The organism is Chryseobacterium sp. 1B4 (assembly GCF_036631475.1).
GTDB lineage: Bacteria > Bacteroidota > Bacteroidia > Flavobacteriales > Weeksellaceae > Chryseobacterium.
In genome coordinates, this window is the sequence record NZ_JAPNUF010000008.1 from 459422 (window position 1) to 517092 (window position 57671).

A 57671-nucleotide genomic window follows, 5' to 3' on the forward strand; every position below is an offset into this window, starting at 1 on the left:
ATCAAGCATAATCTGTTTATGCTATTTTAATACACTTGAAGTTTTACTAACTTCCAGCATCCAGCTTCTGATTTCTCATAATTTATTACCATTTAGCCAGCCTCTTCAGGTAAGCCTGAACTGTATTTTCCAATCCCATATAAAGTGCTTCAGAAATCAAAGCATGTCCGATAGATACTTCCAACAGATTTGGAATGTTGTCTGCAAAGTATTTCAGATTCTCCAGGCTCAGGTCATGACCTGCATTAATTCCTAATCCGAAATTAGTAGCTTCAACAGCTGTCTCATAATAAGGCTTTATAGCCTGTTCCTTATTGGTCAGATAGTTTTTTGCGTATGCTTCGGTATACAGTTCTATTCTGTCTGCTCCGGTCTTTGCGGCATATTCTACCAATTCCGGTAAAGGATCCAGAAAGATCGAGGTACGGATTCCTGCTTTTTTAAATTCTGCAATAATCTCTGTAAGATAATCAAGGTGATTTTTGTATCCCATCCGGCATTGGAAGTAATAGCATCATCAGCATCCGGAACTAAGGTAACCTGTTCAGGTTTCACGTCCAAAACCATATCGATAAAGCTCTGGTGCGGATTTCCTTCAATATTAAACTCAGTTGTAACCAACGGCTTCAGATCATAAACATCTTTTCTTGTGATATGTCTTTCATCAGGCCTTGGATGGATGGTAATTCCCTGTCCTCCGAATTCCTGAATTTTTACAACAGCTTCTGTAACACTTGGGGTTTCACCTCCTCTTGCATTTCTTAACGTCGCAATTTTATTAATGTTTACGCTTAGTTTTGTCATTTTTATGTTAGATGTTAGATATAAAATGATAGAAGCTGGAAGCCTGGGACTGGAAGTAAATCCAGGCACTGTACTTCCTTGGGTCTTCTGCATTCATGATCATTTAAAAATTTAATTTAAAATTTGTTTTAAAAGGCGCCGAACTTCCTGCTTCCCGCTTTTCTACACTTTCACGCTTACCTGCATTACCTGAAGTTCAAATTCCTTTGAAGCCACCAGCAGATGGTCAAAGATATCTGCCTGAATCTGCTCAAAACGTTCCCATTTGGAATCATTGGCAAAACAGTATACTTCAAGGGGCAGCCCTTGCGGAGTGATGTCCAGCTGACGTACCATCCGGGTTCCGTTTTTGTCAATATCAGGATCGTTTTCAATATATTTCTGTGCGTAATATCTGAACACGCCAATATTGGTAAGCTGTCTTCCGTTTACAATTTTATCTTTATGTACCAGGCTTTCTTTTTCTTTTTTAATTTCGGTGGTCCTTTCTTCAAGATAACCTGAAATCAGGTTAATCTCCTTCAGGCGTTCAATATCTTCATCCGTCAGGAATTTAAAAGAATTGATGTTAAAGTAAATTGATTTTTTTATTCTTCTGGTGTTGGACTCAGACATCACCTGCATATTCCTGATCTCAGTAGTCATCAGGTCATAAGTAGGAATGGTAGAAACTGTCTTATCAAAATTGGTGATTTTGGTGGTCAAAAGATTGATCTCTGTAATGTTTCCCTCAATGCTGTATTTGGGAATGCTTACCCAGTCTCCCACTTTTAAATTTTTGGAAGTGGCCACGTGAAGACCTGTCACGAATCCCAGGATTGTATCCCTGAAAACCAATACCAGCACAGCAGTAATAGCCCCAAGACTTCCTACGATTGTTGTTCCTTTAATCCCGAAAATCACACAGATTCCTACTACTGTAAATATGAAGATTCCTAGTATTTTTACAGTTTCCGAGATAGCATTCAGGGCCATGATCTTATAAAAGTCCTGTTTGATGCTGAAATAATTTCTGAAAGCAGTCAGCGATCTGTACAGCATTCCCGCAAGTATTAATACCAGCCCTAAATTGACACATCTTATAATGAAGATGGTTGTTTTTGGCAGTGCGTTTTCCGGAAATATGGAGCCCTGGATAGCCCCCACCACAATCAACGCAGCAAAGTGGGCCACAGAATTGGTGATTTTCGACTGATAAACAGATTTTAAGACCGGAAATTTCTGTTCATTATGAAATAACCTGAACACAGAATTGATGATGAACTTAAAAGCAAAATCAGTAACCAAAAACAGAATAAGAAGTAAACTCAGTTTTACAATGATATGAAAAACCCAGTCCAGCCCGGCTGGTGAAATCCGGGTAATATAGATATAGAGCTGTTCACTCAGCTCCTGTATAAAGTTTTTGGTTTCTTGTAACTGGTCATTCATTACAGCAAATTTATGAAATTAAGAATCATCATTTTACTATTCACAATCAATTTTCATCCCAAAGGGGACCACCGGAAAAATATTTAATAAAAATTATGGAATGATATCTTAAAAAATATTAATCTACCACAAGCTACCATTACAATTGAAAAATAAACTAAAAATTAAAGATATAAGTGAAAAATATTAAAAAAATTTTCACATTTAATGTTTTAATATTAAAAAATTATTAAATTTGATTAAAACTAAACCAATCAAAATCAAACATATATGAGACAAAATTACTTATTGATCATGCTATGCAGCTTCGTGCTCTTAGTGAACTGTAAAGGAGATGATACTGCTACTCCTGATGAAAATCCTGTAAAAGTGGTTTCCACAGGAAAAGTGGAAGGCAAAGTTTTTGCAAAAAACGGAACCAAACCCATTGGAGGTGCTCTTGTATTCACTACTGACGGCCAGAGCAATGTTTACCATACCTATTCCGATGCTGATGGCAGTTTCAGTTTAACCGCACCTGAGGGCAATACAACGCTTCATATTCAGACTGGTGACGGTAAAAATTTCAGAACCGAAGTTCCTGTTACCATTAAGAAAAATGAAACGGTCACTGTGTCTGCAACCGATTCGAAATTAGACCAGATCGCAAAAATGGCGTATGTAAAGGGAAGTTATGATGAAATTGAAGCGATTATAAGTTCTCTTGGATATACCGCAACTGAAATTACTTATCAGGATTTAAAAAATATGAATACCATCTCCCAATATGATATTATTTTCCTGAATTGCGGCTCCCGTACTTACACCCAAACCGGAACCTCCACGCCATCCAATGACACCAGTGTTTATAACAATCTTTCCACCTTTGTAACCAATGGAGGAAGCCTTTACAGCTCAGACTGGGCTTCGGCTTATCTGGTAGGGGGAAATACAAATACGGTAAGCTGTAATGCCCCGGGAGGTTTTATCAATGACAACCTTCTTTGTCTGCAGGATATTGGTGCAGCCACCACTTATATGGGCTGTAACGTTTCAAACACGGCTTTGGCAACTGCATTAGGATTTAATACATTGGATATTCAGTATGATATGGGTTCGTGGGAAAAAATTCAGAACTATGATCCGGCATTCTGGGATGTTCTGGTACAAAAAGGTAACGAACCTCTGATGATAAGAACAGGACATTATACCAATCCTTCTGCGCCACAGACTCCTGTAGGAACCTCCCTGAACAATAACCACATCACGATCTGCCACCATACGGCCAATGGAAATAATATCACCATTACGATCAACCAAAATGCCTGGAATGCACATCAGGCACATGGAGATACAATGGGACCTTGTACAGGAAACTCCAGCAGCGGAAATATCTATTATACCACATTCCATAACCATGCAAGCGGAAATATCGGTAAAGCAGGACCAATCCTGGAATATGTAATCTTAAATTTGTAATAAAATTTTATAACTCAGTTCTCAAAGTGGCTTTTTATAAGGCCACTTTTTTTATATTGCATCTATATTTTTTAAAAGAATGGATACAACGGTTATTAATATTTTCTGCCTTATTCTGTTATTTGTCGGGATATTGGGAACTTTTCTTCCGGTATTACCCGGTCTTTTGTTAAGCATTTGCGGACTCCTGATCTATAAATTCGGGACAGATGCGGATCTTCCGATGATTTATATCTGGGCATTTGGAATTCTTACTGCTGCTTCTGTAGTACTAAGCTATGTGATTCCGGCAAAGACCAACAGAAAATATGGGGGTACACGCTGGGGAAGTATCGGTTCTGTGGTTGGGACCATTGTTGGAATATTTATTCCAATCCCGTTGGGCTTTCTGATAGGAATGTTTGCAGGGGTATTTATTGGTGAATTGCTTCATGACAGTAAGGATATGAATAAAGCCTTACGATCTACCAAAGGAGCACTGGTTGGATTCATCTACGGAACCGGATTCAGCTTTGTAGTGGGAGTGGCAATGTTTTTGGTAGTACTACTTAATATGTTTAACATCATTTAATTAAATATAAGAAACTATGTTCCATAAAATTGTTCTACTCAGCCTTGGAATATTTGCATTAACAGGATGCGATGCCCAAAAGAAATCAAAGATAAACACAAAAGCCACTGAAATGCCAGCAGGTACAAAATCTACAAGCACCAATAATCAGCAAGATGGTGTTATATACCTTAGTGAAGGGGAAAATAAGTTTTTAAGGGAATACCAGATGAATGTAACATTCAAAGGGGTTTCTGAAGACAGCCGCTGTCCCGAAGGCGTCAATTGTATCTGGGCCGGAGTGGCTCTTGCTCAGGTGGAAGTCATGGGAACTTCTACCCGACCGATGATGCTGAACCTTGCCAGCGGAGATTTTCCTGCAAGAAATTATCACCAGTCAACAGAGTTCAACGGATATACGATTACATTACAGGATATTGCCCCATATCCGAAACAACAGGATGGAGCAAAAGCATTGGCCGGAAAATACAAAATCGGTATTACGATCAAAAAAGCAGATCAATCTGCTGGTTCTACCAGGAAATAGGCTTCTTCCCTTTGGAAACAAGATACTCATTAATTTTTGAGAAAGGTTTGCTTCCAAAAAACCTCTGTGAACAGAAAAAGGGGAAGGATGTGCTGATTTAAGTATAAAATGTTTAGCCGGATCTATAAGTTCGGCTTTTTTTTGTGCAAAAGCGCCCCACAATACAAATACCACATTTTCTTTTTTATCTGAAATTTCTTTAATAATAAAATCAGTGAATTTTTCCCAGCCCAGATCTTTATGAGAATTAGGTGAATGAGCGCGAACCGTTAAAGTAGCATTCAACAACAAAACACCTTGTCTTGCCCAATCATCAAGCTCTTTGGAAGTTCTTACCACTCCTAAGTCATCTTTTAACTCAATAAAAATATTCTTAAGTGAAGGCGGGGCAGCCACCTGCTCGGAAACAGAAAAGCATAATCCATTCGCCTGATAGTCATTATGGTAAGGATCCTGCCCGATAATCACAACCTCAACATCATCAAAAGCAGTCAACTCCAATGCTCTGAAGATCTGATTTTTTGGCGGAAAAACTTTGGTTGTTGCATATTCATTCTTCACTTTATCCCAAAGGGTTTTAAAGTATTCCGTACTTTTATCGGGGCTAAAATTTCTGTCCAGGTCATACTGCAAAAATAATAATATTAAAATAAAACAAGAGCATTAATCATACCTTAAATATCTTCACTTTTCTTTCAATCAGCCTATAAGAAAAGTAAGACAGCAATAATGAAAATGATATTAATAACAGATTATTAAGATGATAATTATGTACAATAACGAAATTCTGCTTCTTCACCATATAATGGATAATATACAACGAATAAGAGATATTGCCTAAAAATATATTGTTTTGGTTTCCAGAAATGCCTTCAGATAGTTTTGTTTTCCTTCATGCAGGCATTTAATCATCAATGCGGATAATAAAGGTATAAACAATGGTCCTTTACCGATAAACAACAAAGAGACAAATATTATAGTAATAATATAAATGATGAGATTTTCTTTTTCCGTTTTAAATGGCTTTAAAAGGGCAATCCCAATCCCAAGAAAATAGGAAGAAACCGTTCTCAGAAGGGAAACAAGGCCATATGGAAGATCAAGATATGCTGTTGATTCACCTTCTTTCAGTGGAATTTCAGAACCTATATATAAATGACCGGGAAGATGGGGAAGCATCCACCTCAAAATCAGACTTGATACAATTAAGATTTCACTGCGAATCTTATAACGCAGGATAATCCATAACATAAAAGGGAAGATCAAATAGCAGATCCATTCTGTGCTTAGCGACCAATAAACTATATTCAGCAGATAATTGGGATTAAAAAAGCATTGTATTAATGTGGCATTGATCAGGAGCCCGGCTATAGAGCTTTTTTCTAAAAACAGTACAATAAAAACAACTGATATGATGTAAACAGGATAAATTCTGTTGATTCTTTTTTTGTAAAAAATATCTATTACTTTATAATTCAGATTTCTAAACTTTTCAGAATAAGAAACCGTTAGTAAAAAGGCACTCAGCACAAAAAAGATATCAACAGCTACATAGCCCTTCCCTACTATATCCTGAATGAATTCATTCCTGAAAAAACTAAAATGAAAAAAAGCAACCCATAATGCGACAACTCCTCTAAGTCCCGTTAAAGATTTTATTTCATTTTTCATAGGTAATTTCAATCAGCGATAAAGATAGAGAAAACCTTTTGGATTTTTAATGATGGCCAGCAGAGAGCCTTTTCAGACTAAAAATAATATTATCAGGGAAATCTTTATCTTCCTTTCCTTCCCATACAATAAAACCATGTTTTAAAAGAATCCCTTTTGAATTTTCATTACATTTATTGGTAATAGCCAGAATTTCTTCTAAATTCAATTCATTAAAACCAAAATCCAAAACCACTTTCAAAGCTTCAGACATAATTCCCTGCCTGTGATATTCCGGCAGCAATTCATAGCCAACTTCTGCTGTTTTGCGGTCTTCAGAAAAATTCCAGAGACAGATGGTTCCGATAAGATTCAGCTGATCTTTTAAAGAAATTCCCAAATAGATGGTTTGGTTATTTTGAGTTCTTTCTTTAATCGTCAGAATAAACTGGAGCGCATCGTAGTTATTTTTAGGAGATTTCCTTATAACGAACCGATTGATCACCTCATTGCTTCGGATTCGCAAAATATCATCAACATGACTTTCGTTGATATCTCTCAGTAATAATCTTTGGGTTTCCAGTTTCATATTTCAAATTTAATAAAAGAATATTATCGGTTTATTTTTTAGCGTAAAAACTTTAAATCCCGGTTAATTTATTCTGTAAATCTCTCAGATATACGTAATAATCAAAATTCTCACTAAATTTGCACTGTGTATATAGATAAAGAAGATTTAGACGAATTAGAGTTTCCGCAATTGCTCGCGGAAATCTCCCCATTTGCGTATTCTCCGAAAACAAGAGAAAAAATTCTTCAACTTCGTCCGATGGAAATAGACGAGGCAGAACTTTCATTAAAGAAAACGTCAGAATACCTGTCGAGTTTCGAAAGTTCAAATGCGATTCCGTTTGATGAATATGAAGATATTGAAAGTGAGCTGAAATTGATGCTGATTGAGAACTACCGTCTGGAAAATTCTGCTTTCATCAAAATAAAAACCATCACGGAACAGATCGGAAAACTGCAGAAGTTCTTCCCTACCATGCCGGAAACGTTTCCTACTTTATTGGAAGAAGCTTCTGTACTGGAATTCAGAAAAGAGATCATTGAGAAAGTAGATAAGGTTTTTAACCGTTTTGGTGAGGTAAAAAATGAAGCTTCCCCAGCTTTGAAAGGGATAAGAACTGAAATACAGCTTGCTAAAAAAGCTATCCAGGAAAACTTCAACCGCGCGCTTACCACATATGGTCAGAGTGACTTTCTGGACGATATACGGGAAACCATTATTGATGACCAGAGGGTCTTGGCTGTAAAATCAGGATTCAAAAAAGGGTTCCGGGAAGAACATTAGGAATTTCCAAAACCGGTTCCATTACTTACATTCAGCCGGACAGTGTTGTAAAGCACTACTTCAAGCTTCGTGAAAGTGAAGAGGAAGAGAAAAAGAGATCGATAAAGTTCTCCGTAAACTTACTGCAGAACTGGCAGAATTTCAACCTCAGTTATGGAGATATCAGGTATATATTTTTGACCTTGACCTTACGAGAGCTAAAGCGAAATTTGGTGAACTGATCAATGGAGTTCTTCCGAAAATCAACCATCATAAAACGCTGAGATTAAGAGATGCCTATCATCCTCTTTTATGGTTAAGAAACAAAATAGAGAATAAAACGATTCATCCACAGACACTGACTTTAACGGAGCACAACAGGATCATCTGTATCTCCGGTCCGAATGCCGGTGGAAAATCGATTACCCTGAAAACGGTAGGATTATTACAATTGATGATTCAGAGTGGCATCCTGGTTCCGGTTCATCCAAAGTCTGAAATGTTTTTCTTTGAGAAAATCATGACTGATATTGGAGATAACCAGTCCATTGAAAATCACTTATCGACCTATTCATCGAGATTGAAAAAATGTCAGGAATCATCCGTGAGGCTGATGCCAATACGCTTTTGCTGATTGATGAATTCGGTACAGGTTCTGATCCTGAGCTGGGAGGTGCGCTGGCAGAAAGTTTCATGGAGTTTTTCTATGACAAAAAGAGTTTTGCTATCATCACTACCCATTACACCAATATCAAACTGGTGATAGAACAGCTCCCTAACGCTCAAAACGCAGCAATGCTCTTCAATGAAGAAACTTTGGAACCAATGTATAAGCTGGAAGTAGGGCAGGCAGGAAGTTCATTTACCTTTGAAGTTGCAGAAAAGAATAAAATTCCAAGGTTTATCATCCATTCTGCCAAGAAAAAGGTAGAACATGATATTGTTAATCTCGATAAAACGATTGTAAAACTGCAGCAGGAAAAATTTGAGGTTGAGAAACTGAAATCCGACCTTGCAGAAAGAAAAGAATCTGTAGAAGATAAACGTGATAACCTTCAGAAACTGAATGACCAGCTTCAGCAGAAACTTTTCAATTTCCAGAAGCTGTATGAAGAGGAACACCGTAAACTTCAGTTCGGAAATAAGATTGAGGCATTCATCGACAGCTATACCAAAGGAAAATCCAGAAAGGATGTTGTAAAAGATTTTGTAAAGCTCCTTGAACAGGAGAAATTCAGGAAATTAGGTACCGATAAGGATGAATCCAAACGTCTTCAGGTTGTTAAGAGAAAAATTACCCAACAGCTGAAAAAAGAGGAAGTGATTGAAAAAATTGCTGAAACCAATGAAAAACTGGAGGAAAAACGTAAAACCGACCGTGCTGTGTGGATGAAAGTCGGGCAGCGTGTTCGTATTACAGGAAGCACCAGTGTGGGTACCATTGAGAAAATCTCACGTAATAAAGTGATTGTCAATTACGGCACTTTCAAAACCACGATTGACGCGGATGAGCTTGAGAGAATTTAATTAGTCTGAGGATTAATGTATGCAAATACAGAGAGCACTTTTCAGTGCTCTCTCTTTTTATTTATTTCTTAATGAATCTTTTAATTTTTCTCTTGTATAAAGGTTTTTAATATATTTGAATTCATAAAGTTGTTTAAACTTTACAAAACCGCAAAAGTCACAAAAGGGTTCATTCTAAATGCTTGAGTTCACTGAAGTAAGTTTAAAATGATACCGCAGAAAAGTTCACATAAGATGAAAATCAAAGATTTTCACAAAACTTAGGTGTACTTATTATGCATAAGGTCTGGTTCTGAAAAAACTGAAGTGTTTAAAACTTTTGTGCCTTTTGTGGTTTAAATAACGATTATAAAAGTTTAAACAACCAACCTCCATATATTTAAATATCGGATACCTATTCTAAAAGTATTGAACATGGTCAGAAACTTTACTATTCTTTGGATTTTTTATAAAAAAACCCTCATTCCTACCTTGCTGTTTTCGTTACTTATTTCTTTTCTGCTCCCCTACAGAACTGAAACATTTGGATTAAGTTTTCTTTTAATTTTACCGGTTCTTCATTACTTTATGTACGAAGTAAGGTTTAAAAGCGAATATTATTTTTACGCTAATTCAGGATTTTCAAGAACTTTTCTTTGGACAGGAACGATATTATCAGGATTTCTTGTAAAAACTATAACACTGTTCTTATGAGTAAGCTTCATATTGATAGTGTAACAAAATCTTTCCATGAAAGGAAAATTCTGCAGGATATTTATATAGGATGCGAAACAGGGCAGGTTATAGGGTTATTAGGCAGAAATGGAAGCGGAAAATCAACATTGATGAACATTATTTTCGGCACTGAATATGGCGATACTCAGTTTATAAAATATGACAACACTATTCTGAAAAACATTTCCGACAGAAAAAACCGGATCTCCTATTTGCCACAGGAGCTGTTTCTACCCCAATATATAAAAATCAAAAACCTGATTCCCCTTTTTTGTAACCAAAAGAATACTGAATTACTTTTTAATTCAGAGTTTGTACAACCTTTTCTTCATGAAAAACCTAAAAACCTTTCCAAGGGTGAGCAGAGAATCATTGAAACCCTGATGATTATTTATTCTGAAGCGGATTTTATTTTACTGGACGAGCCATTTCATAGTCTTTCTCCTAAGGTTACTGAAGAACTAAAGAAAAATATACTTCTGGAGTCAGCCCATAAAGGATTTATTATTTCTGACCATAATTTTAAAGATGTTCTGGATATTTCTGTACTTATGTATCTGCTTTCAGACGGCCATCTGAAACAATTACAAGATTTAAATGAACTGCAGCGGTATAATTATCTTCCGAAAAGCATTTAATTTATATATTTGAAGGAACAAAAAATTTTCATGATGACTTTCATAAACAAAGCATTCTATTTATCTGCTTTCAGTATTTTTCTTTAGCCTTTGTAAAGGGGCAGAATAAAGTTCCTTTCGGAGTGGTAAAAGCTGACGAGGGATATGCCAATGTGCGGGTTCATAAAGACAATTACAGAAAAATTGTAGATAAGATCCGTATGCGCAAAGGTGATGTATTTGTTTATGTAAAGCCTGCTCCGGGAGAAACAGAATGGATCTGGATCAAATATCCCGAGAAACAGGATGATGACAAGCCGTTTGTGCGTTATGAAACTCTTGATAAAGAAGGAATGGTGAATAAAGAGCGTATTGCTTATATTGATCAGCTTCCCGCCTATACCCCTTCCAAATCTAAAAACGGAAGATCACTTATTTTCACCGACAATTCCGATCCTAAAATCCCTACTGCCCAAAGAAGCAAAGTGGTGATTGATATCTATCCTTCCAATGCAGGATACCGTAAAAAGGAAAAAGATGCGGAAGGAAAGCTCCTTACCATTGACAAAGTAAAACCCTGGGGAATCGGAAATGATCTTCCCGAAGGGATGACTGAAATCAAATCAATCAGGGTACAACAACCCGGAAGAGGTTCTGTTTTTGTAAGGGAAGCCATCAAAAACATGTTCCAGCCTACCATGGATTTTGAGAACGTCGGAGTAACTTCCCTTGATAACGATAATATTTTTCTTTATATGATCAACGGTTCAGGAGAAAACAGATATACAACGCTGTGGACCATCAAGAAAGGAAGGGTAATCAGCCAGATTATTTTCCATAATCCGGAATAAATTCATTATTTTTGCATCCGAAAAGTTTTAATACTTATTCATCACAGAAATTGGTTCTGCATCACTGCAGATTAAAAGGGAACCGTGTGAAAATCACGGACTGTCGCGCAACTGTAAGTAACTGAAGTCTTTATCAAAGATCCACTGTGCGAGGCATGGGAAGGAGATAAATGATGTTACAAGTCAGGAGACCTGCCTTTTTCTTAAACATGTAACTTTCGCGATCTGAAGTTGTATTGATCTGATGAATTGTTTCAGGAATTTCCAAAGTTCCTGTCATTGTTCTGTTGTTTTGATATCTCTCATTTCGCTTTAATTAATAATGATATATGACTACAGAAGAAAGAATTGAAGCATCCGAAACCAGAATCTTTAAAGCGGTTTTCCCTAACACAACCAATCATTACGATACCCTTTTCGGTGGTACGGCTATGCAGCTGATGGACGAAGTAGCTTTTATCACAGCAACCCGTTTTGCCAGAAAAAGGGTGGTAACGGTAAGCAGTGACAAAATCGATTTCAAAAAACCTATTCCTGCCGGAACTATTGTGGAACTGATCGGGAAGGTTTCATACGTAGGAAAAACCAGTATGAAAGTAAATGTTGAAATTTACACGGAGCAGATGTATTCCTACGAAAGAGAAAAAGCTATTGTAGGTGATTTTACTTTTGTAGCGATTGATGAATTCAAGAAACCAATTCAGATACTATAAATACTAAAAATTTCGGGCGGCCTCTGGCCGCCCGAAATTTTTCATTGAAATTATTTCAAAACCTTTTCCGTTTCCAGACTTCTGTTCAGTAAAAGTTCAAAGGCCTCACCCATTTCATCTGATGCCCTGCTGATCGCATTTTCAAGCATATTTCTGATTTGTTTTTCTGTGACTCCTGCTTCAGTCCAGCTTTTTCCCGCAGTATGGGAATTTAAGATAAACGGCATGATTCTGTCAATCCCGCAGGCGAAAATAGCATCCGGAGTCTTTTCTTCCTCAAACTCAAGCCATAGATTAAAGAACTCTGTACGTAAAGGTTCATCCAGAATTCCAAAGATCTTCTGGGCAGATGCCTTTTCTCTTTCAAACTTTCCTACCATTGCTTTTTCATCAAAAATAAAAGTATCTCCGGCTTCTATTTCAACCAGGTCATGAATGGAAAGCATCCTTATTACTCTTAGTAAATCAATATCTGCACGGTTTTTGGCATAAGGATAAAGGATCTGAGCCAGGATAATGATCTGCCATGAATGCTCTGCTGTATTCTCTCTCCGGGAATCGTCAGCATTGTAATTTCTTCGCTGCACATTTTTCAGAGCATCCACTGCCAGGATAAAATCGATTTCTTTCTGAATTTTCATCTTACTTTTTATTTTTTGTTATACTGATCTGCCGGATATACCTTGGTTTTGGTAATCCATTTATTATTGATCTTTTCTTTCGTTATTACCCTTACCTGATCCTCATTGGTCATATCTTCCTCTTTTTCAAGCACCCTGTCCAGCCCTTTGTTCGGAATGACAGCATATTCTGTTGTAAAAAGCCTGCAGCAACCGGACTTACCGTAGGAAATAAGACGTTTGCGTTTGGCGTCTGTTTCAAAAAAATCAAAACCACTCGAGCCCAGGTCTGTAAGTTCTTCACTTTTCACAAATGCCATTCTTGTGCTGTTGAATACATACACATCATAAGAAGCCGAGCTGTAATTTCCCATATTCCCGTTTCTTATCGCCACATCTTCGGTTCCGTCAAAATTAAAATCATCTGTAATGACTGAACGCTGGTCATTTGCCAGAGGAATCAGTTTCCCCGGAATCAATTTTTGTCCCTGTTTCGGATTTAAAACAAGGTTATCAGAAACAAAACTCTGTACCTTACTGTTATTATTGTCAAACAATTCTACCGTTCCTTTTCCTCCACATTGGCCATCATTACAATTTTCCACATGGATGATTGCGTTATATTTCTTGGATACATTTTTTATTTCAAACTGATATTGCCCAAAGCATAAAGGGCCCAATAAAAGAAATACCGGCAAGTGTTTATAGCTGTTCAAAATATTCATGGTAATTGTAAATGGATTAAGTGTCTTTTCCTAACAAAAATACGAATCATTATGCCGATCTCAAAATCCCAGGCTCTTTATAATGATAAGTGATAGATGATCAATAGTAAAAATAAAAGATGGAAGTGGCCTATATAGATAATTCTTAAAATTTAAAGTTTTTTTGGTCTTTTTTTGCCAAAATTTATTCTAACAAAAAATCAATACAAAAATTATATAGCTGATTATCAATTAATTAAATTATTTATTTTAAAAATTTCACTACTTTGTATTGCATAATACCATTTTATTTACATATCTTTGTAATGTAAAATTAGAATAGGCTCAGCTAGCTAGGAGCATTTTTCTAAAAATATAACTAATTAACAAAACTTATCAAAGATGAATACTGAAAATACCAAAGCGCAAATGCGAAAAGGAATTCTGGAATTCTGTATTCTAAGTCTCATCAATCACCGTGAAATGTATGTTTCCGATCTGATTGACGAACTGAAAAAAGGGAAACTGGATGTAGTGGAAGGGACCCTCTACCCTCTTCTTACAAGACTTAAAAACGGAGAGTTTCTCTCTTACAGATGGGAAGAATCTACTGGAGGCCCGCCCAGAAAATATTATCAGATCACAGAAAAAGGAAAACTTTTCCTGGATGAACTTCTCAATACATGGAATGAGCTGACAGCCTCAGTAAATCAAATTACCCAACAAAATTAAAAAACAAAGCTATGAACAAGACACTCTCAATAGGACTCGCAGGTTTTTCTTTTACCATAGAAGAACACGCATATATAAAGCTCAGCGATTACCTGAATGCACTGAGAAACTCACTGGAGGCTTCAGAAGCGGATGAGGTAATGCATGACATAGAAATAAGAATGGTGGAAATTTTCAAAGATTCTTTAGGAAAACGTGAAGTGATCAATGACACCGATGTAGAAAAGGTAATTGCACAGATCGGAAGCCCTGAAAAAATCGAAGAGCAGGAAGAGGCTTATTTTTCCGAAAAAACATCTGCCAGAAAAAATAATTCAGGAACTTATTATACAGATAAAAAACAGCTTTTCCGTGATCCGGAAAAACAAAAAGTAGCAGGAGTTTGCGCAGGTTTAGCTCAATATGTGGGAATGGACATCACTACAATGAGAGCAATCTGGCTTGGGATCTTTATCTTAGGAATTTTCACAGCAGCCATTTCCTCTTCATTAATAGGACTTTTATATGTAATCCTTTGGATCGTACTTCCAAAAGCTGAAACAGCAGCAGATTTCCTGAAAATGCAGGGAAAGCCTATGAACTTCGACAATCTTAAGAATGAGTCTAATAAGCTGGTACAATTTGCCAATGAATCTACTCAGAGGGTCGGAGAAATCTACACTGAAAACAAACCTTATATCAACAATGCAGGAAGCGGAATCTGGAATGTATTTAAGTACATCGTAGGAGGATTCTTCGTACTGATGGCTGTAGGAAGCATTATAGGAGTATTTGTATTATTCGGTCTTTTCGGGATGGATACAGACTTCCTGGTGCCAATGAAATCAGATTCTATATGGATGATCAGGGGCTGGATAAAGTACTGGCAGCCATGATGGTCATCGGAAGCTTAATTCCGGCAATCCTTTTCAGCTTATTAAGCATCAAGATCTTCTCTCCAAAAACAAAACTGAGAAATATCGGATGGGTTGTAGGAGGTTTATTTCTTCTTCTGATCGGACTGGGAACTTACTTCGGAATAAGCATGGCTAAGAAGGACATGATCTACAGAGGAAGCAAGGAAGATGTGGAAAATGTTGCCATCAATACTACTTCAGATACAGTGTATGTAGACGTAAAACAGGTTAATATCCCTCAAAACTTCAAAGCTTACAACAATAATATTTATTCAGATAAAAGATCCGTTTATGAAGAAGATTATATCTCTGTAGATGTTACAAGAAAACCGGATATCAAAACGCCTTATCTGATCATCAAAAAAGAAGGAAACGGATATAACTTCCCTATTCAGATGACTGTTCCTGTAGAAGTGGTAAATAATAAAGTATTACTTCCGAACTATATAAAATATCCGTATGAACACAGATTCAGAGACTATAGCCTAGATTATGAACTTGTAGTTCCACAAAAAATGGTGGTTATTTCAATGAAAAAAGACCGCATCAATATGGATGGGGATCTGGATGGAGATGGTATCAATGACAACGATCAGGATAATGACGACGACAATAACAATGTACGAATTGAAAAAAATAAAATCACGGTAAACGGTTCCAGTATCGAATACAACTCTGATGATAAAGACAGTATCATTGTAAACGGTAAAAAAGTTCCGAACAGCCAGGCAAAGAAAGTAATTGATTCTGCAGTGTCTACTATCAAGAAATCAAACAAGGACATGGACATCAAAATCAAAGACGGAAAAAACGAAATTTCCATACAAACTAAATAATTAACTTCAGAGAGTGGTAGAAGGTGTGAGTGGATGGCAACCGTTTGAAATTCACACCCTTCTTCTCTCAGAAAAGTGAAAATAAAACAATATTTAGTTTCCTATATGAAAAAAATGTTTTAATTTCGTAAAGCTAAAAATTTAATAACCAAACAAACAAAAACACAGCTTCATCATGATACAATTTGCAATGGAATTCGTAATGAAAATCGTAGATTTAATTAGCGGTTTGTTTTAAGAGCGATAATATTTCAATATATTTGTAAAGTATAACCAAAGTTTGGTTATACTTTTTTGTTTTTAACCCAAGAAATCTATGAAAAAGCTGATAGGCAAAGCAATGTTAAAGATATTAGGCTGGAAGGTCGTTCTGCAGGGCGATGTCAACAACCTGAACAGATGTATACTGGTAGTGGCTCCACATACCCATAACATGGAATACATTTTAGGAAATTTCGCCTACTGGTCTTTAGAAAAGCCTTTAAAAATTATCATTAAAGATGCCCACACCAAAGCCTGGTATGGAAGTATTGTAAAAGGCCTTGGAGGTATTGGTATCGACAGAAGCCAGAAAAACGATCTTGTCAATTTTGTAGCCAATCAGTTTTCTAAAGAAGACTTCAGTCTCGTAATTACCCCGAAGGAACAAGAAGCTGGGTGCCGAAATGGAGAAAAGGTTTTTACCACATGGCTTTGGCAGCAAAAGTTCCTATTGTACTGGCAGCAGGCGATTTCAAAAGAAAAATTGTTTATCTGGGATATACTATTCCTTACGAAAGAATAGCATCAGTACCTTTTTCAGAGATCATGCAGGAAATCCAGGATTATTATGTAAAAAATGATATTGTCCCGAAAGTTCCGGCCAACTGGAATCCTAATATTATGGGAACCGGGAATGAAACGGACAGCGTAAAACAAAATTAATCAATCATCATTTAGCAATTGAAAAATGAAAGGTCAGACAAAAGAAGAAATATTAGCATTCATCAATAACTGGGGAGATGTAACTCTTGCCAAAACACTTGAAATAAAGTTCATCGATATTGATCTGGAAAATGAAACCCTTACTGCTACAATGCCTGTTCTGCCAAGAACCCACCAGCCGTTTGGGATCATGCATGGAGGAGCGAGCTGTGTTTTAGCAGAGACTTTAGGTTCAAGCCTGTCTAATATCTTTATCGATGGCGAAAAATATTACGGTGTGGGAACCAATATCAATTCCAATCATTTAAGAAGTAAAAAAGATGGTATTGTAACGGCTACAGCGCGTTTTATCAGAAAAGGCAAAACGATGCATGTTTCTGAAATTGAAATCCGTGACGAAAAAGGAATACTTATCAATCATACAACTATGACGAATAATATTATTCACAGATAAGTTGCAACAGCATAAAAAAATAAAGGACTTAAAATAAATTTAAGTCCTTTTTATTTTGACATCTTTAAGACTAGTAATACCTTTGCAGAAAGGAAAACCACATTGGAAATTCTTATACCATTTTCCTCTGATGATTTTCAAAATCCTTCATAACTAATGATTTATTTCAAACTTCCTTTCGACGAAAAGCTCCTGACTGCTGATAAAAAAACACTCAAAATGCAGTCACCTTTTTTCCTACAACGGCTCAGACCAGATCATCTTCCATGGAGATATTATGGATGCATCTACGGAATTTTCTCTCAGTTCCGTTACAAATGAAGATCTTATAAACGATTTAACAAATTTTACCGCTGAAACGGAAGAAGAATACTGCGCAACATTGCAGGAAGTGATTAAAGTGATTAAAGAAAACAATCTGCCTAAGCTTGTTTATTCCAGAAGAAAAATATTTACAGACTTTACAGTAATCGATTATAAAGAAAGTTTTAAAAATGTATGTGATTCTTATCCCAATGCTTTCAGATATCTGTTTAATGACGGGCAAAATGCATGGATGGGAGCTTTTTCGGAAGTATTAGGTAAGTTTAATAAAAGAACCTATGAGTTCGAGACCATGGCTCTTGCAGGTACCTTACCTGTATCAGAAGAGTGGTCTGAAAAAGAAATTGAAGAACAGAAACCGGTTACTACCTACATTCAGGACATTCTTAAAAACTATTCTAAGGATGTAAAGCAATCGGAAACGTATGATCACATTTCAGGAAATATCAAGCATTTACGGACAGATTTTAAAACCAGTATAAAGCCTGAAGATCTAGACAGCATTATCAGTGACCTTCACCCTACTCCCGCTGTCTGTGGAATTCCAAAAGATTTTTGTAACGAGAATATCCGTAAGTATGAAAAATTTCCACGGGAATTCTATGCTGGCTATATTAAGGTTGAAACCGAAGAAAGCATCTTCTACTTTGTGAACCTGCGCTGTGCAAGGCTTTATAAAAACGCTGTGCATATTTTCGTGGGAGGAGGAATTACAGCTCAGAGCACCCCGGAAAAAGAATGGAGAGAAACGGAGCTGAAATCTGAGGCAATATTAAAAAATCTGGTTATTTCATAGAATTTTGTGAGCTTTGCATGATATTCATAAGTTTTGGCTAAAGCCAATTGCATATGTTTTGTTTAAACGGGCTAAAGCCCGTTTCTATTGAATTAATCACATTAATGGCTTGATACAAATCATGTAATTACATTTATATATTGCCCGCAGAATCGCGGATCTTCACAGATGATTGCGCATATTTTTCTTTGTTAAGCAAACACCTTTGCGAACAAATTGTAAAGCTATCAATAAGAACTTTGTGAGCTTTGCATGATATTCATAAGTTTTGGCTAAAGCCAATTGCATATGTTTTGTTTAAACGGGCTAAAGCCCGTTTCTATTGAATTAATCACATTAATGGTTTGATACAAATGAAATCTAATCGCAACCTATTACCTATTACCTATTACCTATTACCTATTACCTATTACCTAATCCCTGCTGCCTAACAAAACAAAAAACCTCCTTCAAAAGAAAGAGGTTTATATCTATATTGAAATATTCAATTTATTTCTTTACACCGATTCTGCTCCATGTATCCATTACAAAAAGCAGGATAAGTCCTAATCCTGCAGCAGCAGCTGAGAATACAAACTTCAGGTTATCTTCATCTCCTAAGATATCTGTTGTCTGCCAGTTGATAGCATAAAGATTGATGGCGATGAATACGATAAACAGTACTAAAAATACTTTATAAAACTTCTTCATGACTCTTAAAAATTAATATAATTCTGCACCAGCTGGGCAAAATTTGCGGTGAATAATTTAATTGAAATTGCCAAAAGGATGATTCCGAAAACTTTCTGCAGGATCATCAAAGTAGCATCCCCGATTTTCTTTCCAACCATTTCGCTGATTTCAGCACCAAATATACGAAAATTGTATTAAGAATAATTCCGCAGATAATATTTATATCATGAAATTCAGCTCTAAGAGACAGTGCGGTAGTCAGGGTTCCTGCCCCTGCAACCAGCGGAAATGCGATGGGTACAATAGATGCGGCCTTTGCTTCAGTTGTTTTATTAATTTCAATTCCCAGAATCATTTCAGGGCTATGACAAAAATCACAAAGGCTCCGGCAATAGCAAAGGAATTTACATCAACCCCGATAAGTTTCAGAATCTTGTTTCCTACGAAAAGGAAAATGATCATAATAGCTCCGGCAGTGATTGCAGCCCTTCCGGCTTCAATCTGTCCGAATTTCTGCTGAAGGCTTACTATAATAGGAACTGAGCCGATAATATCGATAACGGCAAAAAGAACCATAAAGCTGGTAACAATCTCTTTAAAAGAGAAACCATCAAAAATTTCCATCTCTTTGTAATTAAAAATTTCGCAAAAATATGAAAATAAACTGATTATTTGCTAATTTGTGAATATAAATTAACAATTGTTTTCAAAAGTTCTTCAAGAGCTTCAGAAGATTTTACAGGATTGTATTTTTCCATCTGAACTTTTTGCTGCAACTTACCATATTCTTCTGCTATGGAAGACCCTTTATGTGTTTCAAGAAAAGCCCTGAACTCCGAAGCAGAGCCTTTGAAATATTGGCTTCTCACTTCTTCATCCAATTCTTCCAGGGTAACAAAGAACTTCTCATACTCTCCGTTATCTTTAAGATTTTCCAGATATCCGAAATAATCATTGATATCTGTTTTCATCAATTCCCGGATTTCTTTTTCTGTTTCCGCCACTGAGCCTAAGGGTTTTGATGGTACATTTTCCCTAACTAATGTACGTTTTTTTGCCAATTTTTAAATAACAGATAAGCAACAAACAAGCTTATCAGAATAGCAATATTTGTCAGAAGAATATTCCAGTGAAACTTGTTCTTTTCCTTTACCTTGAATGAAGTGGTCTTTAAAACAGGTGTGTTTACCGTCTCGAGAAGGTTATTGGTATATTCATTTACCTTTTCTACGGTAGAACGGGCTTCCAAAATCTGATCGTGAGAAAATGCATTCAGATCCAGTGTTTTTTGTCCCAGATCTACATATTCTTTATTGGCAGGATTGAAGAAGGCAAACTGTTCTGTTTTAATGGATATGGCCCCTGCTTTTTTTGGAATGATAACATAATTAGCTAAGATCTCTCCTTTCATTCCAGCAGTTCCGGGAGCAACGTTAGAAGTAATTTTAGGAGCAAAGACTTCATAATCCGGAGAGGCAGCAATTTTTGGAAGTTCCATATCCGGTAAATTACCTTCACCTGAAACTTTTACTACTACATTCAGAGGTTTTCTTGCTTCCGGCTTTTCTTTGGAAGCGTTATATACGTTTACATTAAAGTTACCCACAGCATTTTTAAAGCATTCAGGAGCTCCTTCAGGAAGCTTTCTTACATTAATCTTAACTTTATTGGAAACAATTTTAGTTTTATTTGAATAGGTGCTTACTGATGCTGTTACTCCCGGAACCTCCACATATCCTGCTTCATTTGGGAATACCATGAACATCGCCAGAACCTGTGAAGGCATATTTCCATATCCTGACGGATCTATCTCAGATTTATCAAAATTGATGGGATGCACATTGATATTATCCTGTTGCGGAAGATGGATATTTTTCACCTTTCTCAGGTTATCTATGTTTTTTGAATATACTCTCAGTACCGCAACAGTTGGCTGATCCTGATATACATCCCTGTCATCAATCTCCATATTGAGGTAAACATCATTGGATGTATTGGCAGCCAATGATCTTTTGTCAACAATATCACGGATATTGACATCAAAAGGTTCTGTTTTATAAATTCTGTTGTTTACCGTAACCAGTACAGAACCGATTTTTATTTTCCCTTTTTCTTAGGTTCAAGGGCAATTCGGGATACTTTTTGGGTAATGAGCGTATTGGTGGCCGGATCGATCACAGTATTGGTAACAGATCCGCTCCCTATGATATTAAATTTTGAAAGATCCGGAAGCTGTAAACCTGTCTGCTGTACAAGATCACTTCCGTTAAGTTCAAGAACAATAGTAAGATTGATGATATCTTTACCCCCATACTCAGATTTATCTGCATCCATAGAAAGATTTACCTGTCCGTAAGTAATTACGGACGCCAGGGTAAGCAATATGTAAATCAATTTGTGCTGCATCACCAATCTTTCTCGTTGCTTTCAGGCATCGAATAAGAATTTTTGTTTAAAATTCTTCTGGCGGTTTCTTTTTCTTTTTCGTTTATTTTATCTAAGATCGCATTTTCAAGATTCTTCGGCATTCTGCCTTCGTTATTCTGATTCTGCTTAGGATTGTCGCCCTGGTCACTTTTGCCTTCATTCTGAGGGCCGTTACCCTGATCCTGTTTTTTGTCTTTGTCGCCTTTCTGATCGTCACCTTTATTCTGATCATTTCCGCCGCCGCCTTTTCCTGAGTTGTTCTGTTCGTTTTTTTGTTGTTGTTTTTCTTTTTCTTTCAGCTTGGCAATCTCATAGTTTTTTCTGGTTACCTCGCTGTAGGGATCCTGCTTCAGGGCCTTCTTATAATAATCAGCAGCTTTTTCCGGCTGGTTCATCTGCATATAAGCATTTCCCAAATTATGAAGGGCAGCAGTCTTATCAGGAAGTGTCTGTGAAAGTTTTTCTGCTTTTTCAAACTCTGCTTTTGCTTCTTCGTATTTTTTACTTTTATATAGAGCATTCCCCATGTTATAATGAGCGGTAAAATCTTTGTCGTTTGATTTTATCGCTTCCATGTATTTGGAAGAAGCTCCGTCATAGTCTTTACCGTCAAATTTCTGGTTCCCTTCATGGATTAAATTTCTGTAGTTTTCCTGCCCAAACAGGAAGCCTGAGAAAGAGAAGGCAACAATAAACGATAAAAATATGATTTTAGTATTCATCACTTGCAAAATTATTCCTTTATATGTTAAGAAACAGAGTTTTATTTGTTAAAATTCGGTTAAAGTACTTGTAGAATTTCTTCTATATAAAGAGGAAATCTACACATTAAAATCCTTTTAGGATTAAAAATATAAATTAAAAGAAAAACAGCATAGATACTGCAAGAAAATATTGATAGTAATGATTCGCATTCTGTGATTTCACCATGGTTTCAGCACCTGCAGATTTCTTATTTACAGCTTCTGCTATTCTGTCCGGGGCTTCATTGATATTATTTCCGTCAATATAAGTCCCGTCTGTAGATTCAGCCATTTTCTTTAAAGCCTCCGTCTGCCTCTTTGAAATTACTGTTCCGCCATTAACATCAGTCTTGTAACCCATCAGCTGTCCAAAAACGTATTCCGGAACCGGCGCACCTTCATCAGTACCAATCCCGACGGAAGTAATGCTCACTCCTTCTTTATTTGCTAATCGTATAGCGGCATTATCATTTCCTTCATTATCCTCACCATCACTTAACAGAACAACTTTTCTGGACCCTTTGCTTACATTTTTAAACTTTTCAACCGCTGCCTGCATTCCCTTCAGAAAATCAGTTCCCTGAATCTGCATGGAGCTTGTCTCAATACCGCTGATATAGGTTTCTGCTGAATTATAATCTGTGGTAAGAGGCATTATCGACATTGCATTTCCGGCAAAAATGACAATACCAATTTTGTCATTATTCATTTTCTTCATGGCAGCCATCATCAGATTTTTAGCTTCTGCAAGACGGCTTGGGTCTATATCCTCTGCGTTCATAGAATTGGATACATCCAGCATAAAAATCACATTGTTCAGTTTCGGTACTTTTCACTTCTTCTGAACCATTCAGAAGATCAATGATAGAGAATATCAGAAATAATGTTGCCAATAAATACAATGCAGGAAAATACTTTGTAAATCCTGATTTCTTTTCAAATAAGTTTTCATGAAACTGACTGGCTGCAAAAATTTCTCTTTTTTTATTTCTCCATTTTAAAAACCGGATCAAAAAGGAAGCTAACAGCGGCAGAAGCAACAGTAAAAATAAATACCAATAATTTCCTAAAGACCAACTCATCAGCTTAAAATTTTATAAAACACCCATCTTAACAATGCATCCAATACCAGCATTCCTAAAGCAATCCAGAGAAATATCTTAAAATATTCTTCATAATTGTAAAGCTTGGAAACTTTCACATCAGATTTTTCCAGCTGGTTAATTTCATCGTATACTTCTTCAAGACTGCTGTTTGAGGTAGCTCTGAAATACTTCCCTCCTGTAGTCTGTGCAATCTCTCAATGTATTTTCATCAATCGTTACCTCTGTTTCAGTAAAGATAAGATCTCCGAAAATGTCCTGCGATGTTGGCATCAGGGCATAACCATTGGTCCCGATTCCGATTGCATATACCTTTATATTATTATTTTTTGCCAGTTCGGCAGCTACCTGCGGAGGAATTGCATTCTGAATATTACTTACTCCATCCGTCATCAGGATGACTACTTTACTTTTAGCCTTACTTTTTACCAGGTGGTTTACGGCAACAGAAAGACCTTCTCCAATCGCTGTACCTGGTTCAAGACCGGCAGAATTAAGATTTTTAATCTCATCAATAACAACCTGATGATCTGAAGTAACAGGAACTTTGGTAAATGCCTCCGCAGCATATGCTACAACTCCTATCCTGTCATTGGGACGTTTCTGAACAAATTTTACAGCAATATCTTTCAATGCAGTGATACGATCGGGACTTAAATCCTTTGCGAGCATACTTAAAGAAACATCAATAGATAACATAATATCTACTCCTTTTGTATCATCCCTGTCCTGCGAAATCGTAAATGTTCTCGGCCTTGCCATTGCAATAATCAAAGCTGAAAGAATAATATACTTCGAGATTTTCAATAAAAAAAGTACACCCTGGATACCACCGCTGTGATCCATGTTTTTTATCGTAGGTACCTTTATGCCTTTTCTTTCTTTTTCCCGATATCTTTAATCAAAAGCGGAATAAACAGCAAAAAAAGCAGTAAAAACCACGGGCTGTAAAACTCAAAATTAAACATCCTTTCTTAAGTTTTCGAATTCAAGATCTTTGGATGATCTTTTCACAAAATCCCTGATATTGGCAAAATCTCTCTCCATGGTCTCCTGATCAGGAAAAGTTTTGGCAAATTTCACAAGATCTCCCCTCTGGAATACATCTTCCACAATTTTTTCGTTGTCCTGGGAGATTGTGTTATTCTTTTTCATGACATCAATAAGATCATCTGTAAGAAGGACATCTGCCGGAAGATGGTATTGTTTTGTAATGAAGTTTCGGGAAATATCAATCAGTTCCACATAAAAGGACCGGAAGTTTCCGCCTTCAATATATTTTTTCTTTTTAAGCGAGTCAAGTTCTTTTAAAGTCTGATTGGTGGCTACAACAGGGGAACTTTTGGATTTCCTGCCCCATTTTACAAACATGATAATGGCAATAATTATTGCAATACCAGCCAATGCTGCCAGAATATAAAACTTATAAAGCTCCCAATAGTCCTGCGGTTCAAGCTTCACCTCCTTATTCTTCATGATATCATTAATCTGATCGGCTTTCTGAGCAGTATTAATGACATCTATTTCATAAGGAATCGTTTTAAGGATTTTATCACCCACTTTGAATTCCAGTTCTGGAATGGTAAATTTTCCTTCGTCAAAAACAGCAAATTCTATTTTTCTTTCATAGCTATTGGCAGATTGCCCGATGCTGTCTTTGATTTCCTCAAAATGAAAAGGGAGCAGCTCATTTTTCGGAGCTGAAGTAACCTGCTGCCCGCTAAGGTTATCAATCTTTATCGTAATATGATTGGTTTCTCCCAGAGCAAGCGTTTTCTTTTCTACGTTAGAGGATAATATCTGTGAAAAAACATTCGCACAGACCAGAAAAGATAATATTAAAAGTATTTTTTTCAATGTTAAAATAATAAAGGCAGCTGCCTCATTTTTTTTAGTTATGGGTCAAACCCGATGTTATTTTTTCTGAAAGTAATTATACAATAATTTTGAATAATCTGAACCGGTAATGATATTCATAAAACCTGCAGAACTGTTGGCAAAGTCTTCCTCCAGAGCTCTCAGTTTTTGTTTCTGAGCTTCCGCGAAGGTATACCGCCATCTTGCACTGGAAGTATTGACCCAGATTTCCTTTCCTGTTTCTGCATCATGTAAAAGAGCATATCCTACGTCAGGAATTTCATTATCCTTTTCATCATAAATCCTCATTCCCAGCAGCTGGTGTTTCTTTGAAGCCACTCTCAGCATTTTGGAATCATAAGCATCTTCAAAGTCTGAAAATAAAAATACCAGAGATTTCCTTTTAAATATCCCCATCATATATTCCATTGCTTTGTCTATTTTAGATTCCGCAGGGACATAATCTGCAGTGAGAATATTACTGATAATGGAAAGAATATGCTTTCTTCCTTTTTGAGGAGGAATTACTTTATATACTTTATCAGCAAATAAGATCAACCCTACTTTATCATTATTACCTGCAGCTGAAAATCCTAAACTGGCGGCAATTTCTGCCACATATTCTCTTTTCAGCTGAACTTTCGTTCCGTAATCCATGGAAGCGGAAATATCAACGAGAATCATCATTGTCAGCTCTCTTTCTTCTTCCATCACTTTTACGAACGGCTCACGGAAACGGGCGGTTTTATTCCAGTCGATTCTTCTGATCTCATCTCCAAACTGATAAGGACGCACTTCAGAAAAAGTCATCCCCTGCCCTTTAAAAGCACTGTGATATTGCCCCATCAAAGCAGCTTCCGTCTTTTTTCTGGTCCGGATTTCAATCTGCTTTACTTTTTTACAATATCTTTTATCTGCATAGACAAGTTTAAGGTTTAACATTCAAAGTTTAATATTCGAGTTTCGGGATCCGGTTTTTGGGTTAATCTTTAAACTCAATGGATACGTTCGACCACTCGTTGTCAAACTTCGTACTGTATTTTTTATAAAAATTGATAGCGGGCTCATTCCAGTTCAGTACCTGGAACACCATTCCGCTGTAATTATTTGATTTTCCATGTTCCAGTGTAGCATCAAACAGTTTCTTTCCGATCTGCTTTCCTCTCAGTCTTTCCGTTACTACAAGGTCTTCAAGATACAGCCTTCTCCTTCCATGTTGAGTATCTGTCATAATACAATGATATCCCGACTATTTCTCCTTTATATTCGGCCACAAAAGCTCCCCAAACCGGAGAAACACCAAAACCATCTTCAATAAATTCGTCCAGCGTCACCGTCACCTCATGCAGCGCTTTTTCATATTCTGCCAGTTCTCTGATTAAATCCAGCATAGGAGCACAGTCAGCTATGACTGCTTTTCTGATAATTACCTCACTCATTACGGCGCCTGGATTTTTGCTAAGATTCTGTTGATAATTTCTTCTGTTGAAATCTCTTCGGCTTCAGCTTCGAATGTTAACCCCATTCTGTGTCTCAATACATCTTTTGCCAACGCCTTTACATCTTCAGGAATTACAAATGCTCTTCCTTTTAAGAATGCATAGGCTCTTGAAGCAATAGCAAGATTAATGGATGCCCTTGGTGAAGCTCCGAAACTGATATAATTTTTAAGTTCGGAAAGACCGTAGTTTTCCGGATAACGTGTAGCAAATACCATATCCAGGATATATTTTTCAATTTTCTCATCCAGATAGATCTGGTTGATCAATTCTTTAGCATCTACAATATCCTGAAGGGAAATAACCGGTTTCACAGTCGGCTGATGTGAAGTTGAAACCATTCTCATCACCTGTCTTTCATCTTCAAAAGCAGGATAATCGATCGTACATTTCAGCATGAAACGGTCGCTCTGTGCTTCAGGGAGCAGATAAGTTCCTTCCTGATCAATCGGGTTTTGGGTTGCCAGTACCAGAAATGGCTTTGGCAGCTTCATGGTTTCATCACCAATGGTTACCTGTTTTTCCTGCATTACTTCCAGAAGTGCCGACTGTACTTTGGCCGGTGCACGGTTAATCTCATCTGCCAGTACGAAGTTCGCGAATACAGGACCTTTTTTATAGAAAAGTCATTGTCTTTGATATTATAAATCATGGTTCCCACTACGTCCGCAGGAAGTAAATCCGGTGTAAACTGAATCCTGAAAACTCTCCGTGAACAGCATCTGCCAATGTTTTTATCGCTAAGGTTTTAGCCAGCCCGGGTACCCCTTCAAGAAGAACGTGCCCGTTTCCTAAAAGCCCAACCAAAAGACGGTCTACCATGTATTCCTGTCCAATAATAACTTTATTGATTTCCTGTCTCAGAAGAGAAAATAAGTAGTTTTTTTCTTTTACTTTTTCCGTCAATTGGCGGATATCTTCAGCTTGATATATCTCTGACATAGCTTGATTTAAAATAAGTGGTAAATTTCTGATAAATACTTGCATTAATCAACATAATAAATGCCATTTTTGAGTTAAAGTTTGTTAAAAATTCCCGTATTGATGCAAGGTAACGAATTGCTGAAGGCTTAAAACTCAATAAGATTATCCTTTTTTCATAAAAATATATAAATTTTGCTTTAATCACCTGTTCAAAAATTGTCATTTCCAGTTTATTAAACTATTTTTGGTGATTAAAAATTCTGCAAAATGAATTATCATTTTCAAGCACACAGGCAGGTAAGAAAAAACCTTTTAGATATCCTCCAGAACACATCCCATGAAGATCTGATTCTGATTCCGGATGGCTTCAACAACAATATTTACTGGAATATTGCACACACGGTTGCCACACAGCAGCTGCTGCACTATTACCTGAGCGGAAATCCGTTCCGTATTGATAAATATTGGATTGAAACCTATAAGAAAGGAACTTTACCCAATTTAAATGTTCAGAAATCAGAAGTGGAAGATCTGGAATTTTTACTTACAGAAACTTCCAAAATTTTAATGAAGGATTATGACAGTGATTTCTTCTCAGATTATACCCCTTACACCACAAGTTTCGGGATGGATCTGAAAAGCATTCAGGATGCCATTATCTTCAACAACATGCATGAAAGCCTTCACTACGGATATGTGATGGCACAGAAAAGAGCAATTTTAGGAGAGAAGTATTAGTTCTTAGTTTAAAGTTTAAGGTTTAAGGTTATGGGAACCATTAATAGATTTGAGGATTTAGAGATACGGAAATTATCCCGACAACTTTATCATGAGATTTATGAAATTATTGAATCTACCAATCTTAAAAACAATTTTAAACTTTGTAATCAAATCGATGGATCTTCAGGACCAGTAATGGATAATATTGCTGAAGGATTTGAAAGAAACGGAAACAAGAATGTATACAATTTCTTTCTATTGCGAAAGCTTTCTGTGGAGAAACCAGATCACAACTGTATCGGGTTTTTGACAGAAGTCTTATTTCGCAGGAAAAATTTGAAACATTAATTGAGCAAACTGAAACGTTAAGTAAAAAGATCAGCTCTTTTATAAAATATTTAAATACAACAGATTTAAAAGGAACAAAGTACAAAAATTGAATTTCAAAACTTTAAACATTAAACTTTGAATTTTGAATTTTAAACATTGATCCTTAAACATAAAATTTTGACAACTCAATGAAAGACGATTTTATTTTCGGGCTGCGTCCCGTGATTGAAGCAATTGAAGCGGGAAAAACGATTGACAAGATCTTTGTGCAGAATGCACTTCAGGGTCCTATTTATGCTGAATTAAAAGCCATTTTAGCGAAAAATAAAATCCGTCCCAATTATGTTCCGGTTGAAAAACTGAACCGTTTTACCAGAAAAAACCACCAGGGTGTGGTTGCTTTTATTTCGGATGTACCGTTTCATAAAGTGGAGGATATTGTTCCGCAGTTATTTGAACAGGGAAAAACACCTTTTCTTTTAATTCTGGACAGACTTACTGATGTAAGAAACTTCGGGGCGATCTGCAGAACTGCGGAGTGTGTGGGTATTGATGCGGTGATCATTCCTGAAAAAGGCGCTGCTCCTATTAATTCTGACGCCATAAAAACTTCAGCAGGCGCTATCTATAATATCAAAATATGTAAGGAAAACAATCTGGCACACACAGTAGATTTCTTTCAGCAAAGCGGTATTTCAGTGTATGCGGCCAGTGAAAAAGCTCAGAAATTAATCTATGATGTGAATATGACTGAGCCTTGTGCTATCGTGATGGGAAATGAAGAAACCGGAATTTCCAAAGAAGTATTGCATCATGCTGATGAAAAAATAAAACTTCCAATTGAAGGCAAAACCCAATCTCTGAATGTTTCTGTAGCTTGTGGAGCGATTTTGTATGAAGCGGTAAGACAGAAAATGGCTGTGATACCCAATCCATAAACTATGAAAATACAATCACTTTTACCCTTATTTTTGCTCCGTTTATTTTTAATGCACAGACCAAAAAAATAGCCACAGATAACCTTCTTACAACTGATCTTGATAAGATGGTTCAGAAAGAAGCTCTCGCGTATATGCAGGATCCTGCACGTGTAGGTCTTTCAATAGGTGTTTTCAAAGATGGTAAAAGTTATTTTTATAATTATGGAACAACGGAAACAGGAAAACAGGAACTTCCAACTTCCAAAAGTCTGTACGAGATTGCATCCATCACCAAAACATTTACCGGAACTCTTCTGGCTCATGCTTTAGTGGATAATAAAATCAAAATGAATGATGATATCCGTAAATATCTGGGCGGAAATTATCCTAATCTTGAATTTGGAAAGCATCCGATAACGATTGGCAACCTTACCAATCACTCTTCGGGGCTGCCACAGTTTTTACCGGATCAGTCACAGACCTTCCAAAAGCCGATGGACTCAGTGGCGATACTGCTGTCCGATTTTTATAAAAACTATTCAAAGGAGAAGTTTTATGAAGATCTGCATCTGGCAAAATTGGATTTTGTTCCGGGCTTAGAGTATAAATATTCCAATACAGGAACGCAAATTGCAGGAGATATCCTGGAAAAAGTATACCATAAAAGCTATACAGATCTCCTTTCAGAGTATATTACGAAGCCTTTGAAAATGAATCAGACTATTGTTGGTACGAATTCTGCACAACGATTGACCGGTTACAACGAAAAAGGAAAGGTAATGCCCAGGAATTTCACCACTATTTTCGCTCCGGCCGGAGGAATTATATCTACTACGGAGGATCTGGTGAAATACATGCAGTACCATCTGGATGAAAGTAATAAGTACGTGAAAACATCCCATACTCCTTTTGTAAAAAATGAAGAAGATGCCATTGGATTATATTGGAGATTACATACCTATGAAGACGGAACCCAAACCGTTTATCATACAGGAGGTACATTTGGCTTTTCAAGTGTGCTTCAGATTTATCCGTCAAAAAACATGGGAGTCGTAGTGCTTTCCAATGAGTCGGATGCAGAATCACAGGAAAACTGCATGATATTGCAGATAATTTATTAAGAAACAGTAGTAAAAAATAAAGTTAAAATTAATGAGAAACATTGCAGCGCTTGCGCTTATATCATCAATAGCTCTTGTATCTTGTAAAAAAGAAACAGCAAAAATAACGAAAGTAGATCCTAAAACAGGAAAAACGGTAACTGTAGAAGTTCCTGCTGATTCAGTAGCGAAAGTTTCAGAAAATCCTGCTATCAAAGATTCTGCAGGTGTTATCACACAGACTTTTAAGCTGGAAAAAGGAAAGACATATCCTCTTACCACATATCAGAGAGATGTAAAAACAATGACAGATCCTCAGGGAAAATCTATCACTGCAACCAGCGAATCCACAGATGAGATGAACTTCGTGGTGGATGATATTAAAGGAAATGTATATGAAATGACCCTTAACCTTGTAGCCAAGAGAAGTTCTCAGTCTGCACAGGGAAAAACTGTAGTAGTGGATACTAAACTGCCTCTTCCTAAAGAAGATGAACTTAAAATGATCTGGAATGTCAACAAAGCACTTACCGGAAACAAACTTCAGATGAAGATGGATACCAAAGGGAATGTAATTTCTATTACAGGATTTGATGCTGTTTACACAAAAGTAGGCAACGCGGTAGGTACACTGATCAAAGACGCCAATGAAAAAGCAAGTGTAGTAGCAAGCCTTAAACAGTCATTCAACGAAAAAGTACTGAAAGATCAATTTCACAAAAACCTGATGATTATTCCTAAAAAAGGAGTAAAAATCGGAGAAAAGTGGTCTACTTCTGAAAATGCTGACGCTAGCGGAGCAGTAAAGGTAACCTCCAATTATGTATTGAAAAGCTTAGGAAACGGAGCTGCAGAAATTGCGGTAACAGGAGGGATTCCCAAGAAGACAGAAAAGAAAGCTCAGGGACCAATTACACACAGTCTGAGCAGTGAACTGGTTCAGAACGGAACCATTAAGTTTGACGAAAGCACAGGATGGATTACCAACCAGAATATCAACGTAAAAACAACTCAGATAGAAACCATTTCAGATGGAAAACAGTCTCAGTCTATGAAAAGCGTTTCCAATTCTTCAGTAATGGTCAACCCATCTGCCAAATAACTTGAATAAACATTCAGTGTTTAAAATATAACATTTAAACACTGAACTTTAAACAAAAAAATTATGAAGTACATTCTTGAGTTAGTACTCACTGCCATTATTATTTTCTTTGTTTGGAATATCCTGAAAAGAATTTTCTTTAAGACATTTTACAGCTATCGCTTCAACAATGAAAACCAGAATAAAAGACAGCAGGACATACACAACTCGAATAAGAATAGCAAACAGAACCTTAACTGGGATGCAGAAACTGTAGACTACGAAGAGGTAAAGGAGAGTAATGACAAAAGGTAAAATTCCAAGAAATAAAAGATAATAACCAGCATGGCAAAAAATAAAAACTTAATTTATATTGCAGTTTCATTAGTAGTATTTATAGTTTTAGCATTTTTATATTCCACTCCTGTATTTTCAGGGAAACAGCTTTTCCAGCATGACATCGTGCAGTACAGAGGAGGCGCAAAAGAACTGCTTGATTATAGAGCCAATACCGGAAATGAAACCTATTGGAGTGACTCCATGTTTGGCGGAATGCCAACTTATCAGATGGGAAGCCAGTTCAAGGGTGATATCATCAAAAAAATTGACAGCAATCTGAATTTCATGCCAAGGCCGGTCAATTATCTCTTCCTGCTGTTTGCAGGTTTTTTCCTTTTGGGAATGGTAGTGGTCAGAAACTGGAAGTACGCTCTCCTGGGAGCTACATTCTTCGGACTTTCGACTTATTTTTATATTATTATCGCAGCCGGACATAATGGTAAAGTAAATACCATTGAATATTTCGCACCGCTGTTGGCCGGAATTTTACTGGTTTATATCAGAAAACAATACATCTGGGGATTCATTGTAACGACCCTTTTTATGGGGCTTCAAATCGCTGCCAATCATCCGCAGATGACGTATTATCTGTTCCTTGCTCTGGGATTCTTATTCCTTTCTGAACTGATCAGAGCCATTCAGAAAAACTCCGATGAAGCACTTCCTTATTTCATCAGGAATTATTGCGGCAGCATGTGTTATAGGAGTGGGTATGAATTCGCAGAGGATTATGGCCAATTCGGAATATGTAAAAGAAACCGTTCGTGGAAAGCAGATCCTGGATAATGACAGCCATACTTCAGGAAAATCCGGAATGGATAAAGAAAGCATGCTGATGTGGAGCTATGGACGACTGGAAACTTTAAACCTATTCATCCCAAGATTAATGGGTGGTGGAAGCCAGGAGCCTGAGGGCAAACAAATCATGAACAGAGTGCAGGAACTGGTTCAGGAAAATGTAGGGTCACAGGCTGAAATGGACAGAATTTCCAAAGGTTTCAGTGGGGTAACTTACTGGGGAGACCAGCCGGGAACATCAGGGCCTGCTTACCAGGGAGCGATTGTGTGTTTCCTTGCTTTATTAGGATTCTTTTTTGCCTGGAAAAAATACCGTTACTGGATTCTAGGAGCTTCTATCCTGACTATTTTACTGGCCTGGGGAAGTAACTTTATGCCGTTGTCTGATTTCTTTATCGACTATGTGCCGTTCTATAATAAGTTCAGAGCTCCTTCTTCAATCTTAGTTGTAGTAGAGTTATTATTCCCATTAATTGCCATTCTGGGATTATACAGATTCTTTACGGATGAAAAACTGACTGAAGAGTACAAACAGAAAATCCTTCTTTACGTAGGAGGAGGAACTTTAGGCTTTTTATTGATTCTTTTAATCTTTGGAAAGTCATTACTGGGCTTTGCTACAGAAAACGAAAAAACATATTTCCCTCCTTTCCTGCTCGATTATCTTGTAGATGAAAGATATAAACTGTTCAGAATAGATGCGATAAAAGCATTCATTTATGTGGCGATTACTGCTGCTGCATTATTCCTGACTTTAAAGAAAAAGCTTAATCAGAATATTGCTTTGGTTATCATCGGAGTTGTAAGTTTATTTGATCTTTGGAGCGTAAACAAGCGTTATTTAAATGATGAAAATTACGTAGATAAAATCTTTGCTGAAAATCCTTTCCAGACAGAGAGCTCAGATCTGCTGGCGGAAAAAGTGCAGGGAAATCCTAATCTGGAATCTATTTTATCCAATGTCAACATCAACAAAACATTGGAAACCATCGCTGAAAAAGATAAAACTCACTACAGAATTTACAACCAGACGCTGGGTGTAACCAGTGAAACCAATACATCTTATTTTAAAGCCTCTATTGGAGGTTACCACGCTGTAAAACTAAGAAGATATGATGACGTACTGAACGAATATATCAATAGCATCGACAGTGTAAAAACACCTAATGTATTAAACTTACTGAATGCTAAGTACATGGTTTTCGGAGGTCCTGACCAGCCACAGGTTGTTCCTAATCCAAAAGCCAACGGAAATGCATGGTTTGTAAGCGATTTAAAGTTTGTGGATAGTCCTAACCAGGAAATTAAATCTATTGGAACAATTGATAACAAAAACAGCTGTCATTGCTTCATCTGACAAATCATATTTTGATAACAAACCGGTTCAGGCAGATTCTGCAGCATATATCAATCTTACTAAATACCAGCCGAACGAACTTGAATTTAAATCTCAGTCGAAGACACCTCAATTGGCAGTATTCTCTGAAGTGTATTATCCTCACGGATGGAAAATGTTTGTAGATGAAAAAGAAGTTCCTTACATCAAGGCAGATTACTTGCTTCGTGCCGTGCATGTTCCTGCAGGAAACCATCATATCAGAATGGTATTTGAACCTGAAGTGATTGAAAAAGGAAAATGGCTTTCTCTTCTTTCATTCGGATTATTTATCCTGTTGGCTGCATTTGGAATTTTCTGGATGAACAAAAACAGGAAAAAAGAAATTGCTGCTGAACAAAACGCTTAAACAATAAAAATAATGTTACGCAATGTCTTTCTGATGAAGCATAGCGTAATGGAGAATCTCAAATGAAAACGTTGGGCACTCATCATTACTACGTTTATATACTGACTGATAAAATAAAAACAGTATTATATACAGGACAGAAAACTTAATTAATGGATTCAATCCGGATTGGAAATTTCTCAATGAAGAGATAGAGTGAGATTCTTCACTGCGCTTCGCTGCGTTCAGAATAACAAAGACCATTAAATTAAAAATGGAACAGAAAAAATACTGATTATCACCTATTACTGGCCTCCTGCGGGAGGTCCTGGTGTTCAAAGATGGCTGAAGTTTGCAAAATATCTGCCGGAATTCGGCTGGAAACCTATCATCTACACCCCGGAAAACCCAAGTTATCCATTGCTGGATGAAACCCTGATGAAAGATGTTCCTGAAAATATTGAGATCGTAAGGACCAAAATATGGGAACCTTATCAGCTTGCCGAAAAGCTGAATAAAAGCAACAAAAAATTTAAGGCCGGACAGTTTGATGTCGGAAAAAACCAAAGCTGGAAATCCAAACTTTCAATCTGGGTAAGAGGTAATTTTTTCATTCCTGATGCCAGGGTTTTCTGGGTAAAACCTTCCGTTAAATTCCTGGAAAAATACCTGAAAGAAAATAATATCGATACGATTGTAACCTCAGGTCCTCCCCACTCTCTTCATCTGATTGGTTTAGGTCTCAAAAATAAACTACCGGATCTTAAATGGATTGCTGATTTTCGTGATCCATGGACAGAGATTTCTTATTATAAGCATTTGAAATTAACCAAAAGTTCGGATAAAAAGCACCGTCAGCTGGAAAGTGCGGTATTTAAGAATGCGGATATTACCTTAGCGACAAGTTATACTGATGCCGAAAACTTCAGGAAAGCGGGAGCCAATGCTGTTTGTATCACCAATGGATTTGATGAAAGTGATTCTGGTAAAAAAGCAGAAGGACAAAATAGCGAAAAGGCAAATTTGCAAATTAGACAAGTATTTACTCTAAGTTATATTGGGGTTCTTGAGCAGCTCCGAAATCCGGAGAACCTTTGGAAAGCACTGGATGAGCTTATCAGGGAAAATGCTGAATTTGCAGCTGACTTCAAATTGAAATTCGTAGGGAGAATAGATGATAAAATATTACATTCTATCGAAAATACAAGCCTTAAAAATCATATTGAGAACCTTGGATATCTTGCTCATGGAAAAGCCGTAGAGGAAATGCAGCATTCTGATATGCTTCTTATTACCAACTTTCCGAATGAGTCTTCAAAAGGTATCATCCCCGGAAAGATATTTGAATACCTGGCTTCCGGAAAGCAGATCCTTTCATTTGGTCCGGACAAGGCTGATGTTGCCAAAATCCTGGAAGAAACCCAGGCAGGAAAACATTTCGGTTATCAGGACACAGAAATAGTCAAGAGATTTATTCAGGAAAAATTCAACCTTTGGAAAAGTGGCGCTCTTCTTGAAAACACTCAGCATATTGATCAGTTCTCAAGAAGAAATCTGACCCGCCAACTGACTGAAGTTTTGAAATAAATAAAAAAGAGGGAGTTAGAAGCTGGAAGCCGGAAGTTTACATGCCACTTCTGACTTCTAACTTCTATACCGTCCACTGGTCATTTATAACAGCAACCAGATAATATTTACCCTGAAATTCTTCAAATACAAAACGTAGTGTTTTCCAATCCATATTACCGGATTTTTCGGTTCCTTTGATATAATTTTCTGTGAAATCATATTTAGGATATATTTCCTTTAAATTATTCAGGGAATTACCACTTCCGATGAATTTATTCAATGAATATTGTGATACTGTAAAATCTTTAGAAAAAACCCATTTACTCAAATAATCATTGATCGTTGCCTTATAAGGATCTCCGGAACCATCGTGCGCTCCCCAGGTAAACAAAGTTTTGGTAGGCTGATATTTTTCAAAATCTGCTTTGGAAAAATGTTTGTCTTCTTTCAGATTAACGAAAGCATACATTGAAAAACGGATTCCTTTCTGTGGGTGAATCAACGAAGCAAAAGCGGTGTAATCTTTATTCTTCAGTGCCTTCAAAGCTTCATCGTTGGTCTGCTTTAAAGCGGCTTCTTTATCAGCACTATTCTGAACCGTACGTGCACTGTCTGTTTTATTTTGTGCGATGGAATCTATTTCGTTCGGAACAGGTTTTCCAGCTTCTTTCTTACAGGCTACAACAATACTCATAACGAATACAGCAATCAGTAATTTTTTCATATTTAAGATTTTGCAATTGGTAGAAAACACCAAATCTGATGCCAAGGAGCAGATGATGTAAAGAGATAAAGACTATGAGAGTTGAGTTGTTTCGGCTTCTCATTTTAAAAATTACATCGTACATTTGTTAGATGGAAATGTTGGATATTCTGATTATCGGGGCCGGACCCATAGGTTTGAACTGCGCCCTTGAAGCTCAAAAAAACAATCTTAATTATGTAATCATAGAAAAAGGAACTATTGTCAATTCTCTTTACAATTATCCTTTGTACATGCGCTTTTTCTCTACTGCTGAAAAGCTGGAGATTGATGAGATTCCTTTTATTTCTACCGCTCCCAAACCAGGAAGGCAGGAAGCACTGGAATACTATCAGGGAATTGCCAGGCAAAAAAACTGAATATCAACCTGTATGAAAAAGTTCTGAATGTCTCGAAAAAAGATGAAATATTTGAAATCAGGACTTCCAAAGCAACCTACCGAGCCAAAAATGTGGTCATCGCTACCGGGTTTTATGATATTCCAAACCTTATAAATATTCCGGGAGAAAGTCTCCCGAAAGTCAAACATTATTATACCGAACCTTACCCTTATGCAAGACAGAAAATTGTGGTGGTGGGATCCAGTAATTCTGCTGTAGATGCAGCGTTGGAAACGTACAGAAAAGGAGCTGAAGTTACCATGATCATCCGTCATGCTGAGATTTCAAAAAGTGTAAAATACTGGGTAAAACCGGATATTGAAAACAGAATTGCAGAGGGCAGCATTAAAGCCCATTTCAATGCAGAAATGATCGAAATTAAAGAAAATACGGTAGTTTTTAAAGATGAAAAGGAAGAAATTCATGAAATTGATAATGATTTTGTTCTGGCCATGACAGGCTATCTTCCCGATTTTGAATTTCTTAAAAACTCAGGAATTGAACTCAACGGAGACTGCCTGAATCCTTTTACAATCCTGAAACCATGGAAACCAATATTTCCAATCTCTATCTTGCGGGAGTTGTTTGCGGAGGGAAAGATACTCATTTATGGTTTATTGAAAACTCCAGAATTCATGCAAATATGATCATCAATACGATTCTTTCAAAATCTTTATCGTAAATGGTTTGTAAATAGTAAAAGATGCGGCAATTTCTACGAAATTGCCCGCATCTTTTGGTTTAAAAATAAAAGCGCTATATCATCTCTTCTTCCTTATTTTTATCTTTAAGCATCCATGGGATAATAAAATAGAAACCAATGGCAATAGCCACGGCCAATACTCCGGTTCCAATCCACAATGCATTGAAGCCTAGTTTTTCCGCTATCAGTGTTCCTATGTAAGGGGTGACGATAAATGCAATGGAAAAAGACATTCCGTTCAGCCCCATATAAGCACCTTTATTGTTCTCCCCTGAACGTAATGCTGTAATGGTTGACATAAAAGGAAGTGTCCATATTTCTCCCACACAAAGTAAGGTCATAGACAGGACAAGTGTAATCATACTGTAATCAAAAGCAAGCATGGCATAAGAAAATCCGCACAGGAAAGTTCCTATCTGCATTGTAAAAGCTAATGTAAAATACTTCTCAGCAATCTGTACCAGCCCCATTTCAAGCAGTACGATCAGAAAACCGCTGTATCCCAGGATATATCCGATATTCTGCTGGCTAAGATGAGCAGTATCCTTATAAAATATTGTCAGTGTGCTGAACAGCTGGAAAAAGCATATGGAAAACAGCATACAGAAGGCACAGTAAATCAAAAATTTACCATCCCGGTATGGAGAGCTTTCTTTTTTAATCACAATTGCCTCTTTTACTTTTTTTGCCTTCTGTTTAGCTAATCTTGCCCGGTCTTTAAAGAACCAGATGTACATCAGCCCTGCCAGCAAAGCGGTCAGTGCATTACTGAAAAACAGAAACTCATAAGAAATAGCCGATAAAATGCCTCCCAATGCGGGTCCGATGGAAAATCCCAGATTGACAGCCATTCGGTTCAGTGAAAAAGCCCTCGTAATATTTTCAGGTTTTGCATATTTTGTAATGGCTACCGAGTTGGCCGGGCGGAATGTTTCACTTACAATACTCTGAGCCAAAATAATTCCTGCCAGACCAGCTTCTGTTGTAAAAAGCGGAATCAGGCAGAATAAAGGAACGCTGAGCAGCAGACTCAGGCTCTGTACCCTGTACTCACCGATTTTATCAGTGATCATTCCCCCAGCCACGATCCGATAACCGAACCTATTCCGAAAAAGCTCAGTACAATTCCTGAATTTTCAATACTGAAATGCAAATGATTCGTCATATAAACTCCCAGAAACGGAAGTACCATAGAACCGGCCCTGTTGATGAGCATTACCAACGCCAGCATCCAACTCTCCTGCGAGAGTCCTTTGAAAGAACTCGTATATACGCTAATTAATCTCACAATAATATTGGGGGTGTAATTTGAAAATGCAAAATTAGATAAAATAACTCAAAAGCCCTTATTTAAACCTTTTTTTAATAAACATATTCATAAAACCATTTAACATGACCGTCTGAAATAATTTTTAGCACATAAAGACCCAAATACTTTTATAAAAACGTAAATTGCAGTAATAACAGAAGTTTTAAACTAAAATTTATTAAAAACACAATAAAAATTTAATCAATACGTAAGAATGCTTACCTACGAAAATTTACATGATACCTTATCTTTTTACAGTATTGATTGCTGCCAATCCTACTATATTTCCTCCGGGAAACCGATTTTCAAATTTCCGAAGTCTCCTTTCAGAATGGATTATTATGCCCTGTGCATTTGTACTGCAGGGGAAATCAATATTGAGATAGACCGCCAGAAATACCGGGTAGATGCTCACAGCTTTTTAATAGCTGCACCTTCTACAATTGTGAAATTTGGAAAGGTAAGTGACGATTTTACGATGAAACTGCTATTCTTTGACAAAAATTTTTTGATTAAAAATATTTCCAATCCTTTTATCATTGAAAAAATGAATCTTTTTTCCAAAGGTTCATACAGCATTGTAAAGACCACTGCAAAAAATTCTTTATTGCTGCAGAACCTTCTGGATTATCTTGACAAAAAATCCAAGAAACAGGGTAAATTCACTGAAGAAATTATCCGTACCATTATTTTCAATCTCCTGCTGGAGACTGCTGAGATTATGGAACAGGAAAATGCTTTAAATCCGGAAAAGGAAGAAGGAAAAAAGACCTTTATCTGAAATTCGGTAAACTGATCCGTGAAAATATCACCAGGGAACGGACGGTTCAGTTTTATGCGGATCAACTTCATGTTTCCAATAAATACCTCATCGAAATCATTAAGAAAGCAAGCGGAAAAACACCTCATGAGGTTATTGATGAAGCGCTGCTGAAAGAAGCTTACGTCATGCTTGGAAATCCTGAGGTCACCATATCGGAGATCGCCTTTGAACTTCAGTTTAATTCAGCATCGGCTTTCGGCCGCTTTTTCAAAAAGCACACTACACTTTCTCCTTCAGAATATAGAATTAAAGAAAATATCCAGTCATAAGAATTTGGGGATAATAATTCTGAACTTGAGGATATATATCGCGTTCTGAATAGAGGTACCTTTATATTGTTAATTAAAAACAATAAAAGATGAGTACGATCAATTCAAAATTTGATAAAGTTTTAAATGCCTCTGACCAGTTTGGAAATGTAAACCACGAACCGGATTCAAGCAAAGAAGTACAGATTAACACTCCTGAAAAAACGATGCCTTTCTCCGATCAGATCGGAAACTATCAACGTAATAAAGGAATTCCTTTACAGTCTTACGAAAACAGTAAAATCTATATTGTAGGAAGCGGAATTGCCGGGATGTCAGCCGCTTACTATTTCATTCGTGATGGCCGTGTACCCGGCAAAAATATCATTTTCCTTGACCAGCTGAATGTTGAAGGCGGATCTCTGGATGGAGCCGGTAACGCAAAAGATGGTTACATCATCCGCGGGGGAAGGGAAATGGACATGACTTATGAAAATTTATGGGATATGTTTCAGGATATTCCTGCTTTGGAGCTTCCTGCACCTTACAGTGTATTGGATGAATACCGTCTTGTTAATGACAATGACCCGAATTATTCTAAAGCAAGACTCATTCATAATCAGGGACAGATCAAGGATTTCAGTAAGTTCGGACTTGAGAAAAAAGATCAGCTGGCCATTGTAAAGCTCCTGTTAAAGAAAAAGAAGAGCTGGACGATCTTACTATTGAAGATTATTTTTCTGAATCTTTCCTGAACAGTAATTTCTGGTTCTTCTGGCGTTCTATGTTTGCCTTCGAAAACTGGCACAGCTTACTGGAACTGAAACTTTATATGCACAGGTTCCTTCATGCCATTGACGGAATGAAAGACTTCTCATGTCTGGTATTTCCAAAATACAACCAGTATGACACGTATGTAACTCCATTAAAAAACTTCCTGATAGAAAAAGGGGTACAGATTCAGTTTAATACCCTTGTAAAAGATCTCGATATTCATATTAACACGGAAGGAAAACCGTAGAAGGAATTATTACTGAGCAAAACGGAGAAGAAGTAAGAATACCGGTTGGTAAAGAGGATTACGTTATTGTAACTACCGGATCTATGACCGAAAGTACCTTCTACGGTGATAACAATACTGTTCCTGAAGTAACAATAGATAACAGCAGTGCAGGACAAAGTGCCGGATGGAAACTATGGAAAAACCTTGCCGCAAAATCTCAAGTATTCGGAAAACCTGAAAAATTCTGTAGCCATATTGAAAAATCTTCCTGGGAATCCGCAACCTTAACATGCCGTCCTTCTGCTTTCACAGAGAAACTGAAAGAACTTTGTGTGAACGATCCTTATTCAGGAAGAACCGCTACAGGAGGTATTATTACCATTACAGATTCCAATTGGGTAATGAGTTTTACCTGCAACAGACAACCACACTTCCCTACTCAGCCTGATGATATCCTTGTAGTTTGGGTGTATGCTTTACTGATGGATAAAGAAGGTAATTATATCAAAAAACTATGCCTCAATGTACCGGAAACGAAATTCTTGCGGAGTTATGTTATCACCTTGGAATAGCAGACCAGCTGGATAATGTTACAGAAAATACAATTGTACGTACAGCATTCATGCCTTATATCACGTCTATGTTTATGCCGAGAGCGATGGGAGACCGCCCGAGAGTGGTTCCTGAAGGATGTACCAATCTGGGTCTTGTAGGACAGTTTGTAGAAACCAATAATGATGTGGTCTTCACGATGGAAAGTTCTGTAAGAACTGCGAGAATAGCCGTTTACAACCTTCTGAACCTTAACAAACAGGTTCCTGACATCAATCCATTACAGTATGATATCCGACATTTATTAAAAGCGACTCAGGCTCTGAATGACTATAAACCTTTCTTAGGAGAAGGAATATTAAGAAAAATATTAAAAGGAACTTATTTTGAACACATTCTGGTAAACCGTCCTGATGAAAAAGAAGAGCATGAATCTTTCTTAACCAGATTTCAGGAATGGGTAAAAGGAATAAAAGACTAAAAATAAATCACATGGATTTCAAAAATATAACGATAGCGGGAAGCGGCGTATTGGGATATCAGATCGCCTTCCAGACTGCCTATCACGGTTTCAAAGTTACCGTATATGATATCAATGATGAAATATTGGAAAAAGCCAAAGGTAAATTCACTGCTCTAAGTGAAGCTTATAAAAAAGACCTGGGTGCAACGCAGGAACAACTTGATGCCACATTTAAAAATATCAGCTATTCATCTGATCTTGCTGAAGCAGTGAAAGATGCCGACCTTCTGATAGAAGCTGTTCCTGAAGATCCAGCCATTAAAACGGAATTCTATCATAAGCTGGCGCAGGTAGCCCCTGAAAAAACCGTATTTGCAACGAATTCTTCCACTCTTCTTCCAAGCCAGTTTGCTGAAGCTACAGGAAGGCCGGAAAAGTTTGTAGCCCTTCATTTTGCCAATGAAATCTGGAAGCACAATACCGGAGAAGTAATGCGTCATCCCGGAACTTCGCAGGAAGTATTTGATTCGCTTATCAACTTTGCAAAAGCGATTGGAATGGTAGCACTGCCTATCCTGAAGGAACAACCGGGATATATTGTCAACTCATTATTGGTTCCGCTGCTTGGCGCTGCAGTCAATCTCTGGGTAGATGAAGTCTCAGATATAGAAACGATCGACAAGACATGGATGGTCGCTACCGGAGCACCAGCCGGCCCGTTTGGAATTCTGGATATTGTAGGAATTACGACGGCTTATCATATTAATAAGATGGAAGCTGAAGAAACTCAGGAACCGCTAAAGATCAAAGCTGTTGAGAAATTAAAAGAAGAGTATATTGATAAAGGAAAGCTGGGAGTACTGGCTGGAGAAGGATTTTATAAATACCCAAACCCCGCCTATCAGGACAAGGATTTCCTGAAATAGAATCTTATTTCAGATTTTAAACTATTAAAATAAAATCAGGACTTCAATGAAGTTCTGATTTTGTTTATCAAATATTTTTAAAGTATTTCAGGTTATCAATTGTATGTTGTAAAATGCAAGGACGCAAGGTTATTTTTTCAACCGCTTTTAAGACGTGAAGATTTTATCTCGATAAAATTGTATACTGCTTTTATTCCTAAAGATAAGAATAGTGATGATAGGCATTACACTTGCTGGAAATCTTCGACTTCCTCGCGCCTTAAAAATAATCACCTACACAAAATTCTTAGCGCCTTTGCGTTTTCCAACAAAAAAGCAGGACTCCAAATGAAGTCCTGCTTTTGGTTTATGATCTTTTCCTGAAGATTATTCAGGTTTATAAGAATCTTTCAATGTTACTGTTCGGTTGAATACCAATGTATCATCTGTAGAATCCTGATCTTTCGTAAAATATCCGATTCTCTGGAACTGTAATGGCTCTCCCACCGCAACATCTTTCAGACCTGGTTCCGCAAATCCTTTTACCGTTGTTACAGATTCCGGGTTGATGAAGTTTAAGAAATCTACGTCTTTTTCCGCATCAGGCTGTTCCACTGTAAACAGTTGGTTGTAGATTCTTACTTCTACAGGAATAGCATGTTTTGCAGATACCCAGTGTAAAGTTCCTTTTACTTTTCTTAAACTTTCCTCTGTTCCGCTTCCTGATTTACTCTTCTCATCATAAGTAGCGTAAATGGTTGTAATCTCCCCATTTTCATCCTTTTCTACCCTCTCCGCTTTAATGATATAAGCAGATTTTAAACGGACTTCCCCACCTAATTTAAGTCTGAAGAATTTATTATTAGCTTCTTCTTTGAAGTCTTCTCTTTCAATATATAACTCCCTTGAGAACGGAATTTCTCTCGTCCCTGCATCTTCCTGTTCCGGATTATTTTCAGTTTCCAACCATTCTTCCTTGCCCTCAGGATAGTTTTCGATCACTAATTTCACCGGATCTACAACAGCCATCACACGCTTGGCAACTTTATTAAGGTCTTCACGTACACAGAAATCAAGCAACTGAATTTCAATAAGGTTCTCTCTTTTTGCCACCCCTACTTTCTCAATGAAGTTTCTGATAGAAGCCGGAGTAAATCCTTTTCTTCTCATTCCGGAAATAGTAGGCATCCTGGGATCATCCCATCCGGTTACAACCCCTTCAGCCACTAATCTCTGCAGCTTTCTTTTGGAAGTAATCATATAGGAAACATTCATCCTTGCAAATTCTCTCTGCTTGGGAGCTACCTTAGATTCATCATATACCTGATCCAGATACCAGTTATAAAGAGGTCTGTGATTTTCAAACTCCAATGAACACAATGAGTGCGAAACCTGCTCTAGGTAATCTGATTCACCATGTGCCCAGTCGTACATCGGATAGATTTTCCAAGCGGTACCTGTTCTGTGGTGCGGTCTTTTCAGAATTCTGTACATCACAGGGTCACGCATATTCATATTGGGAGAAAGCATATCGATTTTGGCACGAAGTGACATTGTTCCTTCTTCAAACTCCCCGTTTTTCATTCTTTCAAACAGGTCCAAAGATTCTTCTACCGGACGGTTTCTGTAAGGTGATTCCACTCCCGGTTCTGTAGGATTTTTTCTTTGCTCGGTAATCACTTCAGAAGGCTGCTCATCTACATACGCCTTTCCTTCTTTAATCAATTGTACTGCCCATTCGTAAAGCTGCTGGAAGTAGTCGGATGCATACAATTCTTTATCCCATTTGAACCCAAGCCATTCAACGTCTTTCTTGATAGAATCTACGAATTCCTGCTCTTCTTTTTCAGGGTTCGTATCGTCGAAACGAAGGTTAACGGGAGCGTTGTATTTTTCGCCCAGACCAAAGTTGATGCAGATCGCTTTTGTATGACCTACATGCAGATAACCATTGGGTTCAGGCGGAAAACGGAAACGGATCTGATCTCTTTTCAGACCGTTTGCCAGATCATCTTCAATAATTTGCTCAATAAAATTGAGGGATTTTTTCTTCTTCCATTAAAGTAGCTTTTGTTTTTAGCAAAAAAGTTTTACAAAGTTACGGAAAAATAAGCTTTTGTAAAAGTCATAGTTTAAAACCGTTATTAGCTGAAATTCAATATTTTTCACTAATTTAGGAAAACTAAAACCGTTATAACCAATAACCATCATGGCTGTTTATATCTTAAGCAACCGGAAAATTATCCGGCATAAAGGTGAAAGAGTAGACTCTTTTTCCAATGAAGAATACTCGATTCCTAATTTCAGAATTGCCAAGTGTGATTTTGAAAATTATACGGAGCCTACAGCGCAGGTTAAAAAGAAAAAAGACTATACCAACAGAAATATTTTAAATTACAAGCTTTTTTCAGAACCCGAAAAGCAGGGATATGAAGAGGTTCTGGAAGTTCTGTTGAGTGAAAAAGGAATTAAAAAATCATCCCTTACTGCCAATAATCTAGGGGGAACCCAAAGGATGTTTTATGAACTGTACAAAAACATGTCTTCCACTAAAGACAGAAGCGACGTCCTGATATTTATCCATGGTTATTTATATGATTTTGATGATGAATTAAAAGCTATTCTCGATCTTAAGAAAATATTCATTGATAATCCGGCATCTCCAGTAGAACATATTTTATTCGTAAGCTGGCCGGCTTCCGGCAGTATGATCCCATTAAGCTATTTTGATGATAAAGCTTCCAGCATCAACTCGGGAACATCTCTGATGAGATTGTTTTATTTCTACACCCAATTTTTAAAAGATATTTTTTCCAACAGGGATCTTGCGCCCTGTAATCAGAGGATACATCTTATGGCCCATTCTATGGGAAACAGAGTGCTTCAAAGTATGTTATACAGCCTTAAAAGGGAAAATATCCTTCGTGTTATCGATCAGGTTCTCCTGTTAAATGCAGATGTGAGCTATAAAGTATTTGAAGATGCTGAAGATTCATTTAATAAACTTCCTTTACTGGCTAACAGAATTTCCATTTATTTAAACAGGCAGGATATTATTCTCGGAGCTTCTCAGTTTACAAAAAATATTCTCACCCCAAGGCTTGGTAAAAATGGCCCGAGCGACATTGAACAGTATAAAGATATTGTTTCTGTTATCGACTGTACGTTTGTAAAAGATGACCTTCTGAACAGCTTAAAGTATGAAATAGGAAACCATTGGGGATATCTTTCCAGCTCTCAGGTTCAAAATGATATCTTCCAGAATTTATACGGAATTGACAGAAGTCTTATTACCGGCAGATCTAAAGAGAGTGAAAACATTTTCACAATTATTTCTTAACAAATAATTAAAATAATCCCTAAAAATGAATTATACGTTAAAAATTCTCTAAAAACCACCAGTATGGCACAATGATTGCTAATTCATTTATTAGGGAATTACAATTTTTAATTATGGGACAGATTAAAAAAGGTTTTCTAATATATTAAACTATATCAAGAAAGCTATTTTCGTAAAGGATGTGATTTAATTGTGTAACAACCTCTAAATCAACAAAATATTCGATCCACTACTGCCAGGTCCTCCTACAGACCGGATTAAAAAAATTCAAATGTTCTGAACAGGAAGGGATTGCAGGTTAAAAACTGAAACCAACCAAATCCATATTTAATACACTAAAAAGATTCGTATTCATTATCATGAAAAATAAATGAAATGAACTAAAATCAAAGAACATACCCGCTTGAATGTTACAAATGGGATCCCGCTGCTATGTGCTGCAGATCATGGGCACCGGACTACTGTGAACAAGCTACATGTCCAGATTCACTCCACCATTATGTTAATTAAACTTTTATCAGCTATATTTTGAACCAAAGCAGCTCATTTCTGAGTTCTAAACCGGATTCAAAATTATTGACAAATAAAGCTCCAGTGCCTAAACCTTGAGGCATTGGATTTTTTTGGTAAAAGTATATTGGGCGATAGCATTCAGCCCAATGTTGCTTTCCAAAGCTGATGTGATCCACCAACCGATATTATGATTCTCAGCAAGGTAGATCCATTCATCCGAACCGGAAAAACCTCCTACCAATGCAGGTTTTAAAATTATATATTGTGGCTTAATTTTTTCTAAAAGCTGTTTCTTTTTTCAGGATCAATAATTCCGATCAGCTCTTCATCCAATGCAATCGGAGTGGGAGTTTTTGCACACAATTCAGCCATATCATTCCAGTTTCCGGCTTTGATAGGTTGTTCAATAGAATGGATATGAAGATCAGAAAGCTGTTCTAAAACAACTACCGCTTCGTTTTTACTGAATCCTCCATTGGCATCAACACGCAGTTCCAACTGATCTTTGGAAAATTTCTCTCTTAATTGCTGAAGGATAATGTGTTCAGATTTCCAATCAACCCCGATTTTTAATTTGATGCAATGAAAACCTTTTTCCAGTTTCTCATGAATTTGTTCTTCCATATACGCTGCATCTCCCATCCATATCAAGCCATTGATGGTAATAGAAGATTTTCCTTCAGTAAAATCACTCGGAAAATAAAGGTTTCCGCCATTTCTAAGGTTCAGAACAGCCTGTTCATAACCAAACCAGATCGATGGAAATTCTTTCAGTTCTTCTTCAGAAAAGCTGCATCCAGGTTGATATTTTCACAAAGCCATTCCAGTTTTTTTTCATAATCAGGTCTGTCATCAAAACTCAATCCTCTGAAAACAGCACATTCACCTATCCCTTTTCTTCCCTCTTCAGAAACAGTCAGGATAAAGGTTTCCTTATCAAGCAAAACGCCGCGAGATGTTCCACTCGGGCGTTTAAATTGTAATAAATATTTCAGATATGTTGCTTCCATTTATTTTACGCTGTCAATTCGCATAAATTCTTCGGCTTTTTCTACCATCTCTACGCTTCCGCAGAAGAACGGGATTCTCTGGTGAAGTTCAGTAGGTTCTATTTCAAGAATTCTTCGGAATCCGTCTGTTGCTTTTCCTCCTGCCTGCTCTGCAAGAAATGCCATAGGATTGCATTCGTATAAAAGTCTCAATTTACCGTTTGGAGCCTGTGAATAAGAAGGGTAAATATAAATTCCTCCTTTCAGCATATTTCTGTGAAAGTCTGCCACCAATGAACCGATATACCTTGAAGTGTAAGGACGGTCACCTTCTTCCATCTGACAGTATTTAAGATAATTCTTTACTCCCTGAGGAAACTTGATGTAATTTCCTTCGTTGATGGAATAAATTTTACCTGTTTTTGGGAACGTCATGTTTGGATGAGAAAGATAGTAAGTTCCTAATGATGGATCTAATGTAAATCCGTTTACCCCATTTCCTGTTGTATAAACAATCATTGTGGATGAACCGTAAATAACATATCCCGCTGCAATCTGATTGATTCCTTTCTGTAAAAAGTCTTCCAGCTGTACAGGTGTTCCGGGTTCTGTAACTCTTCTGTAGATAGAAAATAGTTCCTACCGATACATTAACGTCAATATTGGAAGATCCGTCCAAAGGATCAATAAGTACTACATATTTACTTAAATGTCCGTTCTCACCGCATTTAATATCAATAAAGTCATCATTTTCCTCGGAAGCAATACCACAAACAACCTCTCTCTGAGACAAAGCCGTAATAAAAATTTCGTTGGCGATTACATCAAGTTTCTGCTGTTCTTCTCCCTGAATATTCTGATTTCCTGCAGCTCCTGTTATATCTACAATTCCGGCTTTGTTTACTTCTCTGTTTACCACTTTCGAAGCCAATCTTATTGCACTTAGAAGACGAGAGAATTCACCTGTAGAATACTGAAAATCGTCCTGTTTATCTATAAGAAATTCTCCTAAAGTCTGTAATGGTTGATTTGACATATTTTTCTTTTTACGTTTTGCCCAAATTTCGGAAAATTTATCGCATTAAGAAAATTTAATTACAGCTGTCATTACTAACTGTATTTCAATACAATACAAAACTAAAATATCATAACAGAAGGTTTCTGCCCAAAATTCCAGGCCCAAATTTGTGACATCAGACTCATGAAAAGTCGGATTATTTCATGAATCGTTGATTTTAAGGAAATCTTAATTCTATCTCACCTCCGGGCTATTTCATATCTCGTTGTAAATTTATAATTTTGACGTCCGTAAAAAACTCATGTAATTTTTTATCTAACAATTTTATTTTTAACAATTTAATGAAAATTTTCAAGTTTGGTGGAGCATCTGTAAAAGATGCTGACAGTGTTAAAAACGTGTCCAGGGTTTTACAAAGCCAGGGATTTGCCAAATGTTTGCTGGTGATTTCGGCAATGGGCAAAACGACCAACGAGTTGGAAAAAGTTGTAGAGCTTTATTTCAAAAAAGATAACTATCAAACTGAAATTGAAAAGATAAAACGAAAACATATTGAGATTGCGGAGGGACTTTTCTCTGAAAACCATGCGGTTTTTGCTGAAATCAATCTCTTTTTTGATGATATTGATTCTTTTTTAAGAAGAAACAAGTCTCCCAACTACAACTTTGTATACGATCAGGTAGTAAGCTGCGGAGAAATGATTTCTACGAAAATCGTAAGTGAGTACCTGAATGAGATCCAGTTTACCAATCAATGGTTAGATGCCAGAGATTATATAAAAACAGATAATTCATACAGAGAAGGTACAGTAGACTGGACAAGAACTGAAGAATTTATTTCAAATCTTAATCCTGAAATCTGCTATGTAACTCAGGGATTCATTGGGTCTGACGAGAATAATTTTACGGTAACATTAGGCAGAGAAGGCTCTGACTACTCCGCTGCCATTTTTGCCTATTGCTTAAATGCAGAAGCGATGACCATCTGGAAAGATGTCCCGGGAGTAATGACGGGAGATCCAAGAAAGTTCAGTGATGTAAAGCTGCTGTCCAATATCTCCTACGAGGAAGCGATTGAGATGGCTTATTACGGTGCAAGTGTTATTCACCCGAAGACATTGCAGCCGCTGCAGCAGAAAAATATTCCTTTTTATGTAAAATCTTTCGTAGATCCTGCCAAAGAGGGAACAAAAGTAGGTGCTTCTGAAAAAACCAACAAGAGGAAACTTATATTCTGAAAGAAAACCAGGACCTTCTGAAAATCTCCACAAGAGACTTTTCCTTCATTGCGGAGGACCATATGAGTTTGATTTTCGGATATTTATCCAAATATAAAATCAAAGTTTCCTTAATGCAGAATTCTGCAATCTCCCTGGCATTGTGCCTGGAAGATAAGTTTAATCATATTGATGAGCTCAACGAAGAGCTTCAAAAAATTTTTAAAACCGAAGCAATTAAAAATGTATCTTTATTCACAGTAAGAAATGCGAAGAAGGATCACATTGATCAATTTTACCATGAAAAATGTATTATTGGAACAAATTTCCAAGAATACTCTTCAAATGGTAACACAATAATATTAATTGCGACTAAACACACATGAGTTTAATTTCGAAAAACGATCTGATCAAAGCTTCCGGCTTAAATAAAATCGGGTTCCTTAAGAACCCGGTAGCATCTGCTGTGATGAGCATTGCTAAAATAAATGAAGTAAATAAATTATACGATAAATTAAAAGATAAGGAAGGCAAAGACTTTTTCGACTCATTTGTGAGAGAAAGAAACCTAAGCTATGTAGCTTTTGAAGAGGACCTGGCAAAGATTCCGAAAACGGGGCCGTTTATTCTGGTTTCCAATCACCCGCTGGGTGCTATTGACGGAATCCTGATGTGCAAGATCCTGACAGAGGTTCGCCCGGATTTCAAGGTAATGGGTAATTTCCTTTTGGAAAAGATCAAACCGATGGAACCGTATGTAATCGCTGTAAATCCTTTTGAAAACAGAAAAGAAGCTTACAGCAGCTCTTCGGGAATGCGTGAAACGCTCAAACACCTGCAAAACGGAGGTTGCGTAGGTATTTTTCCGGCAGGAGAAGTTTCCAACAAGAATAATCCTTACGGAGAAATTTTAGATAAAGAATGGGAAAAACAGCACTTAAGCTTATCAGAATGGCTAAGGTCCCTGTAGTTCCGATGTATTTCCATGCCAAAAACAGCCGGCTTTTTTATCAGGTAGCCAAACTTCACCCGAATTTACAGACTCTGATGCTTCCCGCAGAAATGATGAATGACAGGGAAAAACCTATCAGAATCAGAATTGGGCGGCCTATCACCGTAAAGGCAATGGATGATATGGAAACAATAGAGGAATTGGGCGAGTTTCTGAAACGTAAGGTTTATATGATGAAATCTTATTATGAAAAAGAAAATCTCTTGCTCAGAGTATCAATCTTCAGAATTTATCGGTAAAATTCCCTTTGCTGAAAGAAGAAAATATTGTTCAGAATATTATAGATGAAACGCCTCTTGAAGATATCATCAAGGATGTTGATAAACTGAGAGGGACAGATAAAATGCTGTTCAGTAACGGAAATTATGAGATTTACTTTACGACTTATGAGGAAATTCCTTCTATCATGAGGGAAATCGGACGTCAGAGAGAGCTTACATTCCATGCTGTGGGTGAAGGAAGTAATCTTCCTTTTGACCTTGATGAGTATGATAAACATTACCATCATCTTTTCCTTTGGGATAATGGTGAGAAAAACTGGTTGGAGCCTATAGAATGGCACTGGGTAGAGAGGTCATGAAGAAATATGGCATCAAAGGCTTTTATACGAGTTCTTTATTTGAATTTGAGCAGGACATCCATCCTTTCTTTAAAAAGGTAATTGAAATGGGCCGTGCCTACATCTGCCAGGAATATCAGCAGAAACCTCTTCCTCTTTTCCTTTTATGGAGGGGAATTGTCCATGTATGCCTGAGAAATCCTGACCATAAATTTCTTATGGGGGGTGTAAGTATCTCCAATAAATTCTCAGAATTCTCAAAATCACTGATGATCGAATTTATGCGCTCCAATTATTTTGATTCTGCAGTTGCTCAATATATCACTCCAAGGAATGAATACAAGGTAAAGCTTCGTGACAGGGATAAAAACATCTTCTTTGAGGAAATGGAATCTGACCTCAACAAGCTGGATAAGATTATTGATGATCTTGAACCTGAATTGAGACTTCCTGTCCTGATCAAAAAATACATCAAACAGAATGCAAAAGTAATTGCTTTTAATGTGGATCCAAACTTTAATGATGCGATCGATGGATTGATGTATATCCGAATCAGTGATCTTCCGGAAAACACGATAAAACCGGTATTGGAAGAGATGAGCGAACAGATCAGAAAGGAGCAGGAAAATAATCCGGCTGATAATCAGTAAGTTTTTAACTTTATTCAAAAAAAGTACGATGAATACTTGCTTTGTATACTAAAACTTACTACTTTTGCATCACTTTAAAACAACGAAGTAAGTCAAACAAAAATATAATGGTTTCTTAGCTCAGTTGGTAGAGCAATGGATTGAAAATCCATGTGTCCCTGGTTCGATTCCTGGAGAAACCACTTTAAAACCTCTGATTAGTCAGAGGTTTTTTTGTTTTTAAGAGATTGAAATGTTCTGTTGAAAAAGCACAGCCATTTCTGACTGTGCTTTTCTTTTTATTTTTTAGGATGCTGTTTTCTCCATTCTGTAATATTCATGGGCTGATTATCCGGACCGCAAGTACCATTGTATTCACATTCTTCAACAAAATATTCGTCATAGTCTGCATTGTCCCACCACTCTTTAAACTTTGGAAGGTTAAAGTAATTATTTTTCTGCAAGATTTCTTTGGAACTATCCCCCAAAAAAGCGTAACCTGCCCATCATTTTTGTTCCGTCATTATAAGAAGGATTATATTTATACTGTTCTGCAAAATAAGCGAGATTAGCCATTATTTTTATCTTTTCAGCTTCTTTTAAAACTTTTGATTCAGGATTATCATTATTCCCCAGATACTCTAAATAGGATTTAATATTATCCAGAATAAATCTGTTCTCAGAAGAATCATTGGGAAGATACAGTTTTTGGAGTACCTTAAACGTATTGGCATGAAGCCTTATATTTTCATCACAATCTTTTATCCAGAATAATTTACCGTAGTCAGATGGATCTTTTTTATCAAATTTTGTTCTTTCAATAACCCAGCTCAGCAAGTCAGTATCTTGTGTATAACCAAAAGTCTTTACCAAAGCATCCATAAAATATGAATCATTAAGGGTAAGCCATTTATACTGAGCTTTGTTTTCATTAAATAGATATAAGTTTCGGGCGATTAATGTTTGCAAATTCTTTTTTCTCTGTTCTTTCAGATTGGAAACGTCTTTCCATAAATATTTCTTTACTTCATTTCCACTTGCGTCTTTATAGCTTCCGGGAGCTGAATTCTCTTCCCGGGCTGTTTCTGAATATGTTTTTTGATAATCAATAATTGCGGGAAGCGGATAAAGATCAGTGATGAAGTTCTGATTTTTGACTACGAATATCCCATTATTCTCTGCATTATTTGGAAAGAAATGCAGCTCCTTATCACACTTATCAATAAAATTGACATACAGAAACTTATTGCTGGAATTTTTATCAATAATGCGGTTAAAAATCTGTTTAATTTTGTTGTTAAATTCTTCATTACTTAAGGATTTATATCCGTTATCCAATAACAATTGATTAAGTATTGGGGTAGTTACTTCCAGATCTTTTTCAGAATACAGATATGGATTATCAAAAGAAGGTTTTCCGTATTCTAACTGTTTTTTTAGCATAGCATTAACATCTTGATTAAATTGCAGACCTGCTGAACTTTCTGTAATAGCTGTCACATTCTTATTGCTTTCAGCCTTTTTATCTTGACATGATACTAAAGCAGATGAAATAAAAAGCAGGCTCATTAAAATTCTATGTTTCATTTTCTTTTTTTATTTAAAGTTCAGATCCTTTTGCACCAGGATTTCCTTTATATTCCGGTAAATTATAATCTGCGTCTGTAATTTCGTAATTTGTTGGGACTACATAGGCATAATAATCAGAAATTTCATAAGCTACGCAATACAATTTCTGTGATTGATTACCTCCTAAAATAACGACTTTATTTCCTTTTTTTCCAGCAACAAAACCTACATGCCCGCCTCCGGTTCTTGTTTTCACAGCAATTGCCCCGTAAACAGGCTTTTTCAGGTCTTTCCCTTCTGCCCACGTTGCCCATTTTAACGCCCTTACGGCATCATATCCTTTTTCAGTAGTAACTCCTTCGTAACCGTAGTGTTTCATAATCCAGTTAACAAAAGCCGCACACCATGCAATAGTCGTTTCATTTTCTGTACCATTATTCATTGCATTTTCATAAGGGGTTCCATCAAAAAACTTCTGGATTTCTTTATTAGTTCCCGTTTCTACAAGATTTTTAGCTTCCTCCTTCCAAACCAGTTCCATCCATGGGGCCCTTCCTTCAAGATTTGGCATGGCCACATCTCCATCACATACTTTTTTATCGTACTTAAACCATTTTTTTAACTTCTAAAGCTTTTTTACGGCCTTCCCATCCTATTGGAGGTTTTTCCAGTCTATGTTCAGGAGAGTATCCATTTAAAATTTTTCCTTGCAGGAAAAAATATTTCTCTTCCTCCTCTTCCATCAGAATTCCAAGTTCTGTAAGGTTTTTTCCCAGTCCCTTACTAAAGTATGTACGCTTCCATGCAAGGGTTTCTGTTAATTCTTTAGAATATGGTTTTTTAGGATTAAGCTCCCATAAAGGAACTTTTTAAAATTAAAAATCCAGCCTCCTACATCTACAGCATTATGAAGGTCTTTAGAAATAAGATCTGCATTATCATCCAAAAATTTGTTTTCATCAGCATATTTATCTTTTCCATAGTTTTTATAGGGTCCGGGATTATTGTAATATCCTGTTCCGTCATCAGTTCCTGTAATCTGAAGTATCCCTCTTCCTTTATAAGTACTCTGGCTGGAAAGATATTTACTTTTTTCTTCTTTACTCTGGACAAAAAAGCCGGTTTCTTCGGATACATTTGCCAGAAATGACATTTTCTGCATGCAGCGGTTGATTCCGTTACTCGCAAACATTGCATTTACTTCACTTGTTAAGCTTTTGATGGTTTTATCCGTAATATCACAGCTTTCCTTTATTCCCTGCCAGATTTCAGTACCTCCTGTCATTGTTTTAATGAGGTCTTCCATTTCTTTTTCTGTAAAACCGCGGTTGCAATAACATGTTTTCTGCTTTCTCACCTCTGCCATTTCCACAACCACCGGCATCACATCATTCTCAATAGCTTCAGGAGTCTCTTTCTGAGATACTTTAAGGCAGCCGCTTTCGTAAAAAATAAATTGTTTTCTCAGTTCCAGCATTTCTTCTTTTGTAAAAGGGGTTCCATCTTTCTTTTTTGCATGAATCCCCAGTTTTTCCATATCCTCTGTCCGGACAAGATCTGCAGGAAGTGTACTGTTAATTGTAAACTGGCTTTTTTCTATTTTCCAGACTTTCTTTTGGGATCAGCAGGATCCTGAACCTGACGTGAGACCTGTGCTATGTAGTAATCAAAGTTTTTAGGCGGATTTTTCCATTCTTCTTTTACGGTGAAGGAAACTTCCAGCAAACCGTCTTTTCCTGTTTTTTCTTCGTTATAGCTTTGTTTGCTTTCATGAGTATAAGTAATATGGTCTTTCTCATTTAATCCTTCTTTGGGAATCTCTTTCAGAACATCAATTTTCAGGACTTCTTCAGTCATATTAACGGTATGTACCCAAAGTTTATGGGTTTTACCATAGAAAGTCTGCATCCGCTGAATATCTTTTCCGTCTTCCGTGGAGAACATAATGGAGACAATTTTCTGTTCGGAGGTGATCACCAGCTCTTCATTGGAATCTAAAACTTCCAGATAAGTTGTAGTGTTGTCTACCACCACAGGTTTAGTTCCCTGAATGGTAATATTCCCCGGAAGCACAATATCCGCAGACGAGCTTGCCTGAAGCTCTACCGTAAATACCAGACGGTAAGACGGATTGGGATTTTCAGTTGTTTTAGGAATGGCAGCCACCATTTTTTTCTTGTAATCCTCATTAGTCGTAATAAGGAAAGATGCTTTACCCTCACTGTTAAGCGTGACGGTTTTTTCCTCCAGCATGTATTTGTCTTTCTCTTTATAGAAATCATCACCTTCTCCTTTAACCCAGATTTTAATCTTTAAAGCCTGATTCTGAAGTCCGTCAATTTCAAGGAATCCATAGGTCTCTTCTCCAAATCCGGTTTCGGTACGTTTCACACCGGTTCCATAAGCCCAAAGCGCTCTTTTGACAGTAGGTTCTGAAACTTTTACTTTGGCTTCAATTTTTTTACTGTCTGTATAATCTCCGGTTAAATATGCTGAAATAGTATATTCACCAAGGTCGTTAAATGTTATGGTTCCGTCTCCGTTATTGATAACTTTATCCGGAGCTTCTATTTTTATAGCTTCATTACCTACAAGCGTAGCAATTCTTGCCGTTGCGGTATATTTTATTTTTGTTCCTTTCGGAATATTGGCAGCCGGAAGGGTGAATTTATCAATAACATTTTGGATCACCTCAAAATTGAAACAGTCTGATCCGGAAAACCCGGGCTGTTTTCCAGCTCCAACCGGATTGGCATAAGCCTCCAGCACATATTTTCCAAAATACTGATCACTGGTTAATTTTGCATCATTATACAAAAGTTCAGCGACTTTTTTATTGATTATGCCAGTGTTGAAGGAGGGTGAACCTTCAAATAATGCCACTCTCCCAATCCCCTCTTTTTTAAGATACCAATATACTGAAGTTCCCGAAGGCATATAAGCAACATTAAACTTCGAAGCCTGCACTTTGATTGTATCATTGAATCTTACCAGTCCGGGCTCTCCTTTTACTCCCATTACGCCAAGACTGTTTTCAATTTTAACTTCTACAGACTGCGGTTTGGGATCTGTAGGATCTGTAAATGCTTCTACAGTATATTTACCCGCATTTTTAAAAGTAAGAATAACACGGTCACCAACACCTGTCACGGAAACAAGATGCGAAGAAGATGCTCCGGAAGAACTGTTATACAAGACTGCTGCTCCTTGTTTTACCGTCCATTGAACGGTATTTACAGGCATAAAGAATCCTTTGTTCAGTATTTTTGTCTGATCTGTTGTAATGTTGAGTTTCCGCTCAATTGATAATGGTAGTGGAATATTAATCAATGTTGAAGCTCCCGGACTAACAATTTTTTTAACGAAATCCTGTATGATTTCTATATTGA

General features: G+C 37.0%; 43 protein-coding genes, 1 tRNA gene, 18 pseudogenes and 1 riboswitch (1 of these 63 cut by a window edge). Of the genes and pseudogenes, 30 read left to right on the forward strand and 32 right to left on the reverse strand.

What is annotated here, in order from left to right:
* Positions 1–85 precede the first annotated feature (85 nt).
* Both OWR28_RS18475 and OWR28_RS18480 read right to left on the reverse strand, forming a co-directional pair.
* Positions 86–897: pseudogene (locus OWR28_RS18475) on the reverse strand (pyridoxine 5'-phosphate synthase).
* 69 nt (positions 898–966) lie between these two features.
* Entirely contained in the window at positions 967–2235 is a 1269-nt protein-coding gene (locus tag OWR28_RS18480) for a mechanosensitive ion channel family protein (protein ID WP_332387955.1), read from the reverse strand.
* 270 nt (positions 2236–2505) lie between these two features.
* Between OWR28_RS18480 and OWR28_RS18485 the strand changes: the two genes are divergently transcribed.
* The 3 genes from OWR28_RS18485 to OWR28_RS18495 all read left to right on the forward strand — a co-directional run bounded on the left by OWR28_RS18485 (position 2506) and on the right by OWR28_RS18495 (position 4790).
* The gene (locus OWR28_RS18485) at positions 2506–3693 is read left to right on the forward strand and encodes a peptidase associated/transthyretin-like domain-containing protein (protein ID WP_332387956.1); all 1188 of its coding nucleotides are present in this window, start codon (positions 2506–2508) and stop codon (positions 3691–3693) included.
* A 79-nt stretch (positions 3694–3772) separates the two neighbouring features.
* On the forward strand, positions 3773–4264 hold the full coding sequence (locus tag OWR28_RS18490) for a DUF456 domain-containing protein (RefSeq protein WP_332387957.1): 492 nt from the start codon (positions 3773–3775) through the stop codon (positions 4262–4264).
* Positions 4265–4280: 16 nt separating this feature from the next.
* Positions 4281–4790 carry a hypothetical protein gene (locus tag OWR28_RS18495; protein ID WP_332387958.1) on the forward strand — a complete coding sequence of 170 codons (510 nt, stop codon included), beginning with the start codon at positions 4281–4283 and terminating at the stop codon, positions 4788–4790.
* Here OWR28_RS18495 and OWR28_RS18500 read toward each other — a convergent pair.
* The 3 genes and pseudogenes from OWR28_RS18500 to OWR28_RS18510 form a co-directional block, all read right to left on the reverse strand.
* Positions 4777–5416, reverse strand: a pseudogene (locus OWR28_RS18500) (uracil-DNA glycosylase). The gene OWR28_RS18495 and the pseudogene OWR28_RS18500 overlap by 14 nt on opposite strands.
* A 211-nt stretch (positions 5417–5627) precedes the next feature.
* Complete coding sequence (locus tag OWR28_RS18505) at positions 5628–6461, reverse strand: acyltransferase (protein ID WP_332387960.1); 834 nt, start codon at positions 6459–6461, stop codon at positions 5628–5630.
* A gap of 46 nt (positions 6462–6507) precedes the next feature.
* Positions 6508–7029, reverse strand: a complete 522-nt coding sequence (locus OWR28_RS18510) for a GNAT family N-acetyltransferase (protein WP_332387961.1) — start codon at positions 7027–7029, stop codon at positions 6508–6510.
* A gap of 126 nt (positions 7030–7155) precedes the next feature.
* Between OWR28_RS18510 and OWR28_RS18515 the strand changes: the two are divergent.
* From OWR28_RS18515 to OWR28_RS18530, 4 genes and pseudogenes are all read left to right on the forward strand, one after another.
* A pseudogene (locus tag OWR28_RS18515) lies at positions 7156–9300 on the forward strand (endonuclease MutS2).
* A gap of 689 nt (positions 9301–9989) precedes the next feature.
* A complete protein-coding gene (locus tag OWR28_RS18520) occupies positions 9990–10652 on the forward strand; it encodes an ATP-binding cassette domain-containing protein (protein ID WP_332387962.1) in 663 nt (220 codons plus the stop codon).
* Positions 10653–10774: 122 nt separating this feature from the next.
* Positions 10775–11482, forward strand: coding sequence for a hypothetical protein (locus OWR28_RS18525; protein WP_332387963.1), 708 nt, complete (start codon positions 10775–10777; stop codon positions 11480–11482).
* Positions 11483–11516: 34 nt separating this feature from the next.
* Positions 11517–11696: riboswitch (cobalamin riboswitch) on the forward strand.
* 115 nt (positions 11697–11811) lie between these two features.
* A complete protein-coding gene (locus OWR28_RS18530) occupies positions 11812–12195 on the forward strand; it encodes an acyl-CoA thioesterase (protein WP_002977578.1) in 384 nt (127 codons plus the stop codon).
* A gap of 50 nt (positions 12196–12245) precedes the next feature.
* On the opposite strand, the gene OWR28_RS18535 is transcribed toward OWR28_RS18530, so the two are convergent.
* On the reverse strand, positions 12246–12836 hold the full coding sequence (locus OWR28_RS18535) for an HD domain-containing protein (RefSeq protein WP_332387964.1): 591 nt from the start codon (positions 12834–12836) through the stop codon (positions 12246–12248).
* An 8-nt stretch (positions 12837–12844) separates the two neighbouring features.
* On the reverse strand, positions 12845–13420 hold the full coding sequence (locus tag OWR28_RS18540) for an XAC2610-related protein (RefSeq protein WP_332387965.1): 576 nt from the start codon (positions 13418–13420) through the stop codon (positions 12845–12847).
* 501 nt (positions 13421–13921) lie between these two features.
* Between OWR28_RS18540 and OWR28_RS18545 the strand changes: the two genes are divergently transcribed.
* The 6 genes and pseudogenes from OWR28_RS18545 (at position 13922) to OWR28_RS18570 (ending at position 18481) form a co-directional block, all read left to right on the forward strand.
* Complete coding sequence (locus OWR28_RS18545) at positions 13922–14251, forward strand: PadR family transcriptional regulator (protein WP_050020108.1); 330 nt, start codon at positions 13922–13924, stop codon at positions 14249–14251.
* 11 nt (positions 14252–14262) lie between these two features.
* Positions 14263–15126: a PspC domain-containing protein gene (locus OWR28_RS18550; protein WP_332387967.1), complete on the forward strand. Its 864-nt coding sequence runs from the start codon at positions 14263–14265 to the stop codon at positions 15124–15126.
* Positions 15087–15983: a hypothetical protein gene (locus OWR28_RS18555; RefSeq protein WP_332387968.1), complete on the forward strand. Its 897-nt coding sequence runs from the start codon at positions 15087–15089 to the stop codon at positions 15981–15983. The genes OWR28_RS18550 and OWR28_RS18555 overlap by 40 nt, the downstream gene beginning before the upstream one ends.
* A 316-nt stretch (positions 15984–16299) precedes the next feature.
* A pseudogene (locus tag OWR28_RS18560) lies at positions 16300–16907 on the forward strand (1-acyl-sn-glycerol-3-phosphate acyltransferase).
* A gap of 25 nt (positions 16908–16932) precedes the next feature.
* Positions 16933–17361, forward strand: coding sequence for a PaaI family thioesterase (locus tag OWR28_RS18565; RefSeq protein WP_332387969.1), 429 nt, complete (start codon positions 16933–16935; stop codon positions 17359–17361).
* 277 nt (positions 17362–17638) lie between these two features.
* Positions 17639–18481 carry a chorismate-binding protein gene (locus OWR28_RS18570; protein ID WP_332387970.1) on the forward strand — a complete coding sequence of 281 codons (843 nt, stop codon included), beginning with the start codon at positions 17639–17641 and terminating at the stop codon, positions 18479–18481.
* A 489-nt stretch (positions 18482–18970) separates the two neighbouring features.
* On the opposite strand, the gene OWR28_RS18575 is transcribed toward OWR28_RS18570, so the two are convergent.
* The 13 genes and pseudogenes from OWR28_RS18575 to OWR28_RS18635 form a co-directional block, all read right to left on the reverse strand.
* Positions 18971–19171: a hypothetical protein gene (locus tag OWR28_RS18575; protein ID WP_002977568.1), complete on the reverse strand. Its 201-nt coding sequence runs from the start codon at positions 19169–19171 to the stop codon at positions 18971–18973.
* Positions 19172–19176: 5 nt separating this feature from the next.
* Positions 19177–19777, reverse strand: a pseudogene (locus tag OWR28_RS18580) (MarC family protein).
* Positions 19778–19821: 44 nt separating this feature from the next.
* Entirely contained in the window at positions 19822–20157 is a 336-nt protein-coding gene (locus OWR28_RS18585) for a hypothetical protein (protein WP_332387971.1), read from the reverse strand.
* A 35-nt stretch (positions 20158–20192) separates the two neighbouring features.
* On the reverse strand, positions 20193–21158 hold the full coding sequence (locus OWR28_RS18590) for a hypothetical protein (protein ID WP_332387972.1): 966 nt from the start codon (positions 21156–21158) through the stop codon (positions 20193–20195).
* A gap of 92 nt (positions 21159–21250) precedes the next feature.
* A complete protein-coding gene (locus tag OWR28_RS18595; protein WP_332387973.1) occupies positions 21251–21547 on the reverse strand; it encodes a hypothetical protein in 297 nt (98 codons plus the stop codon).
* Positions 21548–21558: 11 nt separating this feature from the next.
* Positions 21559–22302 (reverse strand): tetratricopeptide repeat protein, encoded by a 744-nt coding sequence (locus tag OWR28_RS18600; protein ID WP_332388066.1) that lies wholly within the window; start codon positions 22300–22302, stop codon positions 21559–21561.
* A gap of 136 nt (positions 22303–22438) precedes the next feature.
* Positions 22439–23125 (reverse strand): vWA domain-containing protein, encoded by a 687-nt coding sequence (locus OWR28_RS18605; protein ID WP_494168479.1) that lies wholly within the window; start codon positions 23123–23125, stop codon positions 22439–22441.
* 279 nt (positions 23126–23404) lie between these two features.
* Positions 23405–24394: pseudogene (locus OWR28_RS18610) on the reverse strand (VWA domain-containing protein).
* The gene (locus OWR28_RS18615; RefSeq protein WP_332387974.1) at positions 24387–25283 is read right to left on the reverse strand and encodes a BatD family protein; all 897 of its coding nucleotides are present in this window, start codon (positions 25281–25283) and stop codon (positions 24387–24389) included. The pseudogene OWR28_RS18610 and the gene OWR28_RS18615 overlap by 8 nt, the downstream one beginning before the upstream one ends.
* Positions 25284–25340: 57 nt before the next feature.
* A pseudogene (locus OWR28_RS18620) lies at positions 25341–26203 on the reverse strand (DUF58 domain-containing protein).
* A 62-nt stretch (positions 26204–26265) separates the two neighbouring features.
* On the reverse strand, positions 26266–26514 hold the full coding sequence (locus OWR28_RS18625) for a GNAT family N-acetyltransferase (protein WP_332387975.1): 249 nt from the start codon (positions 26512–26514) through the stop codon (positions 26266–26268).
* Positions 26474–26722, reverse strand: coding sequence for a hypothetical protein (locus OWR28_RS18630; RefSeq protein ID WP_332387976.1), 249 nt, complete (start codon positions 26720–26722; stop codon positions 26474–26476). Before OWR28_RS18630 ends, OWR28_RS18625 begins: the two co-directional genes overlap by 41 nt.
* Positions 26722–27724: pseudogene (locus OWR28_RS18635) on the reverse strand (AAA family ATPase). The gene OWR28_RS18630 and the pseudogene OWR28_RS18635 overlap by 1 nt, the downstream one beginning before the upstream one ends.
* Before the next feature lie 249 nt (positions 27725–27973).
* Here OWR28_RS18635 and OWR28_RS18640 point away from each other — a divergent pair.
* From OWR28_RS18640 to OWR28_RS18675, 8 genes and pseudogenes are all read left to right on the forward strand, one after another.
* Positions 27974–28444 carry a DinB family protein gene (locus OWR28_RS18640; RefSeq protein ID WP_002977558.1) on the forward strand — a complete coding sequence of 157 codons (471 nt, stop codon included), beginning with the start codon at positions 27974–27976 and terminating at the stop codon, positions 28442–28444.
* Positions 28445–28474: 30 nt separating this feature from the next.
* A pseudogene (locus OWR28_RS18645) lies at positions 28475–28866 on the forward strand (four helix bundle protein).
* Positions 28867–28944: 78 nt separating this feature from the next.
* Complete coding sequence (rlmB, locus tag OWR28_RS18650; protein WP_332387977.1) at positions 28945–29694, forward strand: 23S rRNA (guanosine(2251)-2'-O)-methyltransferase RlmB; 750 nt, start codon at positions 28945–28947, stop codon at positions 29692–29694.
* 107 nt (positions 29695–29801) lie between these two features.
* On the forward strand, positions 29802–30797 hold the full coding sequence (locus OWR28_RS18655; RefSeq protein ID WP_332387978.1) for a serine hydrolase domain-containing protein: 996 nt from the start codon (positions 29802–29804) through the stop codon (positions 30795–30797).
* A 31-nt stretch (positions 30798–30828) separates the two neighbouring features.
* On the forward strand, positions 30829–31878 hold the full coding sequence (locus OWR28_RS18660; protein WP_332387980.1) for a DUF6263 family protein: 1050 nt from the start codon (positions 30829–30831) through the stop codon (positions 31876–31878).
* A 63-nt stretch (positions 31879–31941) separates the two neighbouring features.
* Complete coding sequence (locus OWR28_RS18665) at positions 31942–32172, forward strand: hypothetical protein (protein WP_332387981.1); 231 nt, start codon at positions 31942–31944, stop codon at positions 32170–32172.
* A 30-nt stretch (positions 32173–32202) separates the two neighbouring features.
* Positions 32203–34739, forward strand: a pseudogene (locus tag OWR28_RS18670) (YfhO family protein).
* A gap of 399 nt (positions 34740–35138) precedes the next feature.
* Positions 35139–36305 (forward strand): glycosyl transferase family 1, encoded by a 1167-nt coding sequence (locus OWR28_RS18675; protein WP_332387984.1) that lies wholly within the window; start codon positions 35139–35141, stop codon positions 36303–36305.
* Between the two features lie 64 nt (positions 36306–36369).
* Here OWR28_RS18675 and OWR28_RS18680 read toward each other — a convergent pair whose 3' ends face one another.
* Positions 36370–37011, reverse strand: coding sequence for a hypothetical protein (locus OWR28_RS18680; RefSeq protein WP_332387985.1), 642 nt, complete (start codon positions 37009–37011; stop codon positions 36370–36372).
* Between the two features lie 131 nt (positions 37012–37142).
* Here OWR28_RS18680 and OWR28_RS18685 point away from each other — a divergent pair.
* Positions 37143–38112: pseudogene (locus OWR28_RS18685) on the forward strand (YpdA family putative bacillithiol disulfide reductase).
* A 74-nt stretch (positions 38113–38186) separates the two neighbouring features.
* On the opposite strand, the pseudogene OWR28_RS18690 reads toward OWR28_RS18685, so the two are convergent.
* Positions 38187–39364 (reverse strand): annotated as a pseudogene (locus OWR28_RS18690) (MFS transporter).
* Positions 39365–39656: 292 nt separating this feature from the next.
* Between OWR28_RS18690 and OWR28_RS18700 the strand changes: the two are divergent.
* From OWR28_RS18700 to OWR28_RS18715, 4 genes and pseudogenes are all read left to right on the forward strand, one after another.
* Positions 39657–40223: a hypothetical protein gene (locus OWR28_RS18700; protein ID WP_332387990.1), complete on the forward strand. Its 567-nt coding sequence runs from the start codon at positions 39657–39659 to the stop codon at positions 40221–40223.
* Between the two features lie 98 nt (positions 40224–40321).
* A complete protein-coding gene (locus OWR28_RS18705; protein ID WP_332388067.1) occupies positions 40322–40534 on the forward strand; it encodes a helix-turn-helix domain-containing protein in 213 nt (70 codons plus the stop codon).
* An 89-nt stretch (positions 40535–40623) separates the two neighbouring features.
* A pseudogene (locus OWR28_RS18710) lies at positions 40624–42549 on the forward strand (oleate hydratase).
* Between the two features lie 11 nt (positions 42550–42560).
* Positions 42561–43457: a 3-hydroxyacyl-CoA dehydrogenase gene (locus OWR28_RS18715; protein WP_332387991.1), complete on the forward strand. Its 897-nt coding sequence runs from the start codon at positions 42561–42563 to the stop codon at positions 43455–43457.
* 366 nt (positions 43458–43823) lie between these two features.
* Here the strand turns inward: OWR28_RS18715 and OWR28_RS18720 are convergent.
* Positions 43824–45491, reverse strand: a pseudogene (locus OWR28_RS18720) (glutamine--tRNA ligase/YqeY domain fusion protein); the annotation flags it as partial.
* Between the two features lie 154 nt (positions 45492–45645).
* Between OWR28_RS18720 and OWR28_RS18725 the strand changes: the two are divergent.
* A complete protein-coding gene (locus OWR28_RS18725; RefSeq protein ID WP_332387992.1) occupies positions 45646–46776 on the forward strand; it encodes an alpha/beta hydrolase in 1131 nt (376 codons plus the stop codon).
* Positions 46777–47297: 521 nt separating this feature from the next.
* Here the strand turns inward: OWR28_RS18725 and OWR28_RS18730 are convergent.
* The 3 genes and pseudogenes from OWR28_RS18730 to OWR28_RS27125 all read right to left on the reverse strand — a co-directional run.
* Positions 47298–48299, reverse strand: a pseudogene (locus OWR28_RS18730) (o-succinylbenzoate synthase).
* Positions 48300–48713 (reverse strand): hypothetical protein, encoded by a 414-nt coding sequence (locus OWR28_RS27120; protein WP_494168487.1) that lies wholly within the window; start codon positions 48711–48713, stop codon positions 48300–48302. It lies immediately after the preceding pseudogene.
* Positions 48714–48776: 63 nt separating this feature from the next.
* A pseudogene (locus tag OWR28_RS27125) lies at positions 48777–49314 on the reverse strand (class 1 fructose-bisphosphatase); the annotation flags it as partial.
* Between the two features lie 323 nt (positions 49315–49637).
* On the opposite strand from OWR28_RS27125, the pseudogene OWR28_RS18740 reads away from it, so the two are divergent.
* From OWR28_RS18740 to OWR28_RS18750, 3 genes and pseudogenes are all read left to right on the forward strand, one after another.
* Positions 49638–50873 (forward strand): annotated as a pseudogene (locus OWR28_RS18740) (aspartate kinase).
* A gap of 22 nt (positions 50874–50895) precedes the next feature.
* Positions 50896–52734, forward strand: a pseudogene (locus OWR28_RS18745) (bifunctional lysophospholipid acyltransferase family protein/GNAT family N-acetyltransferase).
* Positions 52735–52843: 109 nt separating this feature from the next.
* Positions 52844–52916, forward strand: a tRNA-Phe gene (locus OWR28_RS18750).
* 96 nt (positions 52917–53012) lie between these two features.
* Here OWR28_RS18750 and OWR28_RS18755 read toward each other — a convergent pair.
* From OWR28_RS18755 to OWR28_RS18780, 6 genes are all read right to left on the reverse strand, one after another.
* The gene (locus tag OWR28_RS18755) at positions 53013–53177 is read right to left on the reverse strand and encodes a hypothetical protein (RefSeq protein ID WP_332387993.1); all 165 of its coding nucleotides are present in this window, start codon (positions 53175–53177) and stop codon (positions 53013–53015) included.
* Positions 53178–53190: 13 nt separating this feature from the next.
* Entirely contained in the window at positions 53191–54300 is a 1110-nt protein-coding gene (locus OWR28_RS18760) for a hypothetical protein (protein ID WP_332387994.1), read from the reverse strand.
* A 13-nt stretch (positions 54301–54313) separates the two neighbouring features.
* Positions 54314–54853 (reverse strand): TIGR02594 family protein, encoded by a 540-nt coding sequence (locus tag OWR28_RS18765; protein WP_332387995.1) that lies wholly within the window; start codon positions 54851–54853, stop codon positions 54314–54316.
* A 34-nt stretch (positions 54854–54887) separates the two neighbouring features.
* Entirely contained in the window at positions 54888–55025 is a 138-nt protein-coding gene (locus OWR28_RS18770) for a hypothetical protein (RefSeq protein WP_332387996.1), read from the reverse strand.
* 74 nt (positions 55026–55099) lie between these two features.
* Positions 55100–55819 (reverse strand): hypothetical protein, encoded by a 720-nt coding sequence (locus OWR28_RS18775; protein ID WP_332387997.1) that lies wholly within the window; start codon positions 55817–55819, stop codon positions 55100–55102.
* Positions 55820–55878: 59 nt separating this feature from the next.
* Positions 55879–57671, reverse strand: the 3' portion of a protein-coding gene (locus OWR28_RS18780; protein WP_332387999.1) for a hypothetical protein. The gene runs 826 nt beyond the window's last position; the window shows 1793 of its 2619 coding nt (coding positions 827–2619); the start codon falls outside the window, past its right edge — the gene reads right to left on this strand; the stop codon is at positions 55879–55881.

Coding starts and splice junctions, on each gene's coding strand:
- OWR28_RS18490 (WP_332387957.1), top strand. CDS start 3,773: ATGGATACAACGGTTATTAATATTTTCTGCCTTATTCTGTTATTTGTC.
- OWR28_RS18770 (WP_332387996.1), bottom strand. CDS start 55,025: ATGGAAGAGGAGGAAGAGAAATATTTTTTCCTGCAAGGAAAAATTTTA.
- OWR28_RS18625 (WP_332387975.1), bottom strand. CDS start 26,514: ATGACAGATACTCAACATGGAAGGAGAAGGCTGTATCTTGAAGACCTT.
- OWR28_RS18630 (WP_332387976.1), bottom strand. CDS start 26,722: ATGAGTGAGGTAATTATCAGAAAAGCAGTCATAGCTGACTGTGCTCCT.
- OWR28_RS18555 (WP_332387968.1), top strand. CDS start 15,087: ATGGATGATCAGGGGCTGGATAAAGTACTGGCAGCCATGATGGTCATC.
- OWR28_RS18530 (WP_002977578.1), top strand. CDS start 11,812: ATGACTACAGAAGAAAGAATTGAAGCATCCGAAACCAGAATCTTTAAA.
- OWR28_RS18505 (WP_332387960.1), bottom strand. CDS start 6,461: ATGAAAAATGAAATAAAATCTTTAACGGGACTTAGAGGAGTTGTCGCA.
- OWR28_RS18535 (WP_332387964.1), bottom strand. CDS start 12,836: ATGAAAATTCAGAAAGAAATCGATTTTATCCTGGCAGTGGATGCTCTG.
- rlmB (WP_332387977.1), top strand. CDS start 28,945: ATGAAAGACGATTTTATTTTCGGGCTGCGTCCCGTGATTGAAGCAATT.
- OWR28_RS18495 (WP_332387958.1), top strand. CDS start 4,281: ATGTTCCATAAAATTGTTCTACTCAGCCTTGGAATATTTGCATTAACA.
- OWR28_RS27120 (WP_494168487.1), bottom strand. CDS start 48,713: ATGACGTTCCCAAAAACAGGTAAAATTTATTCCATCAACGAAGGAAAT.
- OWR28_RS18775 (WP_332387997.1), bottom strand. CDS start 55,819: ATGGAAAAACTGGGGATTCATGCAAAAAAGAAAGATGGAACCCCTTTT.
- OWR28_RS18655 (WP_332387978.1), top strand. CDS start 29,802: ATGGTTCAGAAAGAAGCTCTCGCGTATATGCAGGATCCTGCACGTGTA.
- OWR28_RS18575 (WP_002977568.1), bottom strand. CDS start 19,171: ATGAAGAAGTTTTATAAAGTATTTTTAGTACTGTTTATCGTATTCATC.
- OWR28_RS18605 (WP_494168479.1), bottom strand. CDS start 23,125: ATGCTGGATGTATCCAATTCTATGAACGCAGAGGATATAGACCCAAGC.
- OWR28_RS18680 (WP_332387985.1), bottom strand. CDS start 37,011: ATGAAAAAATTACTGATTGCTGTATTCGTTATGAGTATTGTTGTAGCC.
- OWR28_RS18725 (WP_332387992.1), top strand. CDS start 45,646: ATGGCTGTTTATATCTTAAGCAACCGGAAAATTATCCGGCATAAAGGT.
- OWR28_RS18565 (WP_332387969.1), top strand. CDS start 16,933: ATGAAAGGTCAGACAAAAGAAGAAATATTAGCATTCATCAATAACTGG.
- OWR28_RS18480 (WP_332387955.1), bottom strand. CDS start 2,235: ATGAATGACCAGTTACAAGAAACCAAAAACTTTATACAGGAGCTGAGT.
- OWR28_RS18550 (WP_332387967.1), top strand. CDS start 14,263: ATGAACAAGACACTCTCAATAGGACTCGCAGGTTTTTCTTTTACCATA.
- OWR28_RS18545 (WP_050020108.1), top strand. CDS start 13,922: ATGAATACTGAAAATACCAAAGCGCAAATGCGAAAAGGAATTCTGGAA.
- OWR28_RS18760 (WP_332387994.1), bottom strand. CDS start 54,300: ATGAAACATAGAATTTTAATGAGCCTGCTTTTTATTTCATCTGCTTTA.
- OWR28_RS18700 (WP_332387990.1), top strand. CDS start 39,657: ATGCTTACCTACGAAAATTTACATGATACCTTATCTTTTTACAGTATT.
- OWR28_RS18715 (WP_332387991.1), top strand. CDS start 42,561: ATGGATTTCAAAAATATAACGATAGCGGGAAGCGGCGTATTGGGATAT.
- OWR28_RS18665 (WP_332387981.1), top strand. CDS start 31,942: ATGAAGTACATTCTTGAGTTAGTACTCACTGCCATTATTATTTTCTTT.
- OWR28_RS18520 (WP_332387962.1), top strand. CDS start 9,990: ATGAGTAAGCTTCATATTGATAGTGTAACAAAATCTTTCCATGAAAGG.
- OWR28_RS18640 (WP_002977558.1), top strand. CDS start 27,974: ATGAATTATCATTTTCAAGCACACAGGCAGGTAAGAAAAAACCTTTTA.
- OWR28_RS18485 (WP_332387956.1), top strand. CDS start 2,506: ATGAGACAAAATTACTTATTGATCATGCTATGCAGCTTCGTGCTCTTA.
- OWR28_RS18600 (WP_332388066.1), bottom strand. CDS start 22,302: ATGAATACTAAAATCATATTTTTATCGTTTATTGTTGCCTTCTCTTTC.
- OWR28_RS18510 (WP_332387961.1), bottom strand. CDS start 7,029: ATGAAACTGGAAACCCAAAGATTATTACTGAGAGATATCAACGAAAGT.
- OWR28_RS18570 (WP_332387970.1), top strand. CDS start 17,639: ATGGATGCATCTACGGAATTTTCTCTCAGTTCCGTTACAAATGAAGAT.
- OWR28_RS18660 (WP_332387980.1), top strand. CDS start 30,829: ATGAGAAACATTGCAGCGCTTGCGCTTATATCATCAATAGCTCTTGTA.
- OWR28_RS18765 (WP_332387995.1), bottom strand. CDS start 54,853: ATGCCAAATCTTGAAGGAAGGGCCCCATGGATGGAACTGGTTTGGAAG.